The following is a 56327-nucleotide window of genomic DNA, read 5'->3' as shown; positions in this document are numbered from 1 at the left end:
GGAATTCGGCGGCGAACTGGGGCGCACCGCCCGAGCCGGTCCTGTCGAGCAGACCGTGCAGGTCGCGGGGCTCCCGCCGATAGCTGCTCAGCTACGCGCGGAGGACGGCGTTCATCTCCACCGGCGCGAGAGCGAGCATGTCGAGCAGGAAATCGTCGGGATGCAGGACCTCGATCCCGTACGGTTCGGCTGCCGCAGCGGGCAAATCCTTCAGGTTCAGCGTGACGACGGCATGGGCGTCCCCACCGACCGCCGCTCCTGAAGGCCAAGGGGCTTGTCGATGCCATGGCGGGAGCATTTCCGGAGAGCCTGGTGACGGGGTACGCCGCGCTCTTGTCCGCCATGACGAACGATCCCAAGGACCGGCACGTCCTGGCAAGGTAGTTCGGGTAAAGGACACAGGTGTCCAGCACGACGCGCTGCACATCGCTCCAGCCGGCTCGGCGGCATCGGGCGGTCAGTCCCCGTAGAGACCGGACTCCTCGGTGAGTCCGGCCAGCTCGTCCAGTCCTCGGCGACGTCGCGAGCGCCGCGCCTCCTTGTAGTCGAGGACATCCGCAAGAAGGACCCTGCGGTGCCTTCCCGGCCGGTTGAACGGCAGACCTCCCTCGTCCAGGATCTTGACGAAGGTCGGTCTGCTGACGCCGAGCAGGTCGGCGGCCTCTTGAGTGGTCAGCGTCGTGTTCACGGGCGCGACGGTCACAGCCTTGCCGTCCGCCAGGGCGCGCACCACCGCCATGAGCGCTTCGTAGACCTCCGGAGGCAGGCTGTGGGTGGCACCGTCGGGCCCCCGGAGCAGCGCGGGCTCGACAGCAGCCGGAGTCCGGTCGAGGAAAGTCCGGAGTTCGGCGATCTCCTCACGGTGCTCAGGCAGGAGCGTGCGGTCTTCCGCGGTGCTGCGCATGGCTCTGTCTCCTTTGAGAGTGAACCCAGCATCGCATAATTCGAAAGAAACGCAAGCAGGGCTTCCGGGGTGCGGTTCACCCCGGAAGCCCGACCCTTCACCCCACCGGGTTGTGCCGGATCAGCGACTCCACCAGCCCGCCCCGCTGGTTCGGGTAGTCGAGCGGGACGATGCCGAGCCCCGTCCAGCCGGCGGTCTCGGACCGCTCCAGGAAGGAGTGCACCTGCGGGTTGAGCCGGTCGGCGTTCCAGCGGGGCGGCATGAGGGCGGCGGTGGAGACGTAGTTCATGAAGAACTTGCCCGGCTGCTGGGCCGCCTTGCGGAACTGGGCCTCGATCTTGGGGTACTTGGCGAACGGCTCCGCCATGTAGTCGTCCTGGATGTCGAAGACGGCCGGATCGCCGTAACGCACTCCGGGCAGCCCGCCGTTGTCGGCCAGCAGCACCACCTTGCCGCGCGCCCCGCCCAGCGAGGGCAGCGTCGAGTCGAGCCGGAACAGCGACCGCCACCCCCGCCCGTCGAGGTAGTCGTCGAAGACCGCCCGGAACGCCGCGTCGCTCTCGGAGGAGTACTCCTGCTTGACCCGCATCAGCACGGTCTCGGTCGGCCGCGCGGCGAGGAAGTCCCGGCAGGCGATGAGGACATCGCCGAACATCATGTTCTGGAACGCGGCGCCGTGATGGATCGCGAAAGAGCCTGAGGTGATCCGGCACCGTACGTCGAGAAAACGCACCCCGCTCTGCAACTGCTGCGCGATCGTGGTGTTCTGGCACTCCGCCCACGGCCCGCCGAACCGCGCGCCCGAGTCGTGCGTCCCCGGGATCGTGAGCCGCTGGAGCGCGGTGGCGTCGGGCAGCCCGCCCATCCAGTCCTGCGTCCCGCGCACCGCCTTCCGCGTGGCGGCGACGGCGGGCGCGGCCCCGATGACGGCGGTGGCGGAGACGGCGAGGGCGCCGGCCAGGAAGCCGCGCCGCGTGGTCAGGAGACCTGAGGGAGCAGGGTGGATCGGGGGCGTGGACATGGAAGTGCCTCCAAGGGCCGTGGGGGGGGGCAGGCCCTCGGATTCTGACGGGTGCACGTCACAACCGGAAGAGGGCCGAACCCTCGGAGTGGCCCCGCCCCCGGCCTGCCTCAGGCCGCGTGCTGGTAAGCCGGATAGGTCACGTACCCCGCGTCACCCCCCTGGAAGTACGTCTCCGCGTCCTCGGCTGCGAGCGGCAGCCCCGCGCGCAGCCGCTCCACCAGGTCCGGGTTGGCGATGAAGGCCCGGCCGAAGCTGATGAGGTCCGCCCCCAGCCCGAGCCAGCGCTCGGCGTCCGGGCGCTCGGCCCGCCGCGCCCCCATCGGCAGCACCGGGTTCATGATCAGGGCGCCGGGCCACGCGCGGCGCAGGGCCACCAGGATCTCGTCCTCGGCCGTCGCCTCCAGGTGCACGTACGCCGGTTCCAGCCGCGCCAGCTCCCCCAGCAGTACGGCATACAGCTCGGGTACGTCCTTCTCCTCGACGCCCCAGAACGTCCCGCCCGGCGACAGCCGGATGCCGGTCCGCGCCGCGCCCACGGCGTCGATGGTCGCCTCCACCGCCTCGACCGCGAACCGTACGCGGTTGGCGACCGACCCGCCGTAGCGGTCGGTCCGCAGGTTGGCGTTGGAGGAGAGGAACTGGGAGATCAGGTAGCCGTTGGCACCGTGGAGCTCCACCCCGTCGAACCCGGCGTCGACGGCCCGGCGGGCGGCCGCCGCGTACGACTGCGCGTGCTCGGGCACCTCGGCGGTCTCCAGGGCACGGGGCATCGGCGCCGGCTGGGGCCCGGTCGGCGTGAACACCTCACCGACCGCCGGCACGGCCGACGGCCCGACCGGGACGAGACCGTTCGTGTCGGGATGCGAGACCCGCCCCCCGTGCATGATCTGCGCGAAGATCCGCCCACCGTTCGCGTGGACGGCGGCGGTGACCGGCCGCCACGAGGCGACCTGCCCATCGGTGTGCAGCCCCGGCGTGCCCGGGTTCGACTGCCCGATCAGGCTCGGCTGCACGCCTTCGCTCACGATGAGCCCGGCGGTGGCCCGCTGGGCGTAGTACGTGGCCATGGAGGGGGTCGCGAGCCCGCCGGCGGCGGCCCGGACGCGGGACATGGGGGCCATCACGACCCGGTTGGGCAGGGTGAGGTCACCGAGCCGGTAGCCGGTGAAAAGGGTGTCGGAGTAAATCTCGGGGTGGGTATCGGAGTGGGTGTCGATCAGGGTCATGCCGAACGTCCTCCTCGTTCTGTGGCGCCCGCGAACCGGACACTGCGGCTACGCTAAAACCTGACATCAATGTCAGAGGCAAGCCCGAAGAGGATCAGGACGAGAAGGACGGACAGCATGCGCATCGGGGAACTCGCGAAGGCGGCCGGCGTCAGCGTCCGGTCCCTGCGCTACTACGAGGAGCAGCGCCTCCTCACCAGCACGCGCAGCCCCAGCGGGCAGCGGCACTTCCGGGAGGCCGACATCGACCGGGTCGGCTTCGTCCAGCGGCTGTACGCGGCCGGCCTGTCCAGCCGCACCATCAAGGAGCTGCTGCCCTGCGTGGACGCCCCGAGCGAGGCGACGTCCGATGCCGCCATGGAGCGGATGGAGCAGGAGCGGGAACGGCTCTCGGCCCATATCGAGGAGCTGGTCCGCACCCGGGACGCGCTGGACGGGCTGATGGCGACGAACCGGGCCCACCGCAAGACGCTGCGGCGGGCCACGGCGGCCTGACCGGCCCCCTTGCTGAGGTCAGCCCAGCCGGGCGGTGGCGTAGGCCTCGATGGCGTCACGCTGGTACGCGGCCAGGCCCGGCGCGATGGCCTCGTACGCACCGCGCCACTGCTCGTTGTCCACGCAGGAGCGCCCGCTCGCCCGGAACTCGTCGGCGGAGACGGGGCTCAGCTCGGTCAGCGCCCGGTACTGCCCGTCGACCTCGGCGAGTACGGCATCGGCGCCGGGCTCCACCCCCGCGGCCATCAGCTCCGCGAGCCGGATCATCAGCGCCGTACGCTCACGCTGCCCGGCCTCCACCTCGGCGGGACTCATCGCGGCGGCCCGACGGGCACTCGCCTCGGCGAGCGCCGGGAAATCCCGCAGGTTCTCCTCGTACTGGGAGGGCTGCACGCCCTCGAACAGGTTCTCCGGTCGGTTGATCGCGGTCATCTCTCTGCCGTCCTTCCTGGATTGCTCCAGGTCGGCGATCGTGCGGAAGACGGTGGCGGCCAGGGCATCGAGCCGGTCCCGCTCGGCGACCAGCCGCTGGTGGTGCCCGCGCAGGGCCTCCACCTCATCGACCTGCTCGGCCAGGATGCGGCTGATCTCGGGAAGCCCGACGCCCAACTCCCTGAGAACCAAGATCTGTTGCAGCAGAAGGAGTTGGCGCTCCTCGTAGCGGCGGTGACCGTTGGTCCCGATCCGGGCGGGCGGCAGCAGGCCGATCTCGTCGTAGTGCCGCAGGGTCCGGGCGGTGACGCCCGACATCCGGGCGACCTCCGCGATCGGCCAGTCCATGACCGCTCCCCTCTCTCCCCGTGCCTTCCGCACGAACGCGTGTCCAGGACCGGCTTCCCCGGCCCTGGACACGACGGTAGGAGCTGCCGCAGCGGCAACCGCAAGCTCAGACGCTTCGGACTCTCACACGCTTCAGGCGTTCATCATCGAGATGCCGAGCATCCGGGCCCCGGTCTCCGTACGCGGCCGGTGCTCACTCCCCGGCGCGAACACGACGTACGAGCCCGGGCCGTGCCGCTCACCGCCATCGATCACCTCGCCGCTGATGACGAAGTACCTTTCCTCGGTGGCGTGTTCATCGACCTCGGGCCACTCCGTACCGGCGGCGAAGTCGATCAGCCAGCCCCGGGCGTAATCGGTGGCGGGCAGCCTGCGGCGCAGGATTCCGGGGACCACCTCGTGCGGTTCCACGTCCTCGACATTGATGACGGTCTTGAGGGTGTTCTTCGTGCTGATACTGGAAGGTGTCTCGTTGCTCATGACCCCACCCTGTCGCGGAAGGCGGTGTACGGGCTAGCCACAGACGCGGCGTCCACGGATGCCTTCCGGCCACACCTTGCCGTCCAGGGACTCAGGGGTGCAGGGAGAACTCCCATGAAGTGGCGGAACATGCGCGGCGCTGCCGTAGCCCGGCGCTTCCGCCCGACCAGACTGCTCAGGCGCAGCCGTACAGTGGCGCCACGGGACACCGACGGGGACGTCCTGGCCGCACAGGGGAAGGCGAGAGGAGCGATGAAGCGACCCGTGCCCGGACCACCGTCCGGCCACCGCCCCGCAGGCCCACCGCCGCCCGGCCGTCGCAGCCCGAGCGGGTGGCACCGGCTGCTGCCCCGCAGTTCGCGGATGTTCGTCCTCGGTATGTGCCTGGCCGTCGGCGGACTCGGTGGCGGGGTGCGTGCCGCGCGGGACGGGGAGGGGGTCCTGAGGGCCCTCGGCATCTTCGGCAGCGGGCTCCTCGGCCTCGCTCTCGCGATCGCGTACGTCGTGAACTACCGCCGGGAGCGCTGAGAGCGGGAGTCCGGCGGCCGCCTCAACAGCCCTGCGTACAGAGCACGCACACGCCGCACGGCGCATCGCCCGTGGACAGCGCGGCCGACGGGGCCTCCGCTTCGGCGGGCAGCACCAGGTACGGCCGTACGGCCCACTCGCTCCACCCGTCCCCGTGCCGCAACGAGAACCCGCAGGTACGCCCCCCGTGCAGGGCACCGAGGGCCCGGACGCGGCCCACCCCCTCGGCCCATCCCAGCACCGGGCGCTCCGCCTCCGGTAACCCGGCGAGCAGGGCCCGCGCCTCGTCCCGGATGCGCTGGATCGCCAGCTCGGGTGTGGCGGCGGAGCACCGCGCGAAGCAGTCGGGCTCGTCGCGATCCTCCGAGCCGTAGGTGGACCGCTCGCACCAGTAGGCGTACGAGGGGGAGTCGGCGGGGTCGGGAACGTGGTCGAGCATGGCGCAACCTCCTGACAGGACACCAGGGACGCCCCCTGCCTGCCGCCGGCGTGACGAGCTGCGGGGAGGGGGCGCCCTGGCTCACGACTCCCCCAACGGGCGCAGACGAAAGGGGAGTTGGCCGCCACGTGACGGGGCGGCACATCAGGAAGCTAGCGCGCCGAGCGCATCCGTATCAAGTGTTTGACGTCTAACGAGTGATTCTTGGGGTCTAAACAAGTGATACGAATGACAAGTGGCCCCCGCCTGCGCCGACGGGGGCCACTCACTACCGGATCACGAAGCCTCAGGCGAAGTCGTCGAACTCGCCTTCCTTCGCTCCTCCGAGGAACGCCCGGAGCTTGGCCCGCGTCGTGTGAACGACCACATCGGGGTTGTCACTCTCGCGCAGCAGGATCTCACCGCCGTACTCGGCAAGCTCCAGGCAGGCGTTGCCCTCGGCCCCTGACGACTTCGAGGACTTGCGCCACTGAATTTCCACGTACCTCACGCCTTCACACTTGTTGTGCGACCTCACGGATGAAGTCTCTCGACTTCCGAGGGTCGAGAGACAGCCCCTCGACCCGGTCCATCGCTGCCCGATAGTTCGCCAGACGCGTCTCGGCGTCCAGGAACGCGGGCCCGGTTGCCGTGTCCGACAGAACGGTATCCAACTGCGGAACAGGACCGTAGACGTACTGCGTCGAGCCTCCCGTCTCCGGGAGACCGCCTGCGGCGAACGGGACGACCTTGACGATGACATTGTCGCGCTCGGATTCGCGCAGCAAGTATGCCAACTGGCCCCGCGCCACACCGGAGTCGCCGTACACCATCCGAAGCGCTGCCTCATGGATGAGGAACGTGCAGGTGGGCGGGGTCTCCCTGTCCAGGACGTCCCGGCGCTTCAACCGATGGGAGAGCAGCCGGCGCCTGCGGGCCAACGGCAGCTCGGGCACCGCTTCGGCGAAGACGGCCCGCGCGTAGTCCTCGCTCTGGATCAGCCCCGGCATGTGCATGAGCTGCACCGCCCGGATGCCGGCCGCATGGTGCTCCAGCTCGGCCAGATCGAGCGGTCCGCTGGTCAGCTCGTTCCGGTACTCCTCCCACCAGCCGCGCCCTCGCTCCTCGGCCATCGCGGCGAGCGCCTCCACGTACGCCTCATCGGCACACGCATAGCCCGCCGCCCAGGTACGGACCCGCTCGCCGCTCACCCCGAAGCGGCCCGACTCCGTGTTGCTGATGGTGGTGCGGTCCGTGCTGAGCAGGGCGGCGGCTTCGGCGAGGGCGAGTCCCGCGTTCTGCCGCATCTTGCGCAGCTCGGTGCCCACCCGGCACTGCCGCGCCGTGGGCGCCTTCCTCGGTGGCATCGGCCCCTCCTTCTGTCGCCCCACAGTGTCGCTGGAGCCCCCACCGTAATCCATCTGGTTACTCAATGGTCCCCATGAGTAACACAAGTGAGACTTTGCGCTACGATCGCCACAGCGCCGCACTTCGAAGGCCCGAAGTGCGCCTGCATAGGCGCATGTTCACACGTGCACCCATGCAGCCGACACCACGGGCCCGAGGCGGCGAGCCAGTTCGCAGAACCGGACCTCATGGGGAGACCGACATGTCCGCTGCAACTCCAACTCCCGTACAGCCGAACCCCCTTGGCGGCGAAGGCTACCGCCTCACGCTCCCGAACACCGCCAACGCCCCCAGACTCGCGCGGGACTTCCTCACCTCGCTGCTGCACCTGAGCCGACACCCGGGCCTCGTCGACGACGCCCGCCTCTGCGTCACCGAGCTGGTCACCAACGCCCACCGCCACACCCGTACGCCCCTCATCGGGGTCCATGTGGCCGTCAACCGGAAGCGGGTCACAGTCGCCGTTTCGGATGACGGCGGACCGGCAGGCACAGCGCTCGCGAGGCCCCTGCGGACGGATGACGAGCAGGAGCACGGGCGTGGGCTCGTCCTCGTGGAGAGCCTGGCGCTGGCGTGGGGGACGGGCGGCGGGGGCGAGCGGCACCCCGGGCGCACGGTCGTGTGGTTCACGCTGGGGCGACCGGGGGCGACCGCGTGAGCGGCGGCGACTGGGGGCTGATCGCGGCCGCCGCCCTCGGGCTGCTCACGGCGTGCGTCGCACTGGCGCCGGGGCCCGGGGAGCGGACCCAGCGCGAGAGGGTGGCATCAGACGAGAAAACCCCAGTTCAGCGCGCTTGCGAGCCCGGGGAAGCCGCGTACTCCGTTCGTAACTATACCTTTCGGAAGGTACAGTTATGGCATGAGGACGGTACCGACCGAGAGGTCTGCGGAGGCAGCTCCGAGTGCACGGCGGCGCTGGCTGCTGCTGGCGGTGGTGAGTGCGGGGCTGCTCCTGATCACCCTGGACAACTCGATCCTGTACGCGGCGCTGCCGACGCTCGTGCAGGATCTCGGCGCGAGCAGCTCCGAGGGGCTGTGGATCATCAACGCCTATCCGGTGGTGATGGCCGGGCTTCTGCTGGGCAGCGGCACCCTGGGTGACCGGGTGGGGCACCGGAGGATGTTCCTGACCGGCCTGGTGGTCTTCGGCGCCGCCTCACTGGCCGCCGCGTTCTCACCGACCCCGGAGACCCTGATCGCGGCGCGGGCGCTGCTGGCCGTCGGGGCGGCGGCGATGATGCCCGCGACGCTGGCGCTGATCCGCATCACGTTCGAGGACGAGCGCGAGCGCAACGTGGCCATCGCCATCTGGGGCACGCTGGCGATCGTCGGCAGCGCGCTGGGCCCGATCATCAGCGGGCTGCTGCTCCAGAGCTTCTGGTGGGGGTCGGTGTTCCTGATCAACGTGCCGGTCGTCGTCGGGGCGATCGTGGCCACGCTGGTCCTCGCGCCGCCCAACGCGGCTGACCCCAGCCGGAAGTGGGACCTGCCCTCGTCGCTGCTCGCGCTCGTCGCCCTGGTGGGTCTGGTCATCGCGATCAAGGAGACCGCGAAGCCTGAGCCGGCGCTCCTGCCCATCGTGGCGGCCGGGCTGGCCGCCGCAGTCGGCGGGTGGGCGTTCGCCCGGAGGCAGCGCCGCCTGCCCGACCCGCTGCTGGACTTCTCGATCTTCCGCAACCGGGCCTTCCTCGCCGGGGTCCTGGCCGCCGGGTTCTCCCTGTTCGCCATCGCCGGTATCCAGCTGATCACGACGCAGCGGTTCCAGCTGGTGGAGGGCTTCACCCCGCTGCGCGCCGGGCTCCTGGTCGCCGCCGTCGCCCTGGGAGCGCTGCCGACAGCGATGGCGGGTGGGGCTACCCTGCACCGGATCGGGCTGCTGCCCATCATCGCGGGCGGCCTGGCCCTGAGCACGGTCGGCTCCGCGCTGATCCTGCTGACGTTCGACACCAGCATGGGCCTGCTCGTCACCGGGCTGCTCATCACCGGGGCGGGCCTCGGCGCGGCCATGTCAGTAGCCTCCAGCGCGATCATGGGCAACGTTCCGGCCCGCCGCGCGGGCATGGCGTCCTCCGTCGAGGAGGTCTCGTACGAATTCGGCAGCCTCATCGCGGTCGCCCTCCTCGGCTCCCTTCTGACCTCCGTCTACACCGCGACCATCGATCTGCCGGCCGGGGCCCCGGACTCCGCACGGGACAGCCTGGACAGCGCGCTCGCCCAGGCCGGGAACCACCCGGGCCTGATCGACGCGGCGTCCACCGCCTTCGACGGCGCCTACTCCACCGTCATGGTGGTGGTCACCGCCGTCATCGCCGTCGGTGCGATCATGACGGGCGTCCTCCTGCGCCGCCACGGCCCCGGATCGGCCCTTTCCACCCCTCAGCACTGACGCCCCTCAGCACTGACACCCCCCAGCACCGACACCCCGAGCCCTGACACCCCCGCCCAGGGAGCACCCATGCGGACGAGCAAACGAACCCAGATCCTCGAAGCGGCCACGCGGGTCGTGGAGCGCGAAGGCGTCAAGAGCGTCACCTTCGACTCCGTGGCCGCCGAGGCCGGCCTGACCAAGGGCGGCCTCCTCTACCACTTCGGCTCCCGCGACGACCTCGTACAGGCCATCCATCAGCACCTGGCCGACGAGTGGGAGGCCCAGATGATCGCGGCGGCGGGCAAACCGGCCGATCTGGCCACCCCTGAGGAGAGGCTGACCGCCTACAGCCGCATCTCCTCCCAGAGCGCCACCCGGGCCGAACTCCTCTTCATGCTCGAAGGGTCCACCACTCCCGGGCACGCGGCGCCCTGGGACGCGGTCATGGAACGGTGGGCGCCGTCCCTGACCACCGACGACGTCGACGACCGGGCCGCGCTCGACCGGTTCATCGCCCGCCTGGCCGCCGACGGCCTGTGGCTGTACGAATCCCTCAACACCGAACCGCTGGCCCCGGAACTGCGCCGCGCTCTGGCCGAGCGCATCGCCGGGGCCCTCGCCCCCGAGGGGAGCTGAGCCCACGCCGACGACGTCGGGCCGGGCCGGTTGTCAGTGGTGTGCAGCATGATCGGTTCTACGCGGCCGGCTCGCCCGGAGCCATCGAGGCCGTCCTCGACCAGGGGTACAGGGGGGCTTGTGCGCAGGCCAGTCGTAGGTGAAGTGCACGTCCACTACAGCCAGATCTACGTCGAAAGCGATCCCGACGGTACGACGCCGGGGCTCGGCGAGGCGTTCGCGGGGCAGAGCGGAGGGCTGTGCGGGGCGGCGGCCCCCGGTGCGCTGTGGCTGGTCACCGGACTGCACACCGGCAGCGTCGGCTTCACCGTGGAGGTCCACGACGAGGCACCGCCGCTGACCCCGGACTGGGAGGACGTCGTCGAGGTGTCCTTCCGGCCGGTCTCCGAGGACACGAGCCTGGTCCAGTGGGGAGGCGAGGCCGCCTGGGACCTGGCACTCCCCGTGAGGGACTACCGGGTGCGGTACAGCGCCCGGGGGATGGACAAGGGCCGCGACCTCGACACCAGGACGGCCAAGGAGCCGCAGGCCGACAGCTACCTCCTCCAGTTCTGGCCCGCCCCTCCCCGCCCGGACCAGGTGATCCGCCAGACCTCGCGGATCGCCGCCTACCGCCACGACCACGCACGCGGCCTGCCGGCCCCGCCCACCCCGGAACAGCGGGCCGAAGCTGAACGCCTCGCCCGCCAGGCGGAGGAACGGGCCGCCGAGGACCGGCGCCTGCACTACGAACGGTGGGAATGGGGCGGCCGGTTGCCGAGCGAGGCACTCCGCGGTGCCCGGCTGAGCAACGTCCTCGGCCTCCTCCCCTTCGACAGCGACCTGGTGCACACGCTCGGCGCATCGGACCCCGGGGTGCAGCACAGGGTGGCGCTGCTGTCCGCGCGACGAGCCTGCGAGGCCGCCGGTCTGACCGACGTACCGTGGGTCGCGGACGCACTGGCCGCGTTGGACGCAGGCCGCCCGCTGCCGCCGCCGTTCGATGATCCGGCCCGCATATGGGACGCCCTGCGCTCCGACCCCAGGGTCCCGGACACGTCGGTGCTGGAAGCGGTGCCGCCCGAGCGCCCCCCGTACCAGCCTCCACCGCCCGGGCCAGACGACCCGTACACCGTCGTGGAGACGTTCCCCCGCACACCGCGCGCCCTCCACCGGATCTCCCAGCCGCACTACGCGCTCCCCGCCGTGCTCGCCGCCGCAGGCCCCGCGCCGCTCATAGCGGCCCTGGACGCGGTGTGGCACGCGCTGAACACGTGCGGGGAGCACTATCCGGCGTTCCTGGACGAGATCCGGGCGGTGTGCGCCGGCGCAGTGCCCGCACCCTCGAAGTGGGACCGTGGCAGCCGGCCGGCGGGTGGCGGCGCGCCGAAATAGGAACGCGCCCCGGACGAGGCGACACCGGGCGCGAGGTGGGGGGAGCCTGCGCCCGGCAGCCGCCAGAGGCCGGAATCACGACGGCCTGAACCGCCGCCGGTACTCCGTCGGCGTCGTGTCCAGCCGCCGCCGGAACGCCCGTACCAGCGTGTCCACCGTGCCGAACCCGCAGGCGGACGCGATGCGTTCGAGGGTGGCGTCGGAGGACTCCAGTTCGTTACGGGCCTTCTCGACCCGTACGGACTCGATGTAGGCGTACGGGGTCATGCCCAGCTCGCTCTTGAAGATCCGGGTGAGGTGGCGGTCGCTGACGTGGGCGAACTCCGCCAGGTCCACGACCGTCAGCGGCTCTCCCAGGTGGCGCAGGATGTGGTGCCGCAGGTCCTCGATGCGACGGGTCGTCGCGACCTGCTCCAGCGGCACGCTGAACTGGCTCTGCCCGCTCGGCCGCTTCACGTACATCACCAACTGCCGTGCCACACGCAGCGCGACGGCCTCGCCGAGGTCGTCGGCGATCAGGGCGAGCGACAGGTCCAGGCAGGCGCTGATGCCCGCCCCCGTCCACACATCGCCCTCGCGGATGAAGATCGGGTCGGCGTCGACCTCCACCGCCGGGTGGTCGTCGGCCAGTTGGCGGGCGGTGGACCAGTGGGTGGTGGCGCGCTTGCCGTCGAGGAGGCCTGCGGCTGCCAGGAGATGGGCTCCGACGCATACGGAGGCGGTCCGGCGGGTCCGCCCGGCGAGGGTCTTCACCCAGCGGACCAGGGCGGGGTCGACGAGGGCACGCACCCGGCGCTCGCCGTCGATCTCGACCGACCCGGGCACGATCAGGGTGTCGATGCTCCGCGTGGCCGCGTCCTGGAACGTGATGCCGGGGAGGATGCGGACCCCGGCGCCGGTGGTGACGGGCTCCAGGCTCTCGGCGGCGAGGACGACCTCGTACCCCGCCGCGTCATCCGTCTCGCGCCGGGCGAGCGAGAAGACCTCCGGCGGGCCGGTGACGTCGAGCAGGTCGACGCCGTCGAAGAGGACGATGACGACGAGTCGTCGGACCTTTTCCACTGCCCCGGCTCCTCGCTGGATCGCGCGCGCCTCGTCGCTCATGTCGGTATCTGCATGTTAGCTGTCATTGCCGACATGCCGCAGGGGTCATAGCGTCGAGGGCGGGGTTCGCCGATGTCCGAGCCCCGCCCCTACTCCTCCACGCACGATCCGAAGGCCCGAAGGCGGTACACCCATGTCCCGAACCACCCTGCGCGAGCTCAACGGCTTCGACGCGGCCCCCGCCACCCTCCCCGACTCGACGCTGATCCTGATCGACTTCCAGAACACCTACACGCAGGGCGTGATGGAACTCGACGGCTGGCAGGCATCCCTCGACGCCGCCGCCCACCTGCTCGCCCGGGCCCGCGGGGTGGGCACCAAGGTCGTCCACGTCATCAACGACGGCGGCGAGGGAACCCCGTACGACATCCGGGCCGAGATCGGCCGCATCCACCCCGCCGTCGCACCGGTCGACGGCGAGCCCGTCGTCGTCAAGCAGGCGCCGAACGCCTTCCACGGCACCGATCTGGGCACGTACGTCCCCGAGGGCCAGGACGTCATCGTCGTCGGCTGGATGACGCACATGTGCGTGGCGTTCACCGCGCAGGGCGCGTTCCTGCGCGGCAACCGTCCCACCGTCGCCGCGGACGCCTGCGCGACCCGGTCGCTGCCGCTCCTCGGCGCCGACCTCGATGCCCGGCAGGTGCACGAGAGCGCTCTGGCCACGATCGGGGACCTGTACGGGGTCGTCGTCGCCTCCGGGAAGTCGCTGGAGTGACGCCCAGGCCCGGCCCGAAGGAGCGTCGGCCCTTCGACGTCAGCCCTCCGGAGAGGGCTCCCGGTCACCCTGCCGGCCCCCCGCCACCCGCAACGTCACGGCGGCCGCCGTCCCCGCCAGCAGGCCGAACGTCAGAGCAGCGGGGACGCCCCCGCCGATACCGGCCGACAGCTGCACCAGCCCCCAGCGCATCCCGCCGTCGCTCAAGGCCATCTGGGTCAACTGGCTGACCAGCAGCCCGACTACGGTGGCGCAGACCGCGCCCGCCGCCATCGCCGGGACCGTGGTCCGGGTGAGCAGGACGGGCAGCCACCGCAGCGACCACCACACCACGGCGAGCACCAGCGCGTCGGCCACGCGGTACAGGAACCAGTCGCCGACCGGCGTACCCGCCGGGCCCGCCCAGGAGCCCAGCAGCAGCCACTGGCGCAGGAGGTCGCCCGGCTCGGCGAACAGGCCGGTGCCGGTGGACGCGGTCTGGAGGGTGGCGGCCACGGGCTGGTACGAGAGGACGACCAGGGAGACGGCGATCACCGCGGTCCCGACGGTGGCGGCCAGGCGGGCGGCCCCCACCGGGACGGCCGCCCGGGGCAGCGGGCCTGCGCCCTTGGCCGTGACCCGGGCCGCGAGCACCGCGACCACCGCCGCGACGAAGGCGGCCAGCACGAGGATCTGGCGGCCGGCGGAGGCCATGCCCGCGAGCTGGGGCAGGAAGCGGTAGCTGCCGCGCCCGTTCGCCGCGATCAGCGAGGGCGCGGAGACGGCGACGGCCAGGGTCCCGGCCACCAGCCCCCAGGCCCAGACCGTGAGCAGGGTGGCGGGCACCCGGCCGTTCACCGGCGGCAGCCGGCGGACCAGGAGCAGCGCGCCCGGCACGAAGAAGAGCAGGACCGCCACGAACCGGATCTGCATCCCCGTCGTATACAGCGACAGATACCGGGAGTTGTCGACCGCCGCCCCGTCCTCGCCCACACCGAACGTCTCGGCGCCGATCCGGACGGAGGGCGGAGGGTCGTACGACCACGGGGTGAGCCAGTGTTCGAGCTGGGCGGCGGCCATCCCGCCGAGCACGTCGACGGTGCCCGGTAGTCGCAACGCCTGGGTGCTCGCGCCCGCCCACCACAGAAGCGCCGTCAGCAGCAGGCCGCCGACCAGTGCCGGTATCGCAGCGCGCCGGTATTCCATGTACGTCCCCCGCCCCACCCGGACATGCTCTCGCCTGCCGGGCGTCCCCTGTCCGGATCTCCTACCGGGGGAGAGTACGGGGCGTTGATCACGTACGGATCACTGTCTGTACATGGTCACGTCTTCTGTGGGTCCGCCGAAGGCCAGGAACAGGGCCCGCCTGCTGAGCAGCCACCGGCCGTCGACGTTGCGGAAGGTGTCCTCGTAGTGGCCCACCTGCGTCGGGGGCCTCGGCGGCAGCATCCCGCCGGAGTGGCCGTCGACGCGGTACGTCGTGAAGTAGGTGGTCGCCGTCGCCGTCGACGCGGAGGTCAGGGTGACCAGGATGTTCGTACAGATGCGACGCGAGAGCCGGTCGGCGGGGCGGGCGCCGAAGTAGCCGCGCAGCGCGTCCCGCCCCTCGATCCGGCGGTCTCCCTCGGCCCACTCCCAGACCCCGTCGGACGTGAACAGCTCCGCCACCCGGCCGGGTTCGCCGAGATCCAGCTCGTGGACGAACTGAACGACCAGGCGCTCACAGGCTCGTTCGGCGGTGAGGCGGTCCAGGGGAGCGATCGATTCATCAGCCATCGCCCCTTCCTAGCTGCTCAACAGCGGCCAAGCGAAGGGTTTTTTCTCACGGGCTGCTGCTGTTGCCGCATTCCGGGATTCCGTCGAGCTGCTCGGCCGTCCTGACGCCCGCATGGGTCCAGTACGACCCCGGGGGCAGGACAGCACCCCGTACCTCCGCGATTTCGAACACCTCCGATACCCCGTACGCGGGGCCGTGCTCGACGGTCACATCGAGGGTCGCGGGCAGCTCGGACGGCTGCCTCGCCGGGCTGGAGGCGCGGTAGGCCTTCCCCTCCCAGAGCGGCAGCAGGCCGCGCTGCCCCTCCTCGGTCAGCGGATCGTCGCCGCGCCAGACGCGCCGCTCCGTGCCGCTGTCCCAGACCTCGACCCGCCGCACCCGGTCCTGCGGGCACTGCCCGGACTTGACGGTGACCGCGTCCCCGTCGATCCGCATCCCCACGAGTGCGGGGCTGCCGGGATCGGAGAGGGTGTGGACGAAGAACGCCCAGAACCCGATGGTCATCAGCACGACGACGACGGCCGAGACCGCAACCGCGCTGACGACGATCGTGTGCTCCCGCCGCCTCACCGCGTGTTGGCGCAGCTCACCGGCGCCCAGCGCAGGCATGGGCGGTACTTCCCGACGTCGCATCCGGCGCGCCCCCCTCTTCACACAAGCCACAGCACACAGGCCACGGCGCGGGCCTTGCACACAGTTTCGCCACATCGGCGACGACGCGCATGGTGACGTGCGTCACTTCGAGGCGGGTCCAGCGGGCTCGGTGGAGCCCTTGGGGGAGGGCGGCGGGGACGGCAGCTCGGCGTGCGCGACCACGTACCCGCCCTTGGTCACCGGCGCGTACGGGGCAGGGGCCATACAGGTGCCGACCGGCGCCTCCTCGGGCGGGGTGGTGCCCTTCGGCAGCAGGTTCACGCCGTTCCAGGAGAAGCCGACACGGTCCTTGGAGCGGCCCTTGCCCCCGCCCTCCCCCTCTCCCTTGCTGTCTCCCCCGTCGTGGACGCTGAATCCGACCCTCTTCCCGACGATGGGAGGCCCGCCGGGGCTCACCTCCGTGATGACCGCCGTCAGGGTCGCGGTGCGCACCCCGGTGACCAAGCAGTCCACGCGCCCCTTGGACGTGTACGTGATGTCCCGCTCGGCCGAGTAGTGGGACACCGTGACCATGCCCCGCGCGTCCGTGGGCAGGCCGCCGGGAATTCCGGGCAGCGGACGGCTGTACGGGGCCGCCCGGGCGTCGAAGGTGAAGGACCGGACGTCCTTGTCCTGGTGGTAGGGCAGAACGAACTCGGCGCTTCCGACGACGCTCGCGCGGACCGGTCGCGGCTTCTCCTCCTGATCGGCGGAAGCGGCGACGGACACGCTCGCCACCGCGAGGCCTGCGCCAACGACGCTGATTGCGGCCAGAGTTCGGCGTACGGACCGAGACATCATGGTGATCTCCTGCTCTGCGGGGGGGGCTTGCTCTCGACGGAATTCATCCTGCGCGCCCGCACCGCCCCCGCCGTCGGCCTCCGGTCGGGACCCCCGCCCCCGGCTACCGCCACGCGGCGGAGGCGCCGTCAGCCTCAGGTCCCACGCGGTGGAGCGGTACGGGCCGGGCCCCCCTACTCAGGTGCCTGGAAGCCGCCGTTCTCCCGCTCCAGCAGCTCGGCCAGCCGCAGCGGGGTCCGGTCCTCGAACATCGGCCCGACGATCTGCACCCCCACCGGCAGGCCCTCCGGCGACCGGCCCGCCGGTACGGCGGTGGCGGGAAGGCCGGGCATGGTGGGCAGGCCGGCCCAGACGAGCTGGTCGAAGTACGGGTACGCGACGCCGTCGATGGCGATCAGGCGCTCCATCGGATCGGGGTGGTGGTCGTGCGGGAAGGCGGGCGTGGGTGAGACGGGGCACACCACGGCGTCGAACTCGGCGAACAGCCGCCGCCAGCCGTGGCGGTGGGCCTCGCGACGGTTGTTCACCTCGATCCAGTCGCGGTGGCTGAGCACGGTGCCGCGCAGCCGGGCCGCGTCGAGGCTCCGATCATGCTCCGCCAGTCCGGCGGCGCGGGAACGCAGTTCCTCGTACCGCGCCTGAGGGAACCCGGCGGAGGAGCCCGAGGCCAGCAACTGCATGTAGATCAGCCCGGCTTCCGCCAGATCGGGCAGCAACGGGCTACCCCGTTCGACCCGGACACCGCCACCGACCAGCGCATCGGCCACCCGGCCCACGCCCGCCCGTACGGCGGCCCCGGTCGGAAGGAGCGGATGCTCGTCGAGGACCAGGACCCGGAAATCACGCAGCCGCTCATGGCGCGCGGGCGGCAGCGTCACGCTGTGCGCCACCCCGGACGTGAGCGGGTCCGGTCCGGCCATGACATCGAGCAGGAGCGTGAGATCGCGGGCCGTGCGCGCCATCGGACCGACGACGGCGAGGTCGAGGTCGACGGGGAGGGCCGGGGTCTCCGGTGGAACCATTCCACGGCTCGGCGCCAACCCGAGCGTCGGCTTGTGGGCGTAGATGCCGCAGAAGTGGGCGGGGGTGCGCAGCGAACCGGCGAGATCGGAGCCGATGGACAGCGCGCCGAACCCGGACGCCAGGGCCGCCGCCGACCCGCCGGAGGACCCACCCGCCGTACGGCCGTGGTCCCAGGGGTTGTTGGTGGTGCCGTAGATCTCGTTGAAGCTCTGCACGTCCTGCAGCCCGAGCGGCACATTGGTCTTGCCCAGCACCACCGCGCCCGCCGCCTTGAGCCGCGAGACCTGCACCGCGTCCTCGGCGGGTACGTAGTCGCGGTGGAGCGGTATGCCCCACGTCGTGGGCAGCCCGGCGACGTTGTACGACTCCTTGACCGTCACCGGAATGCCGAGCAGGGGCCGCTTCCCACCGGGGCCCTCACCCTGACCGTCACCCCGGGCGCGCGCCCGGTCGGCATCACGCGCGGCGGCCCGCGCCCGGTCGAAGTCCGGCACGCATATCGCGTTGATCGCCGGGTCGTCCCGCTCGATACGGGTGATCGCCGCGTCGGTCAGTTCCTCCGAGGTCACGTCACCGGCGCGCAAGGCGCGGACGAGGTTCTCAGCTGTCTCAAAGTTCCACTCCATGCGGTCGACCGTAGAGACCACCGGCGAAGGTCATAAAACGCCGCGTCGCACAACGGGGTTGGCGCACCCGGCTCTCGGGCCTCGGGTCTTGGGCCTCGGGTCCCGAGACCCGGGGCCCGAGCCTCGGAGACGGTCGGTTCACTCTTTCGGGTGTACGCGGACGAGGGCTGGCCCGAAGCTCGGGGTCCGGGACCCGGGCGTCGGGACCCGAGACCCGGGATTCGAGCGCTTTCTTTAACTGGCGGGCAAATGAAGGGGGGAGGGGAAAACCTCCCCACCCTCCCTACCCCGTAACGGCCAGCAAGTATGACTAATCGTGACAGCTTGCGGCGCAGCGTCACGACTGCTTACGGTTCGAGAACCAAACGACCCCGACACGGTGTTGTAAGCACCAGGCCGGGGTCTCACCGCAAGATCGCAACCCTAGAAAGACGACCTCGTGGCTACCGAGCACACTAGCCCCGCCCAGCCCGCGCCCGCATCCTCACCCGCGTACCCGATGGCCAAACCCGGCTACGGCAAACGCACCACGACGGACCAACGCCCGAGCACCCCCAACGACTTCAGCCTCCTACCGACGCGCGAGCGGTACGTGGCCGGGTTCATCGACCGCCTCCCCGACGAGGCGGCGATGAGCGTGAAGCAGTTGGCCAAGCAACTCCCCCTCTACGGCCAGCAGGCCATCGGCTCCGCGTTGAGGGCCCTGTCCGTCGCCGGACACCTGCGGCGCGTGCGGTGCGAGGTCGGCCGGGAGGGCCGGGTCCGCTGGGTCTCCCGCACGTTCTGGTCCCGTACCGCGCGGGACAACGAGTGGTGGAACGCCTATCTGGCCACGGAGCGCGCCCGGTTCGCGGCCGGTACGGAGCACACCCCGGCGCCCGCGCAGGATGCGGCCGTCTCCGAGGCCGCCCCTCCCCCGCCCCCCTGGGTGCCGCAGGAGCCGCCGCCCCCCGACCACGAGCACCCTGACGCCGAAGCCGCACCCGACCCCGTATCCGTACCGCAGCAACGAACGAAGACACCCCCAGCGCCGCCACAGGCACCAGCCCCGGAACCACCTCACGCACCGGGCCCCTCCCCCGCCTACCTCGCCCTCGCCCAGCTCGGGCAGGTAGACCACCGCGTCGGCCTCTCCGCCGCCGACTGCGCCGCGCTCGAAGGACTCGCCGCCGCCTGGCTCGAACGGGGGGTCACCGCCGAACACGTCGTCCACGCCCTCACCGCCGGGCTCCCCCAGGCCGTCGATTCGCCGGTCGGCTTCGTCCGCCGCCGCCTGGAGACCAAGATGCCGCCCCACCAGCCGACGGCCGGCCCCGCGCACCCGCCGCCGCCCGGCACTCCAGCCCCTCGCGTCCTGGTCGAATGCGCCGAGTGCGGGGCCCCAGGACGCCCCGAGGCACTCCCCGACGGCCTCTGCCGCCCCTGCCGGTCCGGCACCGATGAGCACACCCGGGACGACGGACTCCCCGGACAGAGCGACATCGCCACCTACGTCAGCGAACTCCGCAACCGGCTCAAGCTCCCCTGAACAACCGTGAGGACGGGCAGCACAACCACCGCAGCCGTCACGCCGACGGCCCCCAGTGCTGGACGTACCCCTCCCTGAGCGGCCCGCCACACAGCCCGAGCACTTCTGCACCGGCCTCCAGGAGCCGTACGGAGTCGGCCTGTTCGGCCACGGCACGGTGCCCGGCCAGCAGAGCCTCACCCAGCACCGGGTCCGCACCGAGGAGGCGGCGCGGCAGCCACCTGCCGATGCCGTTCCAGGCACCGAGATGGGCGGTGAGCAGGTGCGCCGCCTCGCGCAGCACGGCGTCGGCCAGGGCGAGTTGCTCGTAGCGGGCGGCCGGCGAGGCATCGGCCAGATCGTCCAGGAAGCAGGTCAGGAGGTAGCGCCCCCGCTCCCACTCCTCCGGCGCGAGCGGAGGCGGCCCCGCCGCCAACACCTCCCGGGCCCGCTCGCACACATGGGACACATGGCCGCCGGGATCCAGCAACGGAAGCCCCTGGGCATAGAGGAAGAGGATGGTCCCCCGCCGCTGGGCCCGGTCCCGCTCGAAGGCAGCGGACACGTCGCTCACCGTATGAACGAACAACTCCGCCAGACGCCCGTCACGGCGGACCACCTCACGCCCACCGGCCTCGCCGTCCGGGAGAAGCACGGCCACATCCAGGTCGCTGCCAGCCGTGGCCCGCCCCTGAGCAGCGGACCCGCCCAGCAGCGCACCCACAGCCTGGGGATAACGCTCCGCGACCAGCCGCCGCGCCTCATCGGCCAACTCTGCGACGGACCGGCTCTCCGGGGGTTGTCCTTGGGTTCGGGCATCCATGGCTGTTCATCGTGCCAGGGCCGCGGAGGTGGAGGCGGGCGGCCCTGGCCGGAGAAACGGTGAGGGGCGGCAGGCCCACCGGCCCACCGCCCCCATCCCGTAAGGGAGTTCCGCTCAAGAGCTACTGCACGACCGTGATCCGGTCCGTCGCCGGCGGGGCCAGCGGCGCGGCGGCCGTGGAGTGGGCCGCCAGGTAGGCGTTGAACAGGTCCAGGTCCGAGGCGCCGACCAGCTTGTTCGTGCCCTGGCCGAGGGCCGGGAAGCCGTCGCCGCCGCCCGCGAGGAACTCGTTCATCGCGACGCGGTAGGTGCGGGCCGGGTCGATCGCCGCGCCGTTCAGCTTGATGGAGTCGGTGACCACGCGGGCCGCGCCGGTCTTCGTCAGGTCCAGGGTGTAGGTGAGGCCCTTGGAGACCTGGAGGATCTTCGGGCTCGCCTCGTTGGGCCCGCTGACCTGCTGCTGGAGGGCGGCGACCAGCTGGGCGCCGGTCAGGTCGACGACGTTCATCATGTTGGTGAACGGCTGCACGGTGAACGCCTCGCCGTACGTGACGACCCCGTCGCCCTCACTGCCGGACGCCTTGTGGACCAGGTCCGCGCGGATACCGCCCGGGTTCATGAACGCGACTTCCGCGCCGCCCTTGTCGGCCGGGGCGAGGCCTTCGAGCTGGGCGTCGGCGATGACGTTGCCGAGCGGCTTCTCGGGGGCCGTGGAGCCGCGGCCGTTGATGTCGGCGCTGATCCAGCCCTGCGGCCGGTTGGCGATCGGGGCGGCCAGCTTGTTCCAGCGCTCGATCAGGCTCGTCATGTCGGCGGCCTTGGGCTGGTCCCGGGTCACGACGTGGTTCGCCGACTTCACCGACGTACGGACGATGTCCTTCGTACGGAGGTCGTAGGTGAGGGTGGTGTCCGTGTAGAGCTTGCCGAACGACGACGCCGAGGTGACCATGCGCGGCTTGCCCGCCGGGTCCGGGACCGTGCAGACGTACGCCTGGTGGGTGTGGCCCGTGACCAGGGCGTCCACCTTCGGCGTGATGCCCTTGGCGATGTCGAGGATCGGGCCGGAGATGCCGTCGCCCGCGCCGGGGCTGTCGCAGTCGTAGTTGTACGAGGTGGAGGCCGGGGCCCCGCCCTCGTGGATCAGGGCCACGATGGACTTGACGCCCTTGCGGTCCAGCTCACGCGCGTACTTGTTGATCGTCTCGACCTCGTCGTGGAACTTGAGACCCTTGACCCCGTTCGCGGTGACGATGTCCGGCGTGCCCTCCAGGGTCACGCCGATGAAGCCGATCTTGACGCCGTTCTTCTTCCAGACGGTGTACGGCTTCAGCAGCGGCTTGCCCGTCTTCTCCTTGGTGACGTTGGCCGCCAGGTAGGGGAAGTCCGCGCCCCTGAACTTCCTGCCCTTCTCGTAACAGCCCTCGACCGGGTGACAGCCGCCGTTCTGGAGGCGGGCCAGCTCGGTCGCGCCCTCGTCGAACTCGTGGTTGCCGACCGCCGAGACGTCCAGCTTCAGCTTGTTGAGCGCCTCGATCGTCGGCTCGTCGTGGAAGAGGCCCGACAGCAGCGGGCTCGCGCCGACCATGTCGCCGCCGGCCGCCGTGACGGAGTACGGGCTGCCCTTGCGCGCGGTGCGCAGCGAGGTCGCCAGGTACTCGACGCCACCGGCCGGGATCGCCTTCACCGTGCCGTCGGGCTGCGTCTCGGAGACGTTGCCCGCGGAGCCGGCCGGGGGCTCCAGGTTGCCGTGCAGGTCGTTGAAGGACAGCAACTGCACATCTACGGTACGGGGCTTGTGGCCGTGCCCGTGGCCGTGACCGTGGCCCCGGTCATGGGCCCCGGCCGGCATCGCGGCGACGAGCGCGCCCACGGTGGCCAGACCGGCCGCGGCGGCGAGCACCCGCCGGGAGGCACGTTTCTTCTGCGGAGTCGCTGACATCGGTCCCCTTGTGTGTCAGTTACGTCAGTGGTGTCACTTCTGGAATCCTGCGTGCCGCAGCCTAGAGTCAACGCGCGTAGCGCAACAGGTGTTCGGGGTTACGGACTGGTTGCCATCCGGCCAAATGGCTCGTCAGAGTCGTTTCATCTGCACATCTATCATCCGTATGGCTTACATATCCGGGCAGAAACATCACGGCGCACGGGGCATCCGGAAGCCTGTGCGCCATGGAGAACGAACTCGCGGCCACGCCGAAGGTGCCGGGCCAGCAGCAAGCACGTCCGGCAGAACTACCCGCCGGATTCCTCGACATGGTCGACGACCTCAAGACGATCGTCCGCGGGGCGCACGTCCGCGCCCAGCTCAAGGTCAACACGGAGATGCTCCGGATGTACTGGGAGCTCGGGCAGGTCATCCTGGAGCGCCAGCGAGGGGAGAAGTGGGGCACGAAGGTCATCGAGCGGATCGCCACCGAGCTGCGGACGGAGTTCCCGCAGCAGCGGGGATTTAGCCGATCCAACCTCCACTACATGCAGCAGATGGCCCGCACCTGGCCGGACTCAATTGTCCAACAGCCTGTTGGACAATTGCCCTGGGGCCACGTCGTCCTCCTCGTGGGCAAGTGCGCCACCCGCTTCGAGCTGGACTTCTACGCCCAGCACGCCGTCCACCACGGCTGGTCGCGTACGCACCTGGAGTCGGTGCTCCACCGGCAGCTGCACCTCGCGGAAGGGGCCGCCGCGAACAATTTCGACGTCAGCCTTCCCGGGAAGTCCGACGCCGTACGGCAGATCCTCAAGGACCCCTACCGCCTCGACTTCACCGAGCTGTCGGGCCGGCCCGCCGAGCGCGATCTGGAGGACGCGCTCGTCGACAACCTCGTGCGGTTCCTGACCGAGCTCGGCGTCGGGTTCGCCTTCGTCGGACGGCAGTACCCGATCGTGGTCGGCGACTCCGAGTACCGCATCGACCTGCTCTTCTACCACTGCAAGCTGCACTGCTACGTCGTGCTGGAGCTGAAGACCCGCAAGGCGCGGGCCGAGCACTTCGGACAGCTCGGGTTCTACGTCTCGGTGGTGGACGACCTCGTCAGGGACAAGGAGCGGGACGAGCCCACCCTCGGCATCCTGATCGCCGAGAGCAGGGACCGGGCGATGGTGGAGTACGCGCTGCGCGGGTACAACACCCCGCTGGCCGTCAGCACGTACGCCGGGCTGCCCGAGGGGGTGAGGGAGCTGTTGCCCAGCGCGGAGGACCTCTCCCGCATCGCGGACCACGTCCTGAACGCGCCTGCCACCTCCGAGCCCGAGGAGGAATGACCGGCGGGCAGCCGCCCGCGCACACCCCCGCCCGCGCCCTCCATCCCCGTACGCTCGTCCCCATGACGACTGACGCACCCCTCCCCTCCCCCGGACGCGAGATTCAGGCCCTCGACGCGCTCGACCCCGCCCAGGCCGACGCCGTCCTCGAACTCCTTGGCGAGGCGGCCCGGTTCGACGGCAGGCAGGCGGTCTCCGAGCAGGGGAGGCTCCGGATCCGGGGCGGTCACCGCGACGGTGTACGCCACTTCCTGCTCACCAGCGGCGGCACCCTCGCCGGGTACGCGCAGCTGGAGGACACCGACCCCGTCGAGGCCCCGGCGGCCGAGCTCGTCGTCCACCCCGAGCGGCGCGGCACCGGCCACGGCCGGGCCCTGGGCGCCGCCCTCCTCGCCGCGACCGGCAAGCGGCTGCGGGTCTGGGCGCACGGCGGCAGCTCGGCCGCCCGGCACCTGGCCCAGGTCCTCGGCCTCTCCCTCTTCCGCGAGCTGCGCCAGCTCCGCCGGAGCCTGATCCCGCTCGACCTCGCGGAGCCCGTACTGCCCGAAGGCGTCACCGTACGGACCTTCGAGCCCGGCCGGGACGACGCCGCCTGGCTCGCCGTGAACCGCGCCGCCTTCGCCCACCACCCCGAGCAGGGCTCCCTCACCCAGCAGGACCTGGACGACCGCAAGGCGGAGCCGTGGTTCGACCCGAAGGGGTTCTTCCTGGCCGAGCGGGGCGGGGAGATCGTGGGCTTCCACTGGACGAAGGTGCACGCCCAGGAGCAGCTGGGCGAGGTGTACGTCGTCGGGGTGCTGCCCGACGCGCAGGGCGGCGGCCTCGGCAAGGCGCTGACCTCCATCGGCCTGCACCACCTGGCCGCCCAGGCGCTTCCCACCGCGATGCTCTACGTCGACGCCGACAACACGGCGGCCGTGACGGTGTACGAGCGGATCGGCTTCACCACCCACGAGGTGGACCTGATGTACCGCACCGAGTCCTGAACCTCGCACCTCCGGTCGGAAGAAAATCTGTCGTGGCGGGAGTAGACATCTCGCCGGCGGCGGGTCTAGTGTTTCTCTCGTAGCCGGACAGCGAGGACGGCACGGCAGCGGAGTGGTGGAGCCGGAAACGGTGGGTTCCAGCGCTGGTTGCCGGGCCGTGCGACCCCCAGGGGCCGCGCAGCGGTTCTCCGACCTGTCCGGTCCGATGAACAGACGAACAGAACCGACGAGGTAAGGAGCGGACGCCATCAGGATCGCCCGGGCGAGGCACACACCGCCCGGGTACCGCAGGCCCCAGATCGGAAGGTGGTCCCCGGTCACGCATCCGCGATCCCCGCTCTCCCGCCCTCACCGGCGGACCGGCGGAAAAAGAAGGCCGACGTAAGTCACGTCGGCAGATGGTGTTGAAGCTCGGGGCCCGAGTGCCGGATGGCACTCGGGCCCCCCGACGTGTCCCCACGCCGACCACCGGCGTGTCCCCGAAAGAAGAGGTGCTATGCCGCCTAGCAGTACCCGCCCCACCGACAACCTGGACGACGACGACTACCCCGCCTACACCATGGGCCGGGCCGCCGAGATGCTCTCCACCACCCCCGCCTTCCTGCGCGCACTCGGCGAGAACCGCCTGATCACCCCCCTGCGCTCGGAAGGCGGCCACCGCCGTTACTCCCGCTACCAGCTGCGCATCGCCGCCCGCGCCCGCGAGCTCGTGGACCAGGGCACCAAGATCGAGGACGCCTGCCGCATCGTCATCCTCGAGGACCAGCTCGAAGAGGCTCAGCGCATCAACGAGGAACTGCGCGCCGCACGGACGCGGTAGACCTTCCCGTACACGTACGAATGCCAAAGGGGCGGCGTCGATTGACGCCGCCCCTTCCTTGGTGCACCCTTTCACTACTCAATTAGTGAAAGGGTGGTGAACATGGCAGAGTCCGCAGCGGTCGAGTTCCGCATCGACCGGCGCAGCGGCGTCGCCACCTACCTCCAGATCGTCCAGCAGACGAAGCAGGCCCTCCGCCTGGGCGTTCTGGAGCCGGGGGACCGGCTGCCCACCGCCCGCGAGGTCGTGGAGGCCACCGCCATCAACCCGAACACCGTCCTCAAGGCGTACCGGGAGCTGGAGCGCGAGGGCCTCGTCGAGGCGCGGCGCGGTCTCGGCACCTTCGTCCGCCGGACGCTCGGCACGGCGGCCGAGGCATCCGCCTCCGACTCGCCGCTGCGCACCGAACTCGCCGACTGGGCCCGCCGGGCGCGGTCGGCGGGGCTGGAGAAGGACGACGTCAGCGCGCTCTTCACCGCCGTGATCGACAGTACGTACAAGGGGGACCAGGACAGATGACAGGTGCCGTGATCGAGGCTCGCGGCCTCGCCATGACCTACGGGCGGAGAGGGGGCGCGCGTACGGCCCTGGACGGCTGCTCCTTCCGCCTTCCCGCCGAGCACGTCTGCGCCCTCGTCGGTCCCAACGGGGCCGGAAAGTCCACCCTGTTGAATCTGGCGGCGGGGCTGGCCCGGCCGAGCGCCGGGTCCCTCGCCGTCCTCGGCTCCGCCGACCCCTCCGCCGTACGCGACCGCATCGCCTACGTGCCCCAGGACAAGCCGCTGTACCCGCAGCTCACCGTCGCCGACACGCTGTGGGCCGGCGGCGAGCTCAACCCCGGGCGCTGGGACGCCGGGATCGCCGGGCGGATCGCCGGCCCGCTGCCGCAGGGCGCCCGCGTCCGTACGCTCTCCGGCGGGCAGCGGACCCGGCTGGCGCTGGCCCTGGCGCTCGGCAAGCGGCCCGAACTCATGCTGCTGGACGAGCCGATGGCCGACCTCGACCCTCTCGCCCGCCATGAGCTGATGGGCGTGCTGATGGCGGAGACCGCCGAGCACGGCACCACCATCGTGATGTCCTCGCACATCCTCACCGAGCTGGAGGGCGCCTGCGACTTCCTGCTGTTCGTGGACGGCGGCCGCGTCCGGCTCGGCGGCGAGGCCGAGGACATCGTCTCCGCCCACGCCCTGGTCACCGGCCAGGCCGGCCGTGACCTGGCCCCGCACACCGTCGTCGAATCCCGTACGACGGGACGTCAGCTCACGGCTCTCTTAAGGAAGGAGGGCCCCGTGGACGAGTCCCTCTGGGCCACCAAGGAACCCTCCCTGGAGGAGCTCCTCCTCGCCCACCTCCGCTCCCCGGACGCCCCGCCGCTGCTGACGCCGGGCGCCGTGGCGGGTACGGTCCGCGAGGCGGTGGTGTCCGCGTGAGCTCCACCGTCACCTCCTTGCGCGGCCCCGTCCGCGTAGCGCTGCGCCTGCACCGGAGGACCCTGTGGGCGGCCCTGGCGGCCGTCGCCGTGGGGATCGTCTGCCTGCTCACGGTGGCCCTCCTGGCCGAACGGGCCGTCGCCGACCTCGCGAGCGCCGGCTGCACCCTGAGCAGCGACGCACGCCCCTGCTTTCAAGCGGCTCGTGACTTCACCGACCGGATGATCCGCATCGACCGGTTGCTGACGTACGCGGGCTTCGCCCTCGTCGCGCTCCCCGCCGTCGTCGCGGCCTTCGTCGCGGGCCCGGTGATCGCCAGGGAGTGGGAGACCGGCAGCATCAAGCTCTCCTGGAGCCAGTCGACCTCGCCCGCCGCCTGGCTGGCCGCGCGGCTCGTCACCATCGCCCTGCCGGTGGTCGGCGGGATCGTGGTGCTCTCCGCCGTCCTCTCGTGGTCCAGGACCCAGCTCACGTACCCGTTCCCGGCCATCTGGGAGGAGGCGACGGCCTTCGGCGCCACGGGCACGGTCCCGGTCGCCGGTGCGCTGCTGGCCGTGGCGCTGGGTGCGCTCGCCGGGCTGCTGCTGCGCCGTACGGTCCCGGCGCTGATGGTGGCCCTGGCCGCCTCCGGGCTGGTGGCGTTCGTGCTCAGCTCGGTGCGGTTCCGCTTCTGGCCGATGGTGAAGGTCACCTATCCCCTGGAGGGCGTCTCACCCGTCCCGAAGTGGTCGTACGTCGTCGAGCAGGGTTACGTGACGGCCGGGGGCGACCCGCTTCCCGCCGGCACCTGCTCCCCCTCCTCCCTGAACTTCCAGGACTGCCTGGCCGGACATGGCGTGCGGCACTACGAGCACTACCACCCCGCCTCCCACTTCTGGCCGCTCCAGCTCGTCGAGACCGGCATCCTGCTCGCTCTCGCCGCGCTCGCCGTGTTCGCCGCCTTCCGGGTCCTGCGCCGCCTGCACGGCTGACCCCGGGCCGCACCGGCCGGGACCAGCCGTACCGGCCGGGACCCGGCCGCACCGACCTCGCCGTCCGGGCCTCACGAGGGGTGGGCCCGGGCGGCGATCACGTACCCGCGCGCAGTCACGTACAGTGACCGGGCGACCGACCCGCAGGCACACCGCTTCCTGTACGTCATGTCGCCGTTACCGGCCATTCAGACGCCCTTGCGACCCTCACGGGATGCAGCCAGCTCTGCCAGCCCCCCGCCGCAACGGGAGCGCCCGGGGCGACGTGTCCGCCGCGTCCTCCGGCCGTGACCCCGGGTTTCCCGGGCCTTCCGCGATCTTTCCCGGCTCCGACGCGCCTGCTTCGCCCTCCACGCGGAACAATGGGTTCATGAGCCAGCAGCCCAGCTCCGAGGTCCCGGTCCAGCCCGCCCAGCCGTCCGTCGGCGCACTCGCCGCGCACCGGCCGCACGCCGTCGCGCACCCCTCGTCCAGCAACGCCGGCTTCTCCACCGCCGCCGACCTGGACCCCGATCTCGACGCCGACGCGGACGCGTACGAGCCCGACCGGGACGGCGACGAGCTGCCCCAGGGCCGTTTCCTGGACCGCGAGCGCTCCTGGCTCGCCTTCAACGAGCGCGTGCTGGAGCTCGCCGAGGACCCGGCGACACCGATCCTGGAGCGGGCCAACTTCCTGGCGATCTTCGCCTCCAACCTGGACGAGTTCTTCATGGTCCGGGTGGCCGGTCTCAAGCGCCGCATCGCCACCGGCGTCGCCACCCGCTCCGCCTCCGGCCTCCAGCCCCGCGAGGTCCTCGACCTGATCTGGACCCGTTCGCGCGAGCTCATGGCCCGGCACGCCGCCTGCTTCCAGCAGGACATCGCCCCGGCCCTCTCCGACGAGTCCATCCAGCTCATCCGGTGGCCGGATCTGACCGAGAAGGAGCAGGCCCGCCTCTTCACCTTCTTCCGGCAGCGCGTCTTCCCGGTGCTGACCCCGCTGGCCGTCGACCCCGCGCACCCCTTCCCGTACATCTCCGGGCTCTCCCTCAACCTGGCCGTCGTCGTCCGCAACCCGGTCAGCGGCCACCGCCACTTCGCCCGGGTCAAGGTGCCGCCGCTGCTGACCCGCTTCCTGGAGGCGTCGCCGCAGCGGTACGTGCCCATCGAGGACGTCATCGCGGCCCACCTGGAGGAGCTGTTCCCCGGGATGGAGGTGCTGGCGCACCACATGTTCCGGGTCACCAGGAACGAGGACCTGGAGGTCGAGGAGGACGACGCGGAGAACCTGCTCCAGGCGCTCGAGAAGGAGCTCATGCGGCGCCGCTTCGGTCCGCCGGTGCGGCTTGAGGTCGAGGAGTCCATCGACCCGTACGTGCTGGATCTGCTGGTCCGCGAGCTGAAGGTGTCCGACGCGGAGGTCTACCCGCTGCCCGGCCCCCTGGACCTGACCGGCCTCTTCGCGATCGCCTCGCTGGACCGGCCGGAGCTGAAGTTCCCCAAGTTCATCGCGGGCACCCACCGGGACCTGGCCGAGGTGGAGTCCGCCTCCGCGCCCGACATCTTCGCCGCCCTGCGCGAGCGGGACGTCCTGCTCCACCACCCGTACGACTCGTTCTCCACCTCCGTCCAGGCCTTCCTGGAGCAGGCGGCGAGTGACCCGGACGTACTGGCCATCAAGCAGACCCTGTACCGCACCTCCGGCGACTCCCCGATAGTGGACGCCCTCATCGACGCCGCCGAGTCCGGCAAGCAGGTCCTCGTCCTCGTCGAGATCAAGGCCCGCTTCGACGAACAGGCCAACATCAAGTGGGCCCGCAAGCTGGAGGAGGCCGGCTGCCATGTCGTGTACGGCCTCGTCGGGCTGAAGACCCACTGCAAGCTCTCGCTCGTCGTCCGCGAGGAGGGCGACACGCTGCGCCGCTACTCCCACGTCGGCACCGGCAACTACCACCCCAAGACCGCCAGGCTGTACGAGGACCTCGGCCTGCTCACGGCGGACCCGCAGGTCGGGGCGGACCTCTCCGACCTGTTCAACCGGCTCTCCGGCTACTCCCGCCGCGAGACCTACCGCCGCCTCCTGGTCGCGCCGAAGTCCCTGCGCGACGGGCTGATCGCCCGCATCAACAAGGAGGTCGCCCACCACCGCGCCGGGCGCCCCGCCTACGTACGGATCAAGGTCAACTCGATGGTCGACGAAGCGATCATCGACGCCTGCTACCGGGCGGCCCAGGCGGGCGTGCCCGTCGACATCTGGGTGCGCGGGATCTGCGCGATCCGGCCCGGGGTCGCCGGGCTCTCGGAGAACATCCGGGTCCGCTCCATACTCGGGCGCTTCCTCGAACACTCCCGGGTCTTCTCGTTCGGCAACGGCGGCGAGCCCGAGGTGTGGTTCGGCAGCGCCGACATGATGCACCGCAACCTCGACCGCCGGATCGAAGCCCTCGTCCGGGTCACCGACCCCGCCCACCGCGCCGCACTCAGCCGACTCCTGGAGACCGGTATGGCCGACACCACCTCTTCCTGGCACCTGGGCCCCGACGGCAACTGGACCCGGCACGCCACGGACGCGGAGGGGCAGCCGCTGCGGCACGTCCAGGAGATGCTCATCGATGCCCGGAGGCGCAGGCGTGCGACGCCCTGACCACCAGACGACGACCCGCCCGCCCGTCGCGGAAGGGGGCCCGGAGGACGGGCCCCCTTCGGCCGGGGGCGGGCCCCCCGAAGCCGAGCCCGGGAACCTTCGGCCCGGGAGCCGCCCCGCCGACGGCGTGACCGGCCTCCGCCCCGCCGACGGGGTGACCGCCGATGCCGTCCTCGCGCCCTACCTCCAGGGGCAGGCCGGGGACTTCCTCCGCAGCCTGCGCCTGCACCGCGAGCACAGCGCTCCCTCCGACGCCAACGGCCAGGGCGCCGAGGCCGCGGCCCGCGCCCTGCGCCGCTCGGCCCGGCGCATCAGCGGCTCCCTGCACACCTTCCGCACCGTCCTGGACCCGGTCTGGGCCGACCACCTCCGTACGGAACTGGCCTGGCTCTCCGGCACCCTCGCCCGGGAACACGCCTACGCGGGCCGGCTCACCCGCCTCCTCGACGCCCTGCACCAGCTGTCCGGCGCCGCCGTCCCCGCAGCACGCGGTACGAAGCCCGCCGCCACGAAATCCGCGGGCGCCGGGGCCTCCCCCAGATCCGGGGCCGCCGCCGGGCCCGCCCCGGACGCCCAGGGCCGGGCCGCGCTCGGCGTCGGGGCGGCGCGGGCCGGGGCGCTGCTGGAGCGCCAGCTCACCCTCGCCCGGACCCGGGCCCACTCCGCCGCGCTCCAGGCCCTCGGCTCCTCCCGCTTCCACGCGGTCGCCGACGCCGTGGCGCTGCTCGCCTCCGAGGTCCCGCTCGCCCCGGGCACCACGGGCCGGGGGGCCGAGGCGCTCCTGGAGCCCGCCGAACACGCCGAGCAACGGCTGATCTGCGCGGTGGCGGCCCTCCCGCCCGACGCGTCGGCGGAGCCGTACAACGAGGCGCAGGACGCGCCGTGGCACCAGACCCGCCTGCTGCTGCGGCTGCACCGGTACGCCCACGAGGTCGTCCTCGGCGCCGCCGACCCGGTCCTCACCGGCGCCGGGCACGCCCTGGACCTGCACCGGGACGCGGCGGAGGCGGCCGCCGCGGCGGCAGCGGCGGCCCGCACCCCCCGCATCGCCCCGGCGACCGCGTACGCCCTCGGGGTGCTCCACGCGGACCAGCGCCACGAGGTGGAGGCCGCGCGGGCCGTGTTCCGGGAGACCTGGCCGTACGCGGCGGCCATGACGGCCCCATGAGCGGCACCCAGCACACGGCGTCGACCATCCGGGCCGCGGGCTGCGTCCTGTGGCGCCGCGCCCCGGACGGAGGGGGCGGGGTGGAGGTGTGCCTCGTCCACCGGCCCCGCTACGACGACTGGTCCTTCCCCAAGGGCAAGCTGAAGCGCGGCGAGGAGCCGCTGGCCGCCGCCGTACGGGAGGTCCTGGAGGAGACCGGCCACCACTGCCTCCCGGGCGCCCCGCTCCCCACCGCCCGCTATCTCGTCGACGGGCGCCCCAAGGAGGTCGCCTACTGGGCCGCCGAGGCGACGGGCGGCGCCTTCGAGGCCAACGACGAGGTGGACCGGCTGCTGTGGCTGACCCCCGAGGCCACCCGCGTACGCCTCACCCAGCCGCGCGACCGCGAACAGCTCACCGCGCTGCTCGCCGTGCTCGCCGGCACCTGAGCGCGCCGAGCTCCCCCGCAGCTGAGGCGTAGGTCACCGGCAGGACACGACCCGCACCCGCCTGCCCGACACGGTTCACCTGCCGTTCACTCTCCCCCGTAGGCGGCTTCACCTGTTCTGCCTAATTTCGGACGTACACGGTGCGCGGCGCCAAGCCGCAGCAACCCTCCTCATCGCACGCCGTCGTAGAACGAACAGATCACGGCGGCTCCTGGAAGGAACACCCGAAAGTGAAGCTTCAGCGCAAGAACCGGCTTCGTGCCACCGCGCTCGGTGCCCTCGCCGTCTCCGGCGCCCTGGTCCTCACGGCGTGCGGTTCGGACGACAACACCGGCAGCGGCACCACCGGCGGCTCCGGTGAGCAGACCACTGCCGCGTCGAGCATCGACTGCGGCAAGGCGAAGGGCCAGCTCCGCGCCTCCGGCTCCAGCGCGCAGAAGAACGCCATGGACCTCTGGGTCAAGAACTACATGGCCGCCTGTTCCGGAGTGGAGATCAACTACAACTCCTCCTCCTCCGGCGAGGGCATCGTCGCCTTCAACCAGGGCACCGTGGGCTTCGCCGGCTCCGACTCCGCGCTGAAGCCGGAAGAGGTCGCCGAGTCGAAGAAGGCCTGCAAGACCGGCCAGGGCATCAACCTCCCGATGGTCGGCGGCCCGGTCGCGGTCGGCTACCACCTGGAGGGTGTCGACAAGCTCACGCTGGACGCCCCCACCCTCGCCAAGATCTTCGACACGAAGATCAAGAAGTGGAACGACCCGGCGATCGCCGCGCTCAACAAGGGCGTCGACCTCCCGGACAAGGCCATCCAGGCCTTCCACCGCTCCGAGGACTCCGGCACCACGCAGAACCTCGGCAAGTACCTCGGCGCCGCCGCCCCGAAGGACTGGAAGTACGAGGCCGAGAAGAAGTGGCCGGCCCCCGGTGGCCAGGCCGCGTCCGGCTCCTCCGGCATCGCCGCCCAGGTGAAGCAGGTCGACGGCGCGATCGGCTACTTCGAGCTCTCCTACGCCAAGTCCCAGAGCATCTCCACGGTCGCCATCGACACCGGCGGCTCCGCCCCGGCCGACGCCACCTCGGAGAACGCCTCCAAGGCCATCGCCGCCGCCAAGGTCGTCGGCACCGGCAAGGACCTGGCGCTGGAGCTGGACTACACGACCAAGGCCGAGGGCGCCTACCCGCTGGTCCTCGTCACGTACGAGGTCGTCTGCGACACCGGCAACAAGGCCGAGACGCTCGACACGGTCAAGTCCTTCCTCTCCTACGCCGCCTCCGAGGACGGCCAGAAGATCCTGACCGAGGCGGGCTACGCCCCGATCCCGGCCGAGATCAACGCGAAGGTCCGCGAGACCGTCAACGGCCTCTCGTAACGGCCCGGAGCGCGGGGCACCCATCCGGCAGAACAGGCCGGACACCCCGCGCTCCACGCACCACCGGCAGGCCGGGGCGGCGCACCCCTCCGGACCGGCCCGCCGTCCCGGCACCACCCAGTCCAAGTCCCAGTCCCAGCCCCAACCATCCGGTGCACCGCCGCCAGGGGAGCCCCCGGCTCCCCCACACAGACCGGAAAGACCATGGCTTCCACCACACCGATAGACACGCCACCGGCCCCGCCGGCACCCCCGGACCGCAAGGAGCGCCCCCAGCCCACCGGGCGCGTGGGCGACAAGGTCTTCGTCGGCCTGTCGCGCGGCTCGGGCATCCTGCTGCTCGTGATCATGGCGTCGATCGCCGTGTTCCTCAGCTACCGGGCCGCCATCGCCATCTCGAAGGACGAGGGCAACTTCCTCACCACCTTCGACTGGAACCCGGCCGGCGACCCGCCGGTCTTCGGCATCGCCGTCCTGCTCTTCGGCACGGTCGTCAGCTCGATCATCGCGATGGTCATCGCGGTTCCGATCGCTGTCGGCATCGCGCTGTTCATCTCGCACTACGCGCCGCGCAAGCTGGCCGCCCCCATCGCGTACGTCGTCGACCTGCTCGCCGCCGTCCCCAGCATCGTCTACGGCATCTGGGGCGCCCTCGTCCTGGTGCCGTACCTGGAGGGCCTGAACCTCTGGCTCGACCAGTTCTTCGGCTGGACGTACATCTTCGAGAAGACCGAGGTCGGCGTCGCCCGCTCGCTCTTCACCGTCGGCGTGCTGCTGGCGATCATGATCCTGCCGATCGTGACCAGCGTCAGCCGCGAGGTCTTCCTCCAGGTCCCGAAGATGAACGAGGAGGCCGCCCTCGCGCTGGGCGCCACCCGCTGGGAGGTCATCCGCCTCTCGGTGCTGCCGTTCGGCCGCTCCGGCATCATCTCCGCCTCGATGCTCGGCCTCGGCCGCGCGCTCGGCGAGACGATGGCCGTCGCCACGGTCCTCTCCCCGAGCTTCATCATCTCGCTGCACGTGCTCAACCCGGGCGGCGGAACCTTCGCGCAGAACATCGCGGCGAAGTTCGGCGAGGCCGACGAGTTCGGGCGCGACGCCCTGATCGCCTCGGGCCTCGTCCTCTTCGTCCTCACCCTGCTGGTCAACGGCGCGGCCCGGCTCATCATCGCCCGCCGCAAGGAGTACTCGGGGGCCAACGCATGAGCCACGCATCCACCGCCGTACAGGAACGCCCGACGCCGCCCGGCGGCCACGGCGCACCGAAGTCCGCCCTGACCAGCCGCTCGCTGCCCCGCCTGGCCCCCGTCGGCTTCGCCGCCGTCGCGATCGCGCTATCCGTCGGTATCAGCACCGCCGCCGGCTGGCACAGCAAGGTGCAGTGGGGCATGATCGCCGCGCTGCTCTTCCTGGCCATCTCGTACGTCGCCACCACCGTCGTCGAGAACAAGCGCCAGGCCAAGGACCGCCTGGCCACCAGCGTCGTCTGGGTCTGCTTCCTGATCGCGATCATCCCGCTGGTCTCCCTGCTGTGGACGACGATCTCCCGCGGCGCCGAGCGCCTGGACGGCTACTTCCTCACCCACTCCATGGCCGGCGTGCTCGGCTCGGAGGCCAGCGGCGGCGTCTACCACGCGCTGATCGGCACCCTGGAGCAGGTCGGTATCGCCACGGTGATCTCCGCCCCGCTCGGCCTGCTGACCGCCGTCTACCTGGTCGAGTACGGCAAGGGCTCGCTCGCCAAGGCCGTCACCTTCTTCGTCGACGTCATGACGGGCATCCCGTCCATCGTGGCCGGTCTCTTCATCCTGTCGATCATGCTGATCTTCGAGATCCAGCCGTCCGGCCTGATGGGCGCGCTCGCCCTGACGATCCTGATGATCCCGGTCGTGGTCCGCTCCACCGAGGAGATGCTCAAGCTCGTCCCCAACGAGCTCCGCGAGGCCTCGCTCGCCCTGGGCATCCCGAAGTGGCGCACTATCCTGAAGGTGGTCCTGCCGACCGCGATCGGCGGGATCACGACCGGTGTCATGCTGGCCATCGCACGTATCGCCGGTGAGACCGCCCCGATCATCCTGCTGGTCTTCGGCAGCCAGCTGATCAACACGAACCCCTTCTCGGGCGCCCAGTCCTCGCTGCCGTTCTACATCTACGAGCAGTACAAGGTCGGCGAGGCCGCCTCGTACGACCGCGCCTGGGCGGCAGCCCTGGTACTGATCGCCTTCGTCATGATCCTCAACCTCGTGGCCCGCGGAATCGCCCGCTGGAAGGCCCCGAAGACCGGTCGCTGACGCGGCCATCAGCGACCTCCCGAAAGAAGCAGTGATTTCCATGGCCAAGCGCATCGACATCAGCGGCCTCACCGCCTACTACGGCAGCCACAAGGCCATCGAGGACATCTCGATGACCGTGGAGCCCCGCTCCGTGACCGCCTTCATCGGCCCGTCCGGCTGCGGCAAGTCCACCTTCCTGCGCACCCTGAACCGGATGCACGAGGTCACCCCCGGCGGCCGCGTCGAGGGCAAGGTGCTGCTGGACGACGAGAACCTGTACGCCTCCAACGTCGACCCGGTCACCGTGCGCCGCACGGTCGGCATGGTCTTCCAGCGCCCCAACCCCTTCCCCACCATGTCGATCTTCGACAACGTGGCGGCGGGCCTGCGGCTCAACGGCAGCTACCGCAAGAGCGAGCTGAACGACGTCGTGGAGAAGTCCCTGCGCGGCGCCAACCTCTGGAACGAGGTCAAGGACCGGCTCAACAAGCCCGGCTCCGGCCTCTCCGGCGGCCAGCAGCAGCGCCTGTGCATCGCCCGCGCCATCGCGGTCGAGCCGCAGGTCCTGCTGATGGACGAGCCGTGCTCGGCGCTCGACCCGATCTCGACCCTCGCCATCGAGGACCTGATCGGCGAGCTGAAGGAGCGCTTCACGATCGTCATCGTGACGCACAACATGCAGCAGGCGGCCCGGGTCTCGGACCGCACCGCGTTCTTCAACCTCGCGGCGGTCGGCAAGCCCGGCCGGCTCATCGAGATAGACGAGACGGAGCGGATCTTCTCCAACCCGTCGGTCCAGGCCACGGAGGACTACATCTCGGGCCGCTTCGGCTGAGCCGTACGCCTGGGATGTCCCACATACGGCCTTGCGGTGCTGCATGGCGGTGCCACCACAAGGCGAAAGGGTCCGCCCCCGCTCTCCCTGGTACGGAGAGCGGGGGCGGACCCATAGGCGTACTGCGCTGCAGAGGCTCAGCCGAAGAGCAGCAGCACCGCGCCGTAACTCAGCGCCGCGACCAGCGCAGCGGCCGGCATGGTGATGAACCAGCCGAGGATGATGTTCTTCGCGACGCCCCAGCGCACGGCGTTCACGCGCTTGGTGGCGCCGACGCCCATGATCGCGGAGGTGATGACGTGCGTCGTGGAGATGGGGGCGTGGAACAGGAACGCCGAACCGAACATGATCGACGCGCCGGTCGTCTCGGCGGCGAAGCCCTGCGGCGGGTCCAGCTCGATGATCTTCCGGCCGAGCGTACGCATGATGCGCCAGCCGCCCGCGTACGTACCCAGCGAGAGCATCACCGCGCACGCGATCTTGACCCAGACCGGGATCTCGTCGTTGGGGCCCTCGATGTCGGCGATGACCAGGGCCATCACCACGATGCCCATCGTCTTCTGCGCGTCCTGGAGACCGTGGCCGAGCGCCATGCCCGCCGCCGAGACCGTCTGCGCGATCCGGAAGCCGCGCTTGGCCTTGTGCGGGTTGGCGTTCCGGAACATCCACATGATGCCGACCATCACCAGATAGCCGGCGATCAGGCCGACGAACGGGGAGATGAACATCGGGATGACGACCTTCTCCAGCACCCCGGACCAGATGACGTCCGTCCCGCCGGCCAGCGCCGCCCCGACCATGCCGCCGAACAGAGCGTGCGAGGACGAGGAGGGGAGGCCGAAGTACCAGGTGATGAGGTTCCAGATGATCGCGCCGACCAGCGCCGCGAACAGGATGCCCATCCCCTTCTGCCCCACGGGCGTGGCGATCAGGCCTTCGCTGACGGTCTTGGCGACCCCCTGGCCCAGGAAGGCACCGGCGAGGTTCATCACCGCCGCCATCGCCAGCGCCGCACGCGGGGTCAGCGCCCGGGTGGAGACCGAGGTGGCGATGGCGTTCGCGGAGTCGTGGAAGCCATTCGTATACGTGAAGCCGAGCGCGACACCGATGGTCACGATCAGCGCAAAGGTGTCCACGAGGTTCAGGACTCCTTGACCGCGATGGTCTCCACGGTGTTGGCGACGTGCTCGAACGCGTCAGCCGCCTCTTCCAGCACGTCCACGATCTGCTTGAGCTTCAGCACCTCCATGGCGTCGTACTTGCCGTTGAAGAGCTGGGCCAGCAGCTTGCGGTGGATCTGGTCGGCCTGGTTCTCCAGGCGGTTGACCTCGATCCAGTACTCGGTGAGGTTGTTCATGGTCCGCAGCCCCGGCATGGCTTCGGCGGTCAGTTCCGCCGCCCGGGCCAGCACCTCGATCTGCTGCTCGACGCCCTTGGGGAGCTCCTGGACCTGATAGAGGACGACCAGGTCGACGGCCTCCTCCATGAAGTCCATGATGTCGTCGAGGGAGGACGCCAGCTTGTAGATGTCCTCGCGGTCGAACGGCGTGATGAAGGAGGAGTTCAGCTGGTGGAAGATCGCGTGGGTGGCATCGTCCCCCGCGTGCTCCGCTGCCCGCATACGCTCCGCGATCTCGACTCGGGAGGCAGAATCCGCCCCGAGCAGTTCCATCAGGAGTTTCGAGCCCGTGACAATGTTGTCCGCGGACGCGGAGAACATGTCGTAGAAGCTCGTCTCCCTGGGGGTCAGACGAAAGCGCACGTGGGGTCCTCGGGATGCTTTGGATTCGGTCAGGCTGATGCTAGGCGCATCATCCGGCCACGGCTAACCGGCGTTCTTCAGTGTCGCCCATCGCGAACGGGGATCAGCACCGGCCCCCGGTCACGTTTCCGCCGGATTCGTTACGATATACCCGGCAGGGGTATACCGAGATCAGGTGCGTGGAACCGCAGCGTGAACGGTCGGCAGGGCAGCACCACCGGCCACATCAGGCCAGAGCACGCCACAAGCAGGCTGTAACAGGTCGCACGAGGGCAACGGCACACGGCACAAGGACAACGGGAGGACGCAGATGACCACCACCGAGACGACGGGCGCGGGAGCGGGAGCGGCAGCGGAACCGGCGGGGGCCCCGGCGGCGACCGCACCGACCGCCGCGGCTCCCGTCGGTGCCGAGGAGATCGTGACCGCCCACGACCTCGGCATCCACGGCTACCACCACCAGAAGGACGAGCACCTCAAACGGCTGCGCCGGATCGAGGGCCAGATCCGCGGCCTCCAGCGCATGGTCGACGAGGACGTCTACTGCATCGACATACTCACCCAGGTCTCGGCCTCCACCAAGGCCCTGCAGTCCTTCGCCCTCCAGCTGCTGGAGGAGCACCTGCGCCACTGCGTCGCCGACGCGGCGGTCAAGGGCGGCGAGGAGATCGACGCGAAGGTCGAGGAGGCCACGAAGGCGATCGCCCGGCTGCTGCGGACATGAGACCGGGCCGGGCCCGGGTCCGTCCTGGGCGCCGGGGGCGTCATCGCCGGTGAGCGGCCTGCCGGGGAACGGTCGTCCACGCCTCCGCGCCGCCGACAACGAGGCCGACGCCCACGCCACCGGCTTCTTCCCCAGCTCCTTCGCCGGCACCAGCACCTTCGCGGGCGCCCGTGTCATCGCCGGCACCGGGCGCCTCGCCTCCGACGTTGAGCACTTCGTCGATACGGTCGGGACTGAGGCGCTCCTCACGCGCCGCCGAGGCCGCGATCATCAGCTCGCCGCAGAGCTCGATCTCGGCGAGGGCCACACAGTCCTGAGCGTTCGGAGCGCTGAGCGTCACCACCTGCGTCACCTCTCTCTGCCGTCGCCGACCCTTCGCCGACCTTTCGGGCGCACCGGCTTCCTAGCGTAGGGAGCGCGATACGCACCGCGCATGGCACGGACGGACCATTTAGTCCCCCTCCCAACCGGCCCCTCCCGCCCCGCCCTTCCCGTAGGGGACGCGGCGGCGGTCGGCGGCCGGCCGCTCAGCCCTGCCGGATCTCCCCCGTGTAGATGTCGTCCTCGTCCGGCAGCTTCACCGTGACCGGCGCACCGAACCCGTACAGCAGCAGCGTCGAGACCACCGTGACCTCCGCCGCCTCCTGGCCCTCACGGCCCTCGGAGGCGAAGCTGAAGCGGTGGCGGACCTTCCGCAGCCGGCCCTCCTCGTCGAGGTACGCGTCGAACGGGACGGCGTCCTTGCTGAACCCTTTCGCCGCCGCGCTCAGCGCCCCGCGCGACTGCGGCGACGCGGCCCGCGCCGCGCGGTTCAGATCGGCGACGCCCCGGTAGTGATGCACCGTCACCCCGGCCAGCTCGGACTTCCCCTCGTACGTCACATCAGCGGCCCCGCGCAGCAGTTCGGCGGCGGCCATCGGATCGGTGACCCCGCCGGTGACGAGGTTGCCGTCCTCCAGGGCGGTCGTGTCGATCCTGACCCACTTGTCGTCGGGGACCCCGGCGCCGCGGTTCTTCATGTAGAGCGCGCCCGGCGCCAGCAGCTCGGTGATCGGGCGGCGGTCGTCCGCGCCCGCCGCGTCCGTGGGCAGCACCACCTTGAGCCGCCCCGTCTGCGTGCGGAAGTCGTACGTGCCCTCCCCGCGGATCGTCACCCGCGTCCCGCCGGCCGCCGTCTCCATCGACGTACGGGCTTCCGCGCCGCCCGCTTCGGCGAGTACGCCGGCGGCCCGGCCGAGCACATCGAGCGGGCGCTCCGCGGCCACGGCGCGCTGCCCGGAACCGTCGCTCCCACCGCCTCCGCCGCCCCCGCCGACGCACCCGGCGGTGACCGCGATCACCCCGGCCACGGCGAGGGCGCGGGCAGCGCGGGCCCCGCCTCCGTCCCTGTACTGCTGCACCACCATCGCCTGCCAACCCCCAACGAATGCCGCCCGGCCGAGCCCTCACCCGCTCCGCTTAACGACCACCGGCGCCCCCCGTCACGCCGCCCCGGCGCGTCCGCCGTGCGGGCGGGGGGTCCTGCGGCGCACGGACCCCCCGTTCGGAGGCCGTCCCCAGTACCGTGGTCGGGTGCACGAGGAACTCTCCGCCCCAGCCCGCACCACGGCCCCGCACCCCTCTTCGTGCCCCGCGCCGCCCCCGGCGGGGCACAACGCCACGACGACCGAGCGCGGCTCGTTCTGCCTGGCCCGCTGCACCTGCGGCTGGACGGGCCCCGCGCGCAGATCACGGGACCGGGCGCGCACGGACGCCGCCGAACACCTCGCGGCGTCCTGAGCGCCCCCTGACCCAGGACATGGCCTGTCCACCCCTGGCCCAGGACATGGCCGGAAACAGCACGATCCCCCAGGTGCTCGGAGCACCTGGGGGATCGTGGTGGACGTCGGTCCGACCCGGCCGGCCCGTGGGTCAGGGTCAGGGGTCAGGGTCAGGCGGCGAGGTCCTTCTCGCCCGGGTGGCCCCGCCCGGAGCCCGGCCGGGGCTCGGGGATGCCGTGCGTGTCCCCGCGCTCCTCGGCGTACGCCGCGTCAGCCGCGTCCGCCTTCTTCGACCGGACGATCCAGCCGACCCGGTCGGAGCGGGAGACCGCCGCCATCAGCGGGGTCAGCAGCGCCATCGCGAGCGGCGCCAGCAGCAGGGCGACGGCCGTGCCGAGGGCGAAGCCACCGATCACGTCGGTGGGGTAGTGGACGCCCATGTAGACGCGGCTGACGCCCGCGAAGACCGCGAGGCCGAGCGCGACGAAGCCGAACTTCCGGTTGGCCACGAAGATGCCGACGGCGAGGGCCATGGCGAGGGTGGAGTGGTCGCTGACGAACGAGTAGTCCGTCTTGCCGTGGATCAGGACCTCCAGCCCCTCGTGGTCGTTGAACGGGCGTGGCCGTTCGACGAAACCGCGGATGGGGATGTTGATCACGACCGCGAGGGCGGCGGCGAGCGGCGCCCAGACGAGCGCGGCGACGGTGGACACCGAATCCTCGGCGCTCCCGCGCTTGCGCATGCTCCACCAGCACCAGAGACCCACCAGGACGAGGCCGAACATGGTCCCGTACTCACCGACGAACTCCATGACCCGGTCGAGCCAGGTCGGAGCGGCCTTCGCCAGCCCGTTGATGCCGTAGAGCACACTGACGTCCGGGTTCGACCCTTCGAGTTCGAGTCCAGCCATCTGCTGCGGCCCCTTGCCTTGTCTGCTTCTTCTGTGGCGACGCGCGTCCATGCGCGCCACCGTGGTCGAACCCCCGCGATTCGGTGTGGTCCCGCTCCGCGCACGCATGGTCAGTGCGCATGCTGTCCGCTGTTCCTGCCCGTTCCCTGTCCAGGGAACGGCCCGGTGCCCGCCCGCGTTCCACTCTCCACCGAATGATCACCATGACGTTATCGAAGAGTGATTGGTCGTCGCAGCTCAGGGCCCAGGCTTCACGGAGAGTTCCGGCCACGGCCGACCCACCGTCAGCTCCACCGGGCCCTGTTCGAGCCGGGGAGAGATGGCTCACCCCTGCGGCAGATCCGTCGGCAGAGCGGCGGCACCGTCCTTGGTGACGCGGGTCGCACCGAAGTAGTCCGGCGTATCGATCTTGTCGAACCGGATGACCGCTCCCGTGAAGGGCGCGTTGATCATGTACCCGCCGCCGACGTACAGCCCCACGTGCCGAATAGTCCGCGAGTTGGTCAGATCGTCGGAGAAGAACACCAGATCCCCCGGGAGCAGCTCGTCCCGCGAGGGATGCGGTCCCGCGTTGTACTGGTCGTTGGCAACGCGCGGCAGCTCGATGCCCACCGTCCGGTACGCGGCCTGGGTCAGCCCGGAACAGTCGAACCGCCCCTGCTGCTCCGGCGTCCCGTTACCGCCCCACAGATACGGCGTACCGAGCTTCTTCTGCGCGAAGTAGATGGCCCCGGCCGCCTGCCGGGAGGGCGCGACGCGGCCGACGGGCCGGGCGAAGCTCTTCTCCAGCGAACGGATGATCTTTACGTAGTTCTGCGTCTCCTTATAAGGAGGCACACCGCCGTACTTGATCACGGCGTAGGCACCGGCGTTGTACGCGGCCAGCATGTTGTTCGTCGGATCGCCCGGCACCTTCTTGACGTACCCGGCGATCTCGCAGTCGTACGAGGCGGCCGAAGGGATCGCGTCGGCCGGGTCCCATACGTCCCGCTTGCCGTCACCGTTGCCGTCGATGCCGTGCGTAGCCCAGGTGCCCGGGATGAACTGCGCGATGCCCTGCGCGGCGGCAGGGCTCTGCGCCCTCGGATTCCAGCCGCTCTCCTGGTACAACTGCGCCGCCAGCAAGGCCGGGTTGATGGCGGGACAGAGGTTGCCCCACTTCTGGACCAACGACTGGAACCGCGCCGGCACCGCCCCCTTGGCGAGCGCGACGGCCCCGCCCCCGCCCGCCCCCGCGAGACCGGCGGCGGCCGAGTACGTACCGACGAGGAGCAGCGCCATGAAGGCCGCCGCCATACCCACGCCGATGCCACCGAAGACCCAGAATTTCCGCACCCCTCAACCATCCCCCATCGGGGAACGGTTCCGGGGTGTTTTCGACGGTGTGTACGAGTCATCCGCGGCACACCACCGGCGCACCCGGAGCACAGGGGGGCGGTGACGGCTCAGCAGCAACGCGCGTGACGGCGCTTCAGCTGTCGCGTCACGACCAGAAGTCGGACCGGACGTTGGGGCGGGGCAACGGATAGACCCCTTCGTAGGCAGGCCCGTTCGGCTCGGCGGTGGGAGGGGCCACCTTCGACTCCTTCACACAGGGGCTGTCCGCCTCCAGGAAGGCCTGCCCCTTCCCCCGGAAGGAGACGCTCACACCGAACCCCGCCTCCGTGACGGCGTAGACGGCGGGGAACACCTCGTCCTTGTTGACGGCCTTGATCCGGTAGTCGCTGTCCCGCCAGAAGGCCTCCGCCCGGTCCAGGAAGGTCTGGCGCCGGTCGGCGGAGACGACGGTCATGACGGCCCGCCGCCGGGTCACGCCACAGGCCCGGGTGGTGGTGGGCCCGTGGGCCCACTGGAGGTCCGGGTCGACGGCCTTCAGCACGGCATCCAGCATGGCATCGGACCGCTCGGCGGCTTCCTGCATATCCATGCTCCCGCTTCCACTCCCACTGCTGCTGCCGCCGCCGCTCATGGTGCCCTCGTTCCCGCAACCGGAGAGGGCGAGCACAAAGGCCAGGACCAGGGCCGCCGGAACGACCGCTGCTGCCCGCCTCACGTCGGTTGCTCTCGCTTCGGTTGCTCTCACTTCGGTTCCTCCATCTTGAGCCGGTCGGCGTTCCCCGACACGATCAGGGCGATGCTGTCCGCGGAGACGGCGTCGCGTTCGGGGCTGAAGTAGTTCGAGTGCGCGTCCAGGTTCACTCCGCCCCCGCCGACCAGAGGCGGCCCGTCGGCCACCGGGAAACGCCGCGCCCCGAACGCCTTGCTCGCCGGATCCTTCCCGAACCAGAGGTCGTCGTCGCCCGGATCGGCGAGATCCCCCGCCAGATAGGCCCCACCGGGCCCACCCACGACGAGCCCGACCCCGCCCACGACGACCTGGGCCTTCGACGGCAGCTTGGTCACCAGGTCGTTGGCGGCGGCCCCGACGAAGACGTGCCGGCTTCCGACGCCGAGCTCCACGGCATGGTCGACCCCGACCCCCGGACTGCCGACGAGGATGATGTCGTCGACGCCGGGTATCCCGCCCGGCACGGCGGCCGCGGCACCGACCGTCCGGGACCCGTAGGAGTGCCCGACGGCGGTCAGATGAGGGTCCTCGTTCCCGTTGGTCGCGGCGATCCCGCCCATGAAGTCGCGGTAGGCGAGGCCGCCCTTCTCGGCCCGGGCCGTCCCCATGACGGCGAAGTACCCGGCGACCCCGTCACCGTCCGGGAGCTGCGGGGCGTCGTAGCCGAGCCAGACGATGGAGGCGGTGGACTCGTCGTACCCCTGGGCGCCGATGGCGGTGTCACGGGCCCGCCCGAGGTCATTCTTGGCGAACTCCTCATCGAGGGAGGTGTTGAGCCCCGGGACGTACGCCGACACGTGCCGGGACGCGTCCGGATTCCCGAACGACACGATGGCGCGCCCGTTCCCCTCATCACCGATCCCGATGAGATACATGGGCGGCTGCCCGTTCTCCTTGAGCTGCCGGTCGATCTCGCGGAGCCCGGCGAGCTGCTTGCGAGCCTTGTCGGTGTCGGTGCCCTCCAGCTTCCGGATGAGCTCGGGAAGGTTCTTCCGGTTGGCGGCGTCACGGGCGGCGACGGGGATGCCGTCGAGGTTCCCGATCCGCTCGGGGGTGAGCTCGATGTACCGCTCGCGCCGCTCGGGGGAGAGCCCGTCCCACCAGGCCTTGCGCTGGTGCGGGGTGGCGTTCTGCGGGATCCGCGCGTCGAGGTACCGCCGCTCGTCCTCCCGCACCTGCTGGTCGACCCGCGCCCCGGCCCCGGGGAGCCCGAGCGCGGCACCGCCGCCACCGACGGCCCTGTTCCACTCCCACGCGGCACCGACGTGGTCGCCGCGCCCCCACTTCTCACGCGCGCCCCGGGAGTCCCGCTCCCACTGCTCGACGATGCGGCGCCCGCTCTCACCGGGGCTGAGGACGGCGCCGGCGACGCCGCGGAGGTCCTGGCCGAGCCCATCACCGAGGAAGCCGTCGAGGAAGGTGGGGCTGGTCCGGGGGCCGGAGGGCCGACCGGCTCCGCCGGAGCCACCGGACCTACCCGCGTCGACGTCGGGGAAGGTGGAGGTCTCCGTCCCCCCAGACCCACCCGACCCCGAGGAGGCCCCCTCCCCACCACCCGTACCGCCGCCCCCTGAGCTCGCACCGGAGCCGGCCTCACCACCGGAGACCCGCCCGGAATCAACACCGGAACCGGCCTCACCACCGGAGACTCGCCCGGAATCAGCACCGGAGCCCTCAGCACCGCCACCCCCATCGCCGGATCCACCGCCACCCCCCGGCCCGGCGATGACGTCACTCCCAGCCGCAGGGCACGAGCTGCCGGTCAGAGAGCAGATGGCGGCACGCATCTCCGCGGTGAGCTGCTGCCCGATCCCGGCGGCCGTCATCGCGCCGACGAGGGCGACGACCACCAGCACCAGCCCGAGGTACTCCAGAGCGCTCTGCCCACCGTCGCGGCGCAGCCTCACCATCCGGGCCAGGCTGAACGACCGCCGCCCGGCCCGTTCCCCCGGCCCGAGCCGGAACCACCGCCGGCACCCCGGCCGCGCAAGCAACAAGGCAACCGCCACGGGCAACGCCAACCGCGCGACCCCTTGCGCCCCGGCCCCACTGCTCAGCTCAGCAACCGCACCGAGGACGAGCCACACCTGCACGCCGAAGAGCCCGCGCCGGACGCCGACGCCGCCGGTACGGACGTACAGGGACAGCACGAAGGCGCTGATGCCGGGTAAGGAGGCGTAGAGCAGTAACCCGATCAGATGCCCGTCCACGGCATCCACCGAGGACGCCGTGGAGAGAGCTCCGATCGCACCCACGAGCATTGCGACGAACTGCAACTGAACAAGGATCAGGACCGCCTGCAACGACCGAGGCATGCACCGCCCGCCCGACCCGACGGTGGCAGCGCTTACATCGACGCCAGCAGAAGCCGCACTTCCTTGTATGCCGGACAAGGGCAGTCCCCTACCTCGTGAGTGGGCGGCACAGCAACAGATCAGTCACTCCGCGTATGCGACCACGCGAGCGAGGGACGGGACATGGGCCCGTAGACCCAATACCGGGCTCAAAGCCCTTTCCCGGTAGGCGAGTTGAGCCAACTTGCCCCAGTCAGCGTCCGGACGTCACGCCGACTTCCGGCGCCTCCGCCGACCAGAAGTCGGAGTGGATGTTGGGGCGGGGGATGAACTCCCCTTCGTAGAGGGGCGCGGTCGCCTTGGTGGTGGGGTCAGCCACTGCGGACTCACGCACGCATGGGGTGTCCACCTGGAAGAAGGCTTGCCCCTTGCCGCCAATGCGAAGCCTTACGCCGAATCCATCAGGTGTCCGGGCATAGACGGCGGGGAATTCTGCATCGTTGTTCACGGCCGTCATGCGATACCCACTCTTGCGCCAGAACCGGTCGACAACCCCTAAGAGATTCCCTCTACGCGCGGCGGAGATATCCGTCATCACGACACGTCTGCGCGACACGTCGCAACTACCCACCGTTGTCGGGCCATGCGCCCATCGAAGCTCTGGCTGAATCTCTCCTAGCACGGCATCAAGGATCGCATCAGATCGCTCCGCCGCCGTCTTCATGTCCATGTTCGCCCCCCTATCCATCGCACACCCAACCGCTACTAGCCCAATAGAACCGGCAATCAACAAAGATCGAAGGAAACGCCTCAACGCCCACCCTCCTGCTTGACCTGATGACCGCGGCCTGCCACAACCATTGCAATGCTGTCAGCCGACGCTGAATCCAGCTTCGGATTGAAATACTGCGAGTGGGCATCAAGAGTGACGCGTCCCAAGCCGATCAGAGGCGGCCCCGGATCCACCGTAAAGCGCCGCGCACCGAAGTCCTCACTCGCTGGATCCTTGCCGAACCAAAGGTCATCATCACCGGGATGGACAACATCCACCGCCAAGGATCCTGCGGGCCCGAGGGCGCGCCCTGCGGCTGCGAGCAGCCCCTGCTCCTTGGAGGGAAGGCGAGTCACCACGTCATTGTCCGCAGCGCCGACGAATACGTGATCCTTCCCGATTCCGAGGTCCTCCGCACGGTCCACGCCAAGCCCAGGGCTACCGACCAGAACAATGTCATCAACCCCAGGGATGCCGCCACCTTGTTGCGTTGCCGCTCCGACCGTTCGCGAACCATACGAGTGCCCAATAGCCGTCATGTGTGGATCGCCATGATCATTCGAAGCCTCCAGCCCGGACATAAACCCCCGGAACGCATGGGCCCCGGTCTCCGCCCTCTCGGTGCTGGCAACAGCCAAGCTATTCAGCCCGTCAGGACTCTGAGGTGCGTCGTATCCCAGCCAAACGATCGCCGCTGTTGAATGATCGATTTCTCTGGCAGCTGCGGCCGTGTCACGTGCCCGCTTCAGATCACCCCTGGCGAATTCCTCATCCAACGACGTATTCAGCCCCGGCACATACGCCGCCACATTCCGCGACGCATCCGGATTCCCGTACGAAACGATCGCCCGCCCATTCCCCTGATCCCCGATCCCGAGCAGATACATCGGCGGCTCCCCCGGCTCCCGTACCGCCCGCAGCTGCCGGTCGATCTCCCGCAGCGCCGCCAGCTTCGTCACCGCATCGCCGTCGTCCCGACCCGCCAGCTTCCCCATCAACAGCTGGAGGTTGTCCCGGTTCGCCGCGTCACGGACCAACGCCGGGATCCCGTCCAGGTTGCCGATCTGGTCCGGGTACACCGCGAGGTACTCCTCACGCTGTTCGTCCGTCAGCCCCGCCCACCACGCCTTCCGCCCGGCCGGAGACGCGTCGTGCGGGATCCCCTGCGCCAGGTACCCGTGCGCCGCCTGCCGCACCGCCGCCGCATCGCCCGCGGCGTCCGTCCATGTCGCGGTGGGCACACTCAGGCCGTCCTCCGCCTTCAGCCCCCGCAGGATCTTCGCGTACCGCCAGTCCACATCGGCCGCCGTCCGCACCGCTCGGGCGACCCGGTCCGCGATGTCCTGGGCCTTCGCGGCGTTCGGGTTGGGCGCGACGAGCCCGGAGGGGCCGGCCAGCCCCGGGTTCGGGACTCCGGACGCCCGCCCACCCGCCAACGGCTTACCGTCGACCAGGCCCTCGCCCGCCGCCGGGTACGTCACCGACCCGTCCGGATGCACCGTGAATTTCAGGGCCGCCGCATCGTCGAGCGCCCTCTGAAGAACGCGCTGCTGGGCCTTCATCTCATGGGCCAGGCTGTTCAGCGTGGTCCGCAGCAGCCCGCACTCCGTATAGATGTACTGGAAGTTCATCGACAGCCGGCGCAACCGCCTGACGGCGGCCCGGGACGCCTCGCCCTTCTGCGTCCGGCGCAGATCGTCGACGAGCTGGGTGTCGATACGGTCCCGGGCGGCATCGGCACGGTTACCGGCCCGCCCCCACCCGTCGGCCGCCTCCTCCAACTCGGCGCACTTCACCTCACGTAACTTCGCCCACGTCAGAGTCGCCCCCAACGCGCTCAGCCCGCCCGGCCCGCTCACGACTTCCCACCCGAGGCTGCGCCCGATCCCGCTCCCGCCCCAGGCCCCAGACCCGGCCCCGAGCCCGGACCCGCCACCCTCACCCCATCAAACGACCCCTTCACGGCTTCGTTCACCTCGGCCTGAGTGACGGTCACCGCCCGCAGCTTCCCGGCCAGGCTCCGGCACTCGTCGCGGGCGGTATCGATCCGCCGCTCCCACGAGGCCCGTACGGTGCCCAGCTCGGCCAGCGCCGACAGTTCCCCGGCCCCGGCAGTCAAGCCCTGGTGCGCCCGCCCCAACTCCGCCTTCACCGGACCGAAGTGCGCGACCAGCCCCTCGGCCCCGCCGGCGGCCCGCATCCACGGCCCATCGCTGTGCTGCAGATCACCGCCGCCACCAGCACCCCCACCACCACCGCCACCATCCGTCCCACCCCGCGGCTCGACCCACCACCACGGCCGGTCACCGCCCGGCTGCGCCAGCACACCCACTCCGCTCACACCGCTCACCCCGTTCCTCGATCGTGGAGCGGCACTGTGCCAAAAGCGGCATGGCCGACATGCCGTCCACCGGCGCCACAGGGCGGCACGGCCGGGGCAGGCGCCGCGCGATCACAGGGCTTCTCGCCGCACCGGGCGACCACGGGATTCACCCGGACGATGGACGCGGGGCGTCCTCCACCCCTGCGGACAACCCGCCCTGACGGCGCATCGCCCCGGCTCACCGGCGCACCACCGGCCCTCTAACGGCGCATACGAACACGCCGTGCCCCACCAACGCTGCAACCGCATCAGGAACCCATGGCCACCGTCGTTGCTCGCGGTCACACCGCGTGATACACAGAGTAACCAGGCATATGCGTGTGGATACCGGGACGAGCCGCAGGTCAGGGGGGCCGTGTCGGTCGAACGTGCGAGATCCGGGTAAAGAGACCGGGAAGGCGTCGTGCGAGGGCGGTTTCATCAGCGAAGATAGAAGGCAACCCGTGCCACACGGGCGCGGACAGCTAACTACCCAACAGGGGCGGTGACTTACATGATCCTGGCAGCAGAGAAGGGCGACATCACCACCATCATCGGCGGAATCGCTCCCAACTGGGGGCCGTTCGGCACGCTGGGCAACGAGGCGCGCATCATGATCGAGGTGGTGATGGCGATCGCCATCCTGCTCTGCCTCGGCATCGCGATCTGGGGCGCGGCGAAGCAGCGCATCGGGGCGACGGCGCTGCGCGACACGTTCAGCGCGGAACAGGGCAAGGGCCTGATCGTGGCGGGACTGACCGGGGTCTTCATCATCGGCTCCCTGGGCACTCTCTTCACCATCGTGTACGGAATGGCTGTCTGACCGGCCGTCGGCCAGCCCGCACCGGGCCGTCCCCGCCCGCTCCCCACCATCCGTCCGTCGTGCCCACCGGCTGAGGTTGCGTCTCCCTGATGTCGAGTCACTCCACCGCGCTCACGCGGCAACCAGCACAGCTACCGTCGTCATGCGCGGAACCGCACACGACCGAGGGAGCGAACGCGGCATGAGTCCCGGCGACGAGCACGACTACCGCGGCATGGACCAGGGCGGGCGCGCGGACGACCCGTACAGCACCCTCGGCGGCACCCGCCAGACCCGTACCCGCCTCCCGGACGGCGACGCGGGCCATCCCCACGCCCGCCGGCCCGTCCGGAACTCACGCTCCCTCGTCACGATCACCGGCGTGGTGGTCCTCCTCATCGCCGCGATCGCCTTCGCCAACCGGGGCGGTACGAGCAACGACGACAGCGCGTCCCCGGGCACGAAGAACCCGGGGACGGCGGGCTCGGCACCCACCGCCGCCACCGGCACCAAGCCGGTCCAGGGCAAGAACGGAACAATCGCCTCCGGCTTCGCCCAGGACGAGCAGGGAGCGCAGAGCGCGGCGGCGAACTACTCGGTCGCGCTGGTCTCCGCAGAGATCCTCAAGCCTGATCAGCGCACCGAGATCGTGCGTCGCATCTTCACCAGTGACAAAGCTGACGAGCTGAAAGTCAGGTTCGATCAGGCGTACGACAAGGAGTTTCTCGACAAGATCGGCTTGGACGCAGAAGGTAACGCGGCTGCCGGTCTCACCTACGTGTCGAGGACAGCTCCGGTCGGAACCAAGTTGACCGAATACTCTCCTGCAACCGCGACTGTCGAGGTCTGGTGCACCGGCGTCTTCGGGACGGCCGGCGTCAGCTCGACCAATCCGGTCAGCAACGACTGGTTCACCATGACCTTGAAGCTTCGCTGGGCAGACGGGGACTGGAAGGTCGAGAGTTTCGCGCAGAAGGACGGCCCTGCCCCCGTGAACACCGACCGCACGGCTTCCAACGCTGACGAGATCGCCAAAGCAGTCGAGGAATTCGGGGGGTTCACCTATGCCCGCTAACTCAGGCAGGGCAGGCCGAGTCGCCGCTTTGCTGGGCGGCCTGCAGGCCGTCACGCTGATCACCGCATCTCGTGCCGTGGCCGCAGAACCTTCGCCGACGCCGAGCCCCACCCCGTCCGACCAGGACAGGTGCGACCTCATCGTCGGCCCCGCCAAGGACTACTGCGAAGGCGGCGAAGGCGCCGGCTCGCGCGCCCCGACCGACATCGACAACCCCGCCGACCCCCTCACCTCCCTCGCCCAAGGCTGCGCCGACGCCGCAGCCTGGATCGTCGGAAAGCTCAGCGAGGCCGTCGAGTCCACGGCCAACGTCGACTTCACCAACCCCAAGTTCCTCCAGCAGTACGCCGTCATCTTCGCGGCCTCCACCATCCTCACCCTCGTCCTCTGGCTCCTCGCCGTCACCAAGCGGGCCATCCGCGGCGTCCCCCTCACCACCGCGATCTCCGAGGCCGTCGGCTTCCTCTGGCTCACCGTCCTCGCCTCGGCCTTCACGCCGCTGATCCTCTACACGATCGTCTCCGCCACCGACGGCGTCACCGAGGTCATCGCCTCCTCCACCGGCGGCCAGACCGACGTCTTCTTCGGGTCGTTCGCCGAGGCCCTCAAGAAGGGCACCGACATCGGCGGCGGGCCGATCATGCTGATCGTCGTCTCGCTCGTCTCGATCGTCGCGGCCGGCGTCCTGTGGCTGGAGCTCGTCATCCGCGCCGCCCTGCTCTACGTCGGCGCCCTCCTCGGCATCGTCGTCTACGCCGGTCTCGTCGACAAGAACATGTGGGGCCACGTCCGCCGCTGGGCCGGCATCATGATCGCGGTGATCATGGTCAAGCCGGTCATCGTGATCGTTCTCGGCCTCGCCGGAGCACTCTCCGCGGGCGACGGACCCGACGCCTTCTCCGCCGTCGTCTCCGGCCTCGCCATCATCCTGCTGGCCATCTTCGCCTCCGCCATGATCTACCGCTTCGTCCCCGGCTTCGGCGACGAGATCCAGGGCGCCCGCACCAACCGCAAGCAGGCCACCGACGGCGCCCAGGCCGCCGCCCTCATCAGCTCCCCGGCCGCCCTCGTCTCCCAGGGCATCAAGACCCACAGCGGCCGCACCGACCAGAACAGCGGAGGCGGCGGAGGCGGCGCCCGCCCCTCCAACCCGGCCAGCGGCGGCGTCGCCGCACACAGCTCCCGCACCTCCGGTGGCGGCGGGGGCGGGGTCGGCGGCGGATCTGTCCCCTCCGCCGCACCCTCGCCCCGCAGCGGCGGCTCAGGCCCCACCTCCGGCACCCCCCACGGCAGCCGCTCCTTCAGGGGCGGCTCAGGCAACACAGGTAACTCGAGCACAGGAGGTGGAGGGCGTTGACGACTCAGTCCCACACGATGACGCCCCGCCGTACGTATCTCATCGGCCGCGCCCGGCCGAACGCGATCGTCGGCAAGAACCGCGAGACCGGCGAGATCGCCCTGATCATCGTCGGCGCGTTCCTCGGCATGATGAGCGGACTCCTCGTCCCCGTCCTCTCCCTCCGCATCGTCTGCCTCGTCGGCTTCCCGATGCTGGCCCTCGCCATCGTGTACGTCCCGTACAAGGGCCGCACGTTCTACAAGTGGTTCGAGATCAACCGCAGCTTCAAGCGCTCCCTGCGCCGCGGCACCGTCTACCGCTCCGGCGCCATGGAGGCCGGCGTCAGCGCCGACGGCCGCGAGGTCGAGATCGGCCCGCCCCCCGGCATCGGCCGCATCAGCTGGCTCGCCGCCCCCTTCGGCCCCGACGAGATCGCCGTACTCCTCCACGCCGACCGCCGCACCGTCACCGCCGCCATCGAGATCGAGGGCCCTGGCGTCGGCCTCCGCGACAGCGAGGACCAGGAAGCCCTGGTCGACCGGTTCGGCACCCTCCTCAAGCACGTGGCCAACGGCGACGGCTTCGTCACCCGCCTCCAGATGCTCGCCCGCACCCTCCCCGCCGACCCCGACGCCCACGCCAAGGACGTCGCCCAGCGCGGCGACAAGGCCTCCCCCGGCTGGCTCCAGGACTCCTACGACCAGCTCCAGTCCATGGTCTCCACCTCCAGCGAGCAGCACCGCGCCTACCTCGTCGCCTGCATGCACTACAGCCGCGAGCTCGCCGCCGAGGCCAACGCCATCGCCCGCGCCGCCCGCCCCCACGGCGGCCGCAAGCTCGACCGCGACGCCGGACTCGCCATCGTCATGGCCCGCGAGCTCACCGACATCTGCGCCCGCCTCGCCGAGGCCGACATCCGGGTACGCCAGCCGCTCGGCCAGAGCCGCCTGGCCTCCCTCGTGCACTCCATGTACGACCCCGACCACCCCATCGACCACATCCAGGCGATGACCAAGCGCAACGCCTGGCCCGCCGAACTGGACGCGGTCGAGCCCACGTTCCTCCAGGCCAAGACCCGCGAGTCCACCACCCGCGCCCCCTGGTGCCACGCCACGGCCTGGGTGAAGGAGTGGCCGATGACCCCCGTCGGCGTCAACTTCCTCGCCCCGCTCCTCGTCCACACCCCCGACGTCATCCGTACGGTCGCCGTCTGCATGGACCTCGAACCCACCGAGGTCGCCATCGAACGCATGCTGACCGAGAAGACCAACGACGACGCCGAGGCCAGCCGCCAGGCCAAGATGAACCGCACCGTCGACCCCCGCGACATCGCCGCCCACGGCCGGCTCGACCAGCGGGGTGAAGATCTCGCCAGCGGCGCGGCCGGGGTCAACCTGGTGGGGTACATCACGGTGTCGTCCCGTTCACCCGAGGCCCTCGCCCGCGACAAGCGCACGATCCGCGCCTCGGCCGGCAAGTCCTACCTCAAGCTGGAGTGGTGCGACCGCGAACACCACCGCGCCTTCGTGAACACGCTCCCGTTCGCCACCGGCATCCGCCGCTGACACCGGCACCACCCGCAAGATCAGCTGACACCGGCACCACCCGCAAGACCAACACAGCCACCCGCGACAAGAGAGGGCACCCACGCCATGCGAGACCCCCTGTCCGCATTGTCGGATGCCTTCACCTCCTTCCTCTTCGGCAAGGTGGAGACGACCCGCCTCCCCGTCCGTACGTCGACGGGCCAGGCCCAGGCCGTCTACCTGCCCACCGCCGCCCCCGGCCTCGGCGACTCCGGCGTGATCATCGGCCGCGAGGTCTACAGCGGCAAGGGCTACATCTACGATCCCTTCCAGCTGTACGGGCAGCAGCTCCCCGCCCCCCACTGGCTCGTGCTCGGCGAGTCCGGCAACGGCAAGTCGGCGCTGGAGAAGACGTACGTCCTGCGCCAGCTCCGCTTCCGCGACCGCCAGGTCGTCGTCCTCGACGCCCAGGGCGAGGACGGCGTCGGCGAGTGGAACCTCATCGCCCAGGAGCTGGGCATAACCCCCATCCGCCTGGACCCGACCGCCGCCCTCAACGGCGGCATCCGCCTCAACCCCCTCGACCCCTCCATCACCACCACCGGCCAGCTCGCCCTCCTCCGTACGATCATCGAAGTCGCCATGGGCCACGGGCTCGACGAGCGTTCCGGCTTCGCGCTGAAGGTCGCCCACGCCTACGTGACCGCGACCATCACAGAACGCCAGCCGGTCCTGATGGACATCGTCGAGCAACTGCGCCACCCCAAGCCCGAGTCCGCCGAGGCGATGAACGTCGACATAGACGATGTACGGGCCTGGGGCCTGGACGTCGCCCTCGTCCTGGACCGGCTCGTCGACGGTGACCTGCGCGGCATGTTCGACGGTCCCACCACCGTCGGCATCGACCTGGACGCGCCCCTCATCGTCTTCGACCTCTCGCACATCGACCGCAACTCGATCGCGATGCCGATCCTGATGGCGATCGTCGGCGTCTGGCTGGAGCACACCTGGATCCGGCCCGACCGCAAGAAGCGCATCTTTCTGGTCGAAGAGGCGTGGCACATCATCAACTCCCCCTTCGTCGCCCAGCTCTTCCAGCGCCTGCTGAAGTTCGGACGCCGGCTCGGCCTCTCGTTCGTCGCCGTCGTCCACCACCTCAGCGACGTCGTGGACGGAGCCGCGGCGAAGGAAGCGGCGGCCATCCTCAAGATGGCCTCCACCCGCACGATCTACGCCCAGAAATCCGACGAGGCACGCGCCACCGGCCGGGTCATCGGCCTGCCCCGCTGGGCGGTCGAGATCATCCCGACCCTCACCCCGGGCATCGCCGTCTGGGACGTCAACGGCAACGTACAGGTCGTCAAACACCTGATCACCGAAGCCGAACGCCCCCTCGTCTTCACCGACCGCGCCATGACCGAGGGCTCGTCGGACGACCTGCTCCCGGAGGACATCCGCGCCGCGGAGCTGGAGGCGGAGCAACGGGCGGCCCGGATCGAGAACCAGCAGCGCATCGACGACTCGTCCCGGTCCACGGTGGCCTGACATGGCCCGCCGAGCAGCCCACGGCCCCGTCCCCGAGCGGGGCGACCGGTACCGCCCCCGCCACGAGGACTCCCGCAGCGGCGGCGGCGTCCCCGACGGCCTGCTGGTCGGCCTGATCGGCTTCCTGTTCGCGGCGACCCTGCTCGCCTGGACGGCCACCGGCCTGGCCGGCCTCCTCGCGCACGGCTCCTGGCCGGACGGCGTCACGTTCACCCAGACCCCCCTCGCGCTGCGCGAACTGGCCACCGGCCCACAGGACCTCCCCGGCGCCTGGCCCCACACGCCCGCCGCCCAGCTCTCCGGCTACGGCCTGTTCTGGGGCCTGTTCATCGGCGAGCTGATGGTGCTGGTGGTCCTGACCGTGTTCGTCCTGGGGTCCGTGGCCCGATGGCGGGCCGTACGGGAACGGCGCCGCGAGGAACGCCGGTACGGGACACCTCACGAGGCGCAGGAGACGCACGAGGCGTACGAGCCCCGAGAGACCCACCAACCCCACGAGGCCCCAGCCCCAGCCGCGCCCCAGCCCCAGCCCCAGCCCCAGCCCCAGCCCCAGCCCCAGCCCCAGCCACCGTCCACCCCCTCCCTGGCCAAGGG

At 70.7% G+C, this 56327-nt stretch carries 55 protein-coding genes and 1 pseudogene; 29 read left to right on the top strand and 27 right to left on the bottom strand.

Going from position 1 to position 56327, the window contains the following annotated elements; genetic code table 11:
- Nucleotides 1–457: 457 nt before the first annotated feature.
- From IF17_RS0116620 to IF17_RS0116610, 3 genes are all read right to left on the bottom strand, one after another.
- A complete protein-coding gene (locus IF17_RS0116620; RefSeq protein ID WP_030566655.1) occupies nucleotides 458–904 on the bottom strand; it encodes a helix-turn-helix domain-containing protein in 447 nt (148 codons plus the stop codon).
- 97 nt (nucleotides 905–1001) lie between these two features.
- Complete coding sequence (locus IF17_RS0116615) at nucleotides 1002–1925, bottom strand: phosphatidylinositol-specific phospholipase C (protein WP_030566653.1); 924 nt, start codon at nucleotides 1923–1925, stop codon at nucleotides 1002–1004.
- A 110-nt stretch (nucleotides 1926–2035) separates the two neighbouring features.
- Complete coding sequence (locus IF17_RS0116610) at nucleotides 2036–3154, bottom strand: alkene reductase (RefSeq protein ID WP_051884030.1); 1119 nt, start codon at nucleotides 3152–3154, stop codon at nucleotides 2036–2038.
- Nucleotides 3155–3271: 117 nt separating this feature from the next.
- Here IF17_RS0116610 and IF17_RS0116605 point away from each other — a divergent pair, with 117 nt between their 5' ends.
- Nucleotides 3272–3649, top strand: a complete 378-nt coding sequence (locus tag IF17_RS0116605; protein WP_030566651.1) for a MerR family transcriptional regulator — start codon at nucleotides 3272–3274, stop codon at nucleotides 3647–3649.
- Between the two features lie 18 nt (nucleotides 3650–3667).
- Here IF17_RS0116605 and IF17_RS0116600 read toward each other — a convergent pair whose 3' ends face one another.
- Together IF17_RS0116600 and IF17_RS0116595 are read right to left on the bottom strand one after the other, a co-directional pair.
- Nucleotides 3668–4429, bottom strand: a complete 762-nt coding sequence (locus IF17_RS0116600) for a MerR family transcriptional regulator (RefSeq protein WP_030566650.1) — start codon at nucleotides 4427–4429, stop codon at nucleotides 3668–3670.
- Nucleotides 4430–4561: 132 nt separating this feature from the next.
- The gene (locus IF17_RS0116595; protein ID WP_030566649.1) at nucleotides 4562–4909 is read right to left on the bottom strand and encodes a cupin domain-containing protein; all 348 of its coding nucleotides are present in this window, start codon (nucleotides 4907–4909) and stop codon (nucleotides 4562–4564) included.
- Nucleotides 4910–5161: 252 nt separating this feature from the next.
- Between IF17_RS0116595 and IF17_RS0116590 the strand changes: the two genes are divergently transcribed.
- Nucleotides 5162–5437 carry a hypothetical protein gene (locus IF17_RS0116590; protein ID WP_030566648.1) on the top strand — a complete coding sequence of 92 codons (276 nt, stop codon included), beginning with the start codon at nucleotides 5162–5164 and terminating at the stop codon, nucleotides 5435–5437.
- A gap of 22 nt (nucleotides 5438–5459) precedes the next feature.
- On the opposite strand, the gene IF17_RS0116585 is transcribed toward IF17_RS0116590, so the two are convergent.
- The 3 genes from IF17_RS0116585 to IF17_RS0116575 form a co-directional block, all read right to left on the bottom strand.
- The gene (locus IF17_RS0116585; protein ID WP_030566647.1) at nucleotides 5460–5876 is read right to left on the bottom strand and encodes a hypothetical protein; all 417 of its coding nucleotides are present in this window, start codon (nucleotides 5874–5876) and stop codon (nucleotides 5460–5462) included.
- A 286-nt stretch (nucleotides 5877–6162) separates the two neighbouring features.
- Nucleotides 6163–6357 carry a DUF397 domain-containing protein gene (locus IF17_RS0116580; protein ID WP_018511138.1) on the bottom strand — a complete coding sequence of 65 codons (195 nt, stop codon included), beginning with the start codon at nucleotides 6355–6357 and terminating at the stop codon, nucleotides 6163–6165.
- 13 nt (nucleotides 6358–6370) lie between these two features.
- Nucleotides 6371–7222: a DUF5753 domain-containing protein gene (locus IF17_RS0116575; protein WP_030566646.1), complete on the bottom strand. Its 852-nt coding sequence runs from the start codon at nucleotides 7220–7222 to the stop codon at nucleotides 6371–6373.
- 242 nt (nucleotides 7223–7464) lie between these two features.
- Between IF17_RS0116575 and IF17_RS0116570 the strand changes: the two genes are divergently transcribed.
- The 4 genes from IF17_RS0116570 (at nucleotide 7465) to IF17_RS0116555 (ending at nucleotide 11640) form a co-directional block, all read left to right on the top strand.
- On the top strand, nucleotides 7465–7920 hold the full coding sequence (locus IF17_RS0116570) for an ATP-binding protein (RefSeq protein WP_030566644.1): 456 nt from the start codon (nucleotides 7465–7467) through the stop codon (nucleotides 7918–7920).
- 201 nt (nucleotides 7921–8121) lie between these two features.
- A complete protein-coding gene (locus IF17_RS0116565) occupies nucleotides 8122–9648 on the top strand; it encodes an MFS transporter (protein WP_051884029.1) in 1527 nt (508 codons plus the stop codon).
- 69 nt (nucleotides 9649–9717) lie between these two features.
- Nucleotides 9718–10266 carry a TetR/AcrR family transcriptional regulator gene (locus IF17_RS0116560; RefSeq protein WP_030566640.1) on the top strand — a complete coding sequence of 183 codons (549 nt, stop codon included), beginning with the start codon at nucleotides 9718–9720 and terminating at the stop codon, nucleotides 10264–10266.
- 144 nt (nucleotides 10267–10410) lie between these two features.
- A complete protein-coding gene (locus IF17_RS0116555) occupies nucleotides 10411–11640 on the top strand; it encodes a hypothetical protein (protein WP_063830230.1) in 1230 nt (409 codons plus the stop codon).
- Between the two features lie 75 nt (nucleotides 11641–11715).
- On the opposite strand, the gene IF17_RS0116550 is transcribed toward IF17_RS0116555, so the two are convergent.
- Nucleotides 11716–12702, bottom strand: a complete 987-nt coding sequence (locus tag IF17_RS0116550; RefSeq protein WP_030566635.1) for a GlxA family transcriptional regulator — start codon at nucleotides 12700–12702, stop codon at nucleotides 11716–11718.
- Nucleotides 12703–12877: 175 nt separating this feature from the next.
- Here IF17_RS0116550 and IF17_RS0116545 point away from each other — a divergent pair, with 175 nt between their 5' ends.
- Nucleotides 12878–13462: an isochorismatase family protein gene (locus tag IF17_RS0116545; protein ID WP_030566633.1), complete on the top strand. Its 585-nt coding sequence runs from the start codon at nucleotides 12878–12880 to the stop codon at nucleotides 13460–13462.
- A gap of 39 nt (nucleotides 13463–13501) precedes the next feature.
- Here the strand turns inward: IF17_RS0116545 and IF17_RS0116540 are convergent, their stop codons facing one another.
- The 5 genes from IF17_RS0116540 to IF17_RS0116520 form a co-directional block, all read right to left on the bottom strand.
- Nucleotides 13502–14647, bottom strand: coding sequence for a hypothetical protein (locus IF17_RS0116540; RefSeq protein ID WP_030566631.1), 1146 nt, complete (start codon nucleotides 14645–14647; stop codon nucleotides 13502–13504).
- Between the two features lie 99 nt (nucleotides 14648–14746).
- Nucleotides 14747–15217: a nuclear transport factor 2 family protein gene (locus IF17_RS0116535; RefSeq protein ID WP_030566628.1), complete on the bottom strand. Its 471-nt coding sequence runs from the start codon at nucleotides 15215–15217 to the stop codon at nucleotides 14747–14749.
- A 46-nt stretch (nucleotides 15218–15263) separates the two neighbouring features.
- On the bottom strand, nucleotides 15264–15827 hold the full coding sequence (locus IF17_RS0116530) for a hypothetical protein (protein ID WP_030566626.1): 564 nt from the start codon (nucleotides 15825–15827) through the stop codon (nucleotides 15264–15266).
- A 126-nt stretch (nucleotides 15828–15953) separates the two neighbouring features.
- A complete protein-coding gene (locus tag IF17_RS0116525; RefSeq protein ID WP_244890502.1) occupies nucleotides 15954–16580 on the bottom strand; it encodes a hypothetical protein in 627 nt (208 codons plus the stop codon).
- A gap of 245 nt (nucleotides 16581–16825) precedes the next feature.
- On the bottom strand, nucleotides 16826–18301 hold the full coding sequence (locus tag IF17_RS0116520; RefSeq protein WP_030566623.1) for an amidase: 1476 nt from the start codon (nucleotides 18299–18301) through the stop codon (nucleotides 16826–16828).
- Between the two features lie 439 nt (nucleotides 18302–18740).
- Here IF17_RS0116520 and IF17_RS0116515 point away from each other — a divergent pair, with 439 nt between their 5' ends.
- Nucleotides 18741–19829, top strand: a complete 1089-nt coding sequence (locus IF17_RS0116515; RefSeq protein WP_244890501.1) for a MarR family transcriptional regulator — start codon at nucleotides 18741–18743, stop codon at nucleotides 19827–19829.
- Nucleotides 19830–19866: 37 nt separating this feature from the next.
- Here IF17_RS0116515 and IF17_RS0116510 read toward each other — a convergent pair whose 3' ends face one another.
- Both IF17_RS0116510 and IF17_RS0116505 read right to left on the bottom strand, forming a co-directional pair.
- Nucleotides 19867–20631 (bottom strand): nucleotidyltransferase domain-containing protein, encoded by a 765-nt coding sequence (locus IF17_RS0116510; RefSeq protein ID WP_030566621.1) that lies wholly within the window; start codon nucleotides 20629–20631, stop codon nucleotides 19867–19869.
- A gap of 121 nt (nucleotides 20632–20752) precedes the next feature.
- Nucleotides 20753–22570 carry a bifunctional metallophosphatase/5'-nucleotidase gene (locus IF17_RS0116505; RefSeq protein WP_032772069.1) on the bottom strand — a complete coding sequence of 606 codons (1818 nt, stop codon included), beginning with the start codon at nucleotides 22568–22570 and terminating at the stop codon, nucleotides 20753–20755.
- 227 nt (nucleotides 22571–22797) lie between these two features.
- Between IF17_RS0116505 and IF17_RS0116500 the strand changes: the two genes are divergently transcribed.
- The 13 genes from IF17_RS0116500 to pstB all read left to right on the top strand — a co-directional run bounded on the left by IF17_RS0116500 (nucleotide 22798) and on the right by pstB (nucleotide 36793).
- Entirely contained in the window at nucleotides 22798–23889 is a 1092-nt protein-coding gene (locus IF17_RS0116500; protein WP_030566616.1) for a PDDEXK nuclease domain-containing protein, read from the top strand.
- 62 nt (nucleotides 23890–23951) lie between these two features.
- Entirely contained in the window at nucleotides 23952–24875 is a 924-nt protein-coding gene (gene mshD / locus IF17_RS0116495; RefSeq protein ID WP_030566614.1) for a mycothiol synthase, read from the top strand.
- Between the two features lie 496 nt (nucleotides 24876–25371).
- Complete coding sequence (locus IF17_RS0116490; protein WP_018511156.1) at nucleotides 25372–25695, top strand: MerR family transcriptional regulator; 324 nt, start codon at nucleotides 25372–25374, stop codon at nucleotides 25693–25695.
- A gap of 102 nt (nucleotides 25696–25797) precedes the next feature.
- Complete coding sequence (locus IF17_RS0116485) at nucleotides 25798–26214, top strand: GntR family transcriptional regulator (protein ID WP_030566612.1); 417 nt, start codon at nucleotides 25798–25800, stop codon at nucleotides 26212–26214.
- Entirely contained in the window at nucleotides 26211–27125 is a 915-nt protein-coding gene (locus tag IF17_RS0116480; RefSeq protein WP_030566610.1) for an ABC transporter ATP-binding protein, read from the top strand. Before IF17_RS0116485 ends, IF17_RS0116480 begins: the two co-directional genes overlap by 4 nt.
- The gene (locus IF17_RS0116475; protein WP_030566609.1) at nucleotides 27122–28096 is read left to right on the top strand and encodes a hypothetical protein; all 975 of its coding nucleotides are present in this window, start codon (nucleotides 27122–27124) and stop codon (nucleotides 28094–28096) included. Before IF17_RS0116480 ends, IF17_RS0116475 begins: the two co-directional genes overlap by 4 nt.
- Nucleotides 28097–28466: 370 nt before the next feature.
- Nucleotides 28467–30719, top strand: coding sequence for an RNA degradosome polyphosphate kinase (locus IF17_RS0116470; protein ID WP_030566607.1), 2253 nt, complete (start codon nucleotides 28467–28469; stop codon nucleotides 30717–30719).
- Entirely contained in the window at nucleotides 30688–31887 is a 1200-nt protein-coding gene (locus tag IF17_RS0116465; RefSeq protein ID WP_030566605.1) for a CHAD domain-containing protein, read from the top strand. The genes IF17_RS0116470 and IF17_RS0116465 overlap by 32 nt, the downstream gene beginning before the upstream one ends.
- On the top strand, nucleotides 31884–32315 hold the full coding sequence (locus tag IF17_RS0116460) for an NUDIX hydrolase (protein WP_030566603.1): 432 nt from the start codon (nucleotides 31884–31886) through the stop codon (nucleotides 32313–32315). The genes IF17_RS0116465 and IF17_RS0116460 overlap by 4 nt, the downstream gene beginning before the upstream one ends.
- Nucleotides 32316–32545: 230 nt before the next feature.
- Nucleotides 32546–33685 carry a phosphate ABC transporter substrate-binding protein PstS gene (gene pstS / locus IF17_RS0116455; RefSeq protein WP_030566601.1) on the top strand — a complete coding sequence of 380 codons (1140 nt, stop codon included), beginning with the start codon at nucleotides 32546–32548 and terminating at the stop codon, nucleotides 33683–33685.
- Nucleotides 33686–33889: 204 nt separating this feature from the next.
- Nucleotides 33890–34891, top strand: a complete 1002-nt coding sequence (gene pstC / locus IF17_RS0116450) for a phosphate ABC transporter permease subunit PstC (RefSeq protein WP_030566600.1) — start codon at nucleotides 33890–33892, stop codon at nucleotides 34889–34891.
- On the top strand, nucleotides 34888–35976 hold the full coding sequence (pstA, locus tag IF17_RS0116445; RefSeq protein ID WP_030566599.1) for a phosphate ABC transporter permease PstA: 1089 nt from the start codon (nucleotides 34888–34890) through the stop codon (nucleotides 35974–35976). The genes pstC and pstA overlap by 4 nt, the downstream gene beginning before the upstream one ends.
- 40 nt (nucleotides 35977–36016) lie before the next feature.
- Entirely contained in the window at nucleotides 36017–36793 is a 777-nt protein-coding gene (gene pstB, locus IF17_RS0116440; protein WP_006125735.1) for a phosphate ABC transporter ATP-binding protein PstB, read from the top strand.
- A gap of 137 nt (nucleotides 36794–36930) precedes the next feature.
- On the opposite strand, the gene IF17_RS0116435 is transcribed toward pstB, so the two are convergent.
- Together IF17_RS0116435 and IF17_RS0116430 are read right to left on the bottom strand one after the other, a co-directional pair.
- On the bottom strand, nucleotides 36931–37929 hold the full coding sequence (locus IF17_RS0116435; protein ID WP_030566598.1) for an inorganic phosphate transporter: 999 nt from the start codon (nucleotides 37927–37929) through the stop codon (nucleotides 36931–36933).
- A gap of 5 nt (nucleotides 37930–37934) precedes the next feature.
- Nucleotides 37935–38555, bottom strand: a complete 621-nt coding sequence (locus IF17_RS0116430; RefSeq protein ID WP_030566597.1) for a DUF47 domain-containing protein — start codon at nucleotides 38553–38555, stop codon at nucleotides 37935–37937.
- 310 nt (nucleotides 38556–38865) lie between these two features.
- Here IF17_RS0116430 and IF17_RS0116425 point away from each other — a divergent pair, with 310 nt between their 5' ends.
- Nucleotides 38866–39279 carry a metal-sensitive transcriptional regulator gene (locus IF17_RS0116425; RefSeq protein ID WP_030566596.1) on the top strand — a complete coding sequence of 138 codons (414 nt, stop codon included), beginning with the start codon at nucleotides 38866–38868 and terminating at the stop codon, nucleotides 39277–39279.
- A gap of 40 nt (nucleotides 39280–39319) precedes the next feature.
- On the opposite strand, the gene IF17_RS0116420 is transcribed toward IF17_RS0116425, so the two are convergent.
- Nucleotides 39320–39622 (bottom strand): hypothetical protein, encoded by a 303-nt coding sequence (locus IF17_RS0116420; protein WP_032772096.1) that lies wholly within the window; start codon nucleotides 39620–39622, stop codon nucleotides 39320–39322.
- A gap of 184 nt (nucleotides 39623–39806) precedes the next feature.
- Nucleotides 39807–40685, bottom strand: coding sequence for an SCO4651 family lipoprotein (locus tag IF17_RS0116415; RefSeq protein ID WP_030566593.1), 879 nt, complete (start codon nucleotides 40683–40685; stop codon nucleotides 39807–39809).
- Between the two features lie 166 nt (nucleotides 40686–40851).
- Here IF17_RS0116415 and IF17_RS1000000137815 point away from each other — a divergent pair, with 166 nt between their 5' ends.
- Nucleotides 40852–41058, top strand: coding sequence for a hypothetical protein (locus tag IF17_RS1000000137815; RefSeq protein ID WP_032772066.1), 207 nt, complete (start codon nucleotides 40852–40854; stop codon nucleotides 41056–41058).
- Nucleotides 41059–41209: 151 nt separating this feature from the next.
- On the opposite strand, the gene IF17_RS0116410 is transcribed toward IF17_RS1000000137815, so the two are convergent.
- From IF17_RS0116410 to IF17_RS0116380, 7 genes are all read right to left on the bottom strand, one after another.
- The gene (locus tag IF17_RS0116410) at nucleotides 41210–41950 is read right to left on the bottom strand and encodes a phosphatase PAP2 family protein (RefSeq protein ID WP_030566591.1); all 741 of its coding nucleotides are present in this window, start codon (nucleotides 41948–41950) and stop codon (nucleotides 41210–41212) included.
- A 324-nt stretch (nucleotides 41951–42274) separates the two neighbouring features.
- Nucleotides 42275–43246 carry a C40 family peptidase gene (locus tag IF17_RS0116405; protein WP_051884047.1) on the bottom strand — a complete coding sequence of 324 codons (972 nt, stop codon included), beginning with the start codon at nucleotides 43244–43246 and terminating at the stop codon, nucleotides 42275–42277.
- 187 nt (nucleotides 43247–43433) lie between these two features.
- Nucleotides 43434–44003, bottom strand: a complete 570-nt coding sequence (locus IF17_RS0116400) for a hypothetical protein (protein WP_030566587.1) — start codon at nucleotides 44001–44003, stop codon at nucleotides 43434–43436.
- A 26-nt stretch (nucleotides 44004–44029) separates the two neighbouring features.
- Entirely contained in the window at nucleotides 44030–46333 is a 2304-nt protein-coding gene (locus IF17_RS0116395; RefSeq protein ID WP_030566585.1) for an alpha/beta hydrolase, read from the bottom strand.
- A 232-nt stretch (nucleotides 46334–46565) separates the two neighbouring features.
- The gene (locus IF17_RS0116390) at nucleotides 46566–47042 is read right to left on the bottom strand and encodes a hypothetical protein (RefSeq protein WP_032772063.1); all 477 of its coding nucleotides are present in this window, start codon (nucleotides 47040–47042) and stop codon (nucleotides 46566–46568) included.
- An 80-nt stretch (nucleotides 47043–47122) separates the two neighbouring features.
- Nucleotides 47123–48925, bottom strand: a complete 1803-nt coding sequence (locus tag IF17_RS0116385; RefSeq protein WP_030566582.1) for an alpha/beta hydrolase — start codon at nucleotides 48923–48925, stop codon at nucleotides 47123–47125.
- A gap of 14 nt (nucleotides 48926–48939) precedes the next feature.
- The gene (locus tag IF17_RS0116380) at nucleotides 48940–49425 is read right to left on the bottom strand and encodes a hypothetical protein (RefSeq protein ID WP_342342167.1); all 486 of its coding nucleotides are present in this window, start codon (nucleotides 49423–49425) and stop codon (nucleotides 48940–48942) included.
- Nucleotides 49426–49960: 535 nt separating this feature from the next.
- Here IF17_RS0116380 and IF17_RS0116375 point away from each other — a divergent pair.
- The 6 genes and pseudogenes from IF17_RS0116375 to IF17_RS0116350 form a co-directional block, all read left to right on the top strand.
- Nucleotides 49961–50269, top strand: a complete 309-nt coding sequence (locus IF17_RS0116375) for a hypothetical protein (protein ID WP_015610155.1) — start codon at nucleotides 49961–49963, stop codon at nucleotides 50267–50269.
- Between the two features lie 181 nt (nucleotides 50270–50450).
- Nucleotides 50451–51323 (top strand): DUF8175 domain-containg protein, encoded by an 873-nt coding sequence (locus tag IF17_RS0116370; protein WP_030566578.1) that lies wholly within the window; start codon nucleotides 50451–50453, stop codon nucleotides 51321–51323.
- Nucleotides 51313–52680, top strand: coding sequence for a hypothetical protein (locus tag IF17_RS0116365; RefSeq protein ID WP_030566576.1), 1368 nt, complete (start codon nucleotides 51313–51315; stop codon nucleotides 52678–52680). Before IF17_RS0116370 ends, IF17_RS0116365 begins: the two co-directional genes overlap by 11 nt.
- Nucleotides 52677–54227 carry an SCO6880 family protein gene (locus IF17_RS0116360; protein ID WP_030566574.1) on the top strand — a complete coding sequence of 517 codons (1551 nt, stop codon included), beginning with the start codon at nucleotides 52677–52679 and terminating at the stop codon, nucleotides 54225–54227. Before IF17_RS0116365 ends, IF17_RS0116360 begins: the two co-directional genes overlap by 4 nt.
- Before the next feature lie 87 nt (nucleotides 54228–54314).
- Nucleotides 54315–55733 (top strand): ATP-binding protein, encoded by a 1419-nt coding sequence (locus IF17_RS0116355; protein ID WP_030566572.1) that lies wholly within the window; start codon nucleotides 54315–54317, stop codon nucleotides 55731–55733.
- Between the two features lies 1 nt (nucleotide 55734).
- Nucleotides 55735–56327: pseudogene (locus tag IF17_RS0116350) on the top strand (type VI secretion protein); the annotation flags it as partial.

This window comes from Streptomyces cyaneofuscatus (genome assembly GCF_000718135.1).
GTDB lineage: Bacteria > Actinomycetota > Actinomycetes > Streptomycetales > Streptomycetaceae > Streptomyces > Streptomyces cyaneofuscatus.
This window is presented reverse-complemented; position numbering and strand designations above follow the sequence as displayed.

Excerpts from the sequence above, each read along its gene's own strand:
- IF17_RS0116620 (WP_030566655.1), bottom strand. The coding sequence starts at position 904 with ATGCGCAGCACCGCGGAAGACCGCACGCTCCTGCCTGAGCACCGTGAG.
- IF17_RS0116615 (WP_030566653.1), bottom strand. The coding sequence starts at position 1,925 with ATGTCCACGCCCCCGATCCACCCTGCTCCCTCAGGTCTCCTGACCACG.
- IF17_RS0116610 (WP_051884030.1), bottom strand. The coding sequence starts at position 3,154 with ATGACCCTGATCGACACCCACTCCGATACCCACCCCGAGATTTACTCC.
- IF17_RS0116605 (WP_030566651.1), top strand. The coding sequence starts at position 3,272 with ATGCGCATCGGGGAACTCGCGAAGGCGGCCGGCGTCAGCGTCCGGTCC.
- IF17_RS0116600 (WP_030566650.1), bottom strand. The coding sequence starts at position 4,429 with ATGGACTGGCCGATCGCGGAGGTCGCCCGGATGTCGGGCGTCACCGCC.
- IF17_RS0116595 (WP_030566649.1), bottom strand. The coding sequence starts at position 4,909 with ATGAGCAACGAGACACCTTCCAGTATCAGCACGAAGAACACCCTCAAG.
- IF17_RS0116590 (WP_030566648.1), top strand. The coding sequence starts at position 5,162 with ATGAAGCGACCCGTGCCCGGACCACCGTCCGGCCACCGCCCCGCAGGC.
- IF17_RS0116585 (WP_030566647.1), bottom strand. The coding sequence starts at position 5,876 with ATGCTCGACCACGTTCCCGACCCCGCCGACTCCCCCTCGTACGCCTAC.
- IF17_RS0116575 (WP_030566646.1), bottom strand. The coding sequence starts at position 7,222 with ATGCCACCGAGGAAGGCGCCCACGGCGCGGCAGTGCCGGGTGGGCACC.
- IF17_RS0116570 (WP_030566644.1), top strand. The coding sequence starts at position 7,465 with ATGTCCGCTGCAACTCCAACTCCCGTACAGCCGAACCCCCTTGGCGGC.
- IF17_RS0116565 (WP_051884029.1), top strand. The coding sequence starts at position 8,122 with ATGAGGACGGTACCGACCGAGAGGTCTGCGGAGGCAGCTCCGAGTGCA.
- IF17_RS0116560 (WP_030566640.1), top strand. The coding sequence starts at position 9,718 with ATGCGGACGAGCAAACGAACCCAGATCCTCGAAGCGGCCACGCGGGTC.
- IF17_RS0116545 (WP_030566633.1), top strand. The coding sequence starts at position 12,878 with ATGTCCCGAACCACCCTGCGCGAGCTCAACGGCTTCGACGCGGCCCCC.
- IF17_RS0116540 (WP_030566631.1), bottom strand. The coding sequence starts at position 14,647 with ATGGAATACCGGCGCGCTGCGATACCGGCACTGGTCGGCGGCCTGCTG.
- IF17_RS0116535 (WP_030566628.1), bottom strand. The coding sequence starts at position 15,217 with ATGGCTGATGAATCGATCGCTCCCCTGGACCGCCTCACCGCCGAACGA.
- IF17_RS0116530 (WP_030566626.1), bottom strand. The coding sequence starts at position 15,827 with ATGCCTGCGCTGGGCGCCGGTGAGCTGCGCCAACACGCGGTGAGGCGG.
- IF17_RS0116520 (WP_030566623.1), bottom strand. The coding sequence starts at position 18,301 with ATGGAGTGGAACTTTGAGACAGCTGAGAACCTCGTCCGCGCCTTGCGC.
- IF17_RS0116510 (WP_030566621.1), bottom strand. The coding sequence starts at position 20,631 with ATGGATGCCCGAACCCAAGGACAACCCCCGGAGAGCCGGTCCGTCGCA.
- IF17_RS0116505 (WP_032772069.1), bottom strand. The coding sequence starts at position 22,570 with ATGTCAGCGACTCCGCAGAAGAAACGTGCCTCCCGGCGGGTGCTCGCC.
- IF17_RS0116500 (WP_030566616.1), top strand. The coding sequence starts at position 22,798 with ATGGAGAACGAACTCGCGGCCACGCCGAAGGTGCCGGGCCAGCAGCAA.
- mshD (WP_030566614.1), top strand. The coding sequence starts at position 23,952 with ATGACGACTGACGCACCCCTCCCCTCCCCCGGACGCGAGATTCAGGCC.
- IF17_RS0116490 (WP_018511156.1), top strand. The coding sequence starts at position 25,372 with ATGCCGCCTAGCAGTACCCGCCCCACCGACAACCTGGACGACGACGAC.
- IF17_RS0116485 (WP_030566612.1), top strand. The coding sequence starts at position 25,798 with ATGGCAGAGTCCGCAGCGGTCGAGTTCCGCATCGACCGGCGCAGCGGC.
- IF17_RS0116480 (WP_030566610.1), top strand. The coding sequence starts at position 26,211 with ATGACAGGTGCCGTGATCGAGGCTCGCGGCCTCGCCATGACCTACGGG.
- IF17_RS0116470 (WP_030566607.1), top strand. The coding sequence starts at position 28,467 with ATGAGCCAGCAGCCCAGCTCCGAGGTCCCGGTCCAGCCCGCCCAGCCG.
- IF17_RS0116465 (WP_030566605.1), top strand. The coding sequence starts at position 30,688 with ATGCCCGGAGGCGCAGGCGTGCGACGCCCTGACCACCAGACGACGACC.
- IF17_RS0116460 (WP_030566603.1), top strand. The coding sequence starts at position 31,884 with ATGAGCGGCACCCAGCACACGGCGTCGACCATCCGGGCCGCGGGCTGC.
- pstC (WP_030566600.1), top strand. The coding sequence starts at position 33,890 with ATGGCTTCCACCACACCGATAGACACGCCACCGGCCCCGCCGGCACCC.
- pstA (WP_030566599.1), top strand. The coding sequence starts at position 34,888 with ATGAGCCACGCATCCACCGCCGTACAGGAACGCCCGACGCCGCCCGGC.
- pstB (WP_006125735.1), top strand. The coding sequence starts at position 36,017 with ATGGCCAAGCGCATCGACATCAGCGGCCTCACCGCCTACTACGGCAGC.
- IF17_RS0116425 (WP_030566596.1), top strand. The coding sequence starts at position 38,866 with ATGACCACCACCGAGACGACGGGCGCGGGAGCGGGAGCGGCAGCGGAA.
- IF17_RS0116415 (WP_030566593.1), bottom strand. The coding sequence starts at position 40,685 with ATGGTGGTGCAGCAGTACAGGGACGGAGGCGGGGCCCGCGCTGCCCGC.
- IF17_RS0116410 (WP_030566591.1), bottom strand. The coding sequence starts at position 41,950 with ATGGCTGGACTCGAACTCGAAGGGTCGAACCCGGACGTCAGTGTGCTC.
- IF17_RS0116405 (WP_051884047.1), bottom strand. The coding sequence starts at position 43,246 with ATGGCGGCGGCCTTCATGGCGCTGCTCCTCGTCGGTACGTACTCGGCC.
- IF17_RS0116395 (WP_030566585.1), bottom strand. The coding sequence starts at position 46,333 with ATGCCTCGGTCGTTGCAGGCGGTCCTGATCCTTGTTCAGTTGCAGTTC.
- IF17_RS0116390 (WP_032772063.1), bottom strand. The coding sequence starts at position 47,042 with ATGGACATGAAGACGGCGGCGGAGCGATCTGATGCGATCCTTGATGCC.
- IF17_RS0116375 (WP_015610155.1), top strand. The coding sequence starts at position 49,961 with ATGATCCTGGCAGCAGAGAAGGGCGACATCACCACCATCATCGGCGGA.
- IF17_RS0116370 (WP_030566578.1), top strand. The coding sequence starts at position 50,451 with ATGAGTCCCGGCGACGAGCACGACTACCGCGGCATGGACCAGGGCGGG.
- IF17_RS0116365 (WP_030566576.1), top strand. The coding sequence starts at position 51,313 with ATGCCCGCTAACTCAGGCAGGGCAGGCCGAGTCGCCGCTTTGCTGGGC.
- IF17_RS0116355 (WP_030566572.1), top strand. The coding sequence starts at position 54,315 with ATGCGAGACCCCCTGTCCGCATTGTCGGATGCCTTCACCTCCTTCCTC.